Raw genomic sequence first — 57,671 nt, 5'->3', positions numbered from 1 at the left:
TTACGTCCAATCACCCGATGGCAGGGTACAACAATGCTTATGGGATTCGAACCGTTAGCGGCACCCACGGCACGCGCTGCGCCAGGACGTCCCAGTTGTTCTGCCAACTGGCCGTAGTGCATTACCTGACCGCAAGGGATCGTTCGTAGCGTCTGCCAGACTTCACGCTGAAAGGGAGTGCCGCCTGTGGCGGTGGGGAGCGTAGCAATCACGCTGAGATTACCCGCAAAGTAATCGGCAAGAATATCGCTGAGGCCGCCGGGGTTTTTCACGCTATAACGCGTGTAGCCTTCGACGCGATAATGAATATTTAGCAGTTGTTCCATGCGATCGCTGTGTTGTTCCCACTCAACGGCACGCAAATGGAACTGTTCATCACAAATAACCCACAGCGGTCCTAGCGGGGTTGCAATCTTATCTTCCAGTAAGGTCAGCATTGTTGTCTCTGTCGTTTTAAATCACGTTAAGAGAAACATACCACGCCAGAAGATCATTCAGCCATACTCCAGATTTGGCATAAAAAATAGAGCCTGCCGACATCCGCCAGACTCTATCAAGCATAAACCACTGCTTCCTTCATATTTTCCCGTGACTATTTCCCGTTACGGGTAACTCTCTTATATCAAGAACAGGTCGACTAAGCCAGAAAGCAAGGGTGACTGATTTCACAGGATTCAAAGTCAAACCAAAAGAAAGGCATATTTTCTGACGGTTACTGGAAACATTAGTAAATCGTTGTGAGCGTATCATGGCACGGCTATGATAGTGGTAGTCTTAAAGTGGGAGGATGAAACATGAACCTTGACGACAAATCGCTGTTCCTTGACGCCATGGAGGATGTCCAGCCTCTAAAACGTAACGTTGATGTTCACTGGCAGCCGGTGCGTAATACTCGTGCGCCGCAGCGTATTGATACCCTCCAGCTTGATAACTTCCTCACGACGGGTTTTCTCGAAGTCATTCCACTGGATCAGCCGCTGGCTTTTCGCCGTGAGGGGCTACAACAGGGCGTTATCGAAAAACTTCACTCAGGAAAATATGGTCAGCAGGCCAGTCTCAACCTGCTGCGTCAGCCCGTTGAAGAGTGCCGTAAGCTGCTGTTTGGCTTTATACACCAGTCGCTTCATGATGGACTGCGTAACGTGCTGATTATTCATGGCAAAGGGCGTGAAGAGAAATCCCACGCTAATATTGTGCGCAGTTATGTCGCGCGCTGGCTGACGGAATTTGATGACGTCCAGGCGTACTGTGCAGCGCTACCGCATCATGGCGGCAGCGGGGCGTGTTATGTTGCATTGCGCAAAACCGCGCAGGCGAAGCAAGAAAACTGGGAGCGTCACGCCAAACGCAGTCGGTAATGGGTTTACGCCGCCAGCACCCGGTTGCGGCCATCATTTTTTGCTCTGTATAACGCCGCATCGACGCGTTTAAACAGTTCATCGATGCTTTCGTTCGATTCGTGATGCGCCACGCCAATGCTGACGGTAAAGCGCGGAAGACCCGGAATGCTGATTTTTGCCACCGAAGCGCGGACCGATTCCGCAAACTGTAGCGCGACATCCAGCGGTGTTCGTGGCAATAAAAAGACGAACTCCTCGCCCCCCCAGCGGAACACCAGGTCACCTTTACGTGCACTTTCTTCAAGATCTCGCGCCAGCGCGCAGAGCACTTCGTCGCCTTTCAAATGACCGTAGAGATCGTTAATGCTCTTGAATCTGTCAGTATCAATAAGCAGCAAACTATAATCCTGAGCCATTGTTAAAGGGTGAGTCTGGCCAGGTTCGGTCAACTGATAAAACTGACGGCGGTTAAGCAGTCCGGTGAGCGCATCGTGCAGGGCAGCATGTTCGAGTTCCTGTTCGAGACGCTTCTGTTCGGTAATATCATGAATGATGCATAGCATCAGTCGATCGCCGTAAATTTCGATCGGACCCGCATAGGTTTGAACGTGGCGGGTTGTGCCATCTGCAATTTTATGAATAAAATTCAAAGGCTTATGCCCACCCGGTAAGCGTGCGATTTCATGCATGATGGGCAAAATTTGCCGACCCAACATATTGATTTCCCAGGTGTGTTTTTGGCACATCACGTCATGCCTGTAACCATAAAAATTCAGCGCTGCAAGATTAGCGTCGACGATAAGACCCTCTCTGGAAGGATCGATGAGTAACATCGGTGCCGAGTTAGTCAAAAAAAAGCGGGCATAGAAGCCTTGCTTTTTACGCTGATAGTTCGTGGAGCGACTGGCCTTTAGCCCCTGCGTGGTCGTCGTTTCAATGCCCTCAAAAAGGATCACTTCGCCAAATTCTGCTAGTTCTTTAACAGACAGTCGGCAGGATAATGCGGAGTGAGTGCTATTCAGGGTGACGGTTAATATTTCAACAATATCGCGATGGTGGCGTAAATCAGTAATATAATTGGCTAACTCATCCTGAGCATGGGTAGAAAACATTCCCTTTTGCAATTGGCTGAACGTATATTCCTGCATTAACTGTTTGGCCGTGTTATTAGCAAAAATGAGTTCTTCTGTGCCAGGTGAAACAATCCAGACAGGAAAAGTAAGCAAATCAAGGGCAGTGAGGCAATGTATGCTCATGGGTCATCCGTTTATTTTTATTAATTCGCTGCAATTGTGTGTAAACGTCAACTGTTAAATCTAGCAGGATATTCACTATTTACGGCACTGAAATACATAAATAAAAATAGGCGCTTATCGCTTAATCGATACTGCAAAATAGCATAATCGAGTTTTTATGAGGTATTTCAGTAGAATGGGACAATGAGAGGTTGCTTACCACAAGCCTGACGCTAGACTAACCAGAAAATAAGCTGTGATGGAGGCAAAATGGAGACCCTAAAAGGCTCAGAAGTGAGTGTGCCAGACGCCGTATTTGCCTGGTTGCTGGACGGGAAGGGAGGCGTGAAACCGCTGACTGATGAGGATGTAATTACCCGCGAAAATCCCTGTTGGTTGCATCTCAACTACACCCATCCTGATAGCGCGCAGTGGCTGGCGACAACTCCGTTATTACCTAATAATGTTCGGAACGCGCTGGCGGGAGAAAGTACCCGTCCACGTGTTAGCCGTCTGGGAGAAGGAACGCTAATCACCTTACGATGCATTAACGGCAGCACGGATGAGCGCCCGGACCAACTAGTGGCAATGCGTTTGTATATGGATGAACGGCTGATTGTTTCCACCCGGCAGCGTAAAGTATTAGCGCTTGACGATGTGGTCAGCGATCTGGAAGAAGGAACCGGTCCGACCGACTGCGGCGGTTGGCTGGTCGATGTCTGTGATGCGCTGACCGATCATGCCAATGAATTTATCGAGGAACTCCACGATAAAATTATCGACCTTGAGGATAATCTGCTCGATCAGCAAATTCCTCCCCGTGGTTTTCTGGCGTTATTACGCAAGCAATTAATTGTCATGCGACGATATATGGCCCCCCAGCGCGACGTTTATGCGCGATTGTCCAGTGAACGTCTGCCGTGGATGTCGGACGATCAACGTCGGAGAATGCAGGATATTGCCGACAGACTGGGGAGAGGGCTGGATGAAATTGACGCTTGTATCGCGCGCACGGGCGTTATGGCGGATGAAATCGCCCAGGTAATGCAGGAGTCTCTGGCGCGTCGTACCTATACCATGTCACTTATGGCGATGGTTTTTCTGCCGAGCACCTTTCTGACCGGGCTTTTTGGCGTCAATCTTGGCGGAATCCCGGGGGGAGCATGGCGTTTCGGCTTTTCATTATTTTGCGTTCTGTTAGTGGTTGTTATTGGCGGTGTTACTTTATGGTTGCATCGCAGTAAATGGTTGTAAAAATTAATCTTTTAAGAGAATTCTATCGCGCAAACGGCTTTTAAATTGAGCGAAGTCAATAAATGAGACAGCTGTTCGGGGCAATATCACTCTCGCAGGTGAATGCAACGTCAAGCGATGGGCGTTGCGCTCCATATTGTCTTACTTCCTTTTTTGAATTACTGCATAGCACAATTGATTCGTACGACGCCGACTTTAATAGAGTCGGCTTTTTTTTGCCTGTCAGGTTTCAGCGACTACCCTAAAAGGGAGTCAACGCTACCCTGGAGGCAAAAATGACCCGTCTAACATTACTGCGCCATCTGGAAATTCCCGCATCGGACCCGGTTCCGACCGATCCCGTGCCAGTCCCTGATCCGATACCACGTCCACAGCCAATGCCGGACCCTCCGCCGGATCAGGAACCGATTAAAATGTCGCATCACAGCCGAAGATCTGCGAGGATACGCGCCTGCTGATCTATGTTGCTTACCGCGAGAATAAATTGTGACCGCTTTTTCTACCCTGAACGCTTTACCTGCCGCCCAACTCGAGAATCTCAATGAGTTGGGCTATTTAACCATGACACCCGTACAGGCTGCGGCGCTTCCAGCGATTCTGGCAGGCCAGGATGTCCGCGTGCAGGCAAAAACGGGAAGTGGTAAGACGGCGGCTTTTGGCCTCGGCTTATTACAGCGCATCGATGTTACGCTTTATCAAACCCAGTCGCTGGTACTCTGTCCTACGCGAGAGCTTGCCGATCAGGTGGCCGGAGAGTTGCGCCGTCTGGCGCGTTTCCTGCCGAATACCAAAATCCTGACGCTGTGTGGCGGACAACCGTTTGGTGCGCAGCGTGATTCGCTTCAGCATGCGCCACATATTATTGTCGCGACGCCGGGACGTTTACTGGATCACCTGCAAAAAGGTACCGTTTCACTGGACGCGTTAACGACGCTGGTGATGGACGAAGCGGATCGGATGCTTGATATGGGCTTCAGTGATGCGATTGATGAAGTCATCCGCTTTACGCCTGATTCCCGTCAGACGTTACTCTTTTCAGCGACCTGGCCGCAGGCGATAGCCGCCATCAGTGGTCGCGTTCAGAAAGCGCCTCTTTCTATTGAGATTGATAGCGTGGACGCACTACCCGCGATTGAACAGCAGTTCTTTGAAACCTCAGCGCATGGCAAAATCCCGCTGCTGCAAAAGTTACTCAGCCAGCATCAACCGGCATCCTGTGTGGTTTTTTGTAACACCAAAAAAGACTGCCAGGCGGTATGCGATGCATTGAACGCCTCGGGGCAAAGCGCACTTTCTTTGCATGGCGATCTGGAGCAGCGCGATCGCGATCAAACGCTGGTACGCTTTGCTAATGGAAGCGCGTGTGTGCTGGCCGCCACCGATGTTGCCGCGCGCGGCCTGGATATTAAATCCCTGGAGCTGGTCGTCAATTTTGAGCTGGCGTGGGATCCCGAAGTTCACGTTCATCGTATCGGACGTACTGCCCGCGCTGGGCAGAGCGGTTTGGCCATCAGTTTTTGTGCGCCGGAAGAGGCACAGCGCGCGAATATTCTTTCCGAGATGTTACAGCTTAAGCTTAACTGGATGCCCACCCCGGCGAATGGGGCGATTATGCCTTTAGAGGCGGAGATGATGACCCTGTGCATCGACGGCGGGAAAAAAGCCAAAATGCGTCCGGGCGATGTTCTGGGGGCGTTAACGGGAGACATGGGGCTGGACGGGGCTGATATTGGCAAAATTACTGTGCATCCGGCGCACGTTTATGTCGCGGTGCGCCATTCCGTGGCCCACAAAGCCTGGAAGCAGATGCAGAGCGGGAAGATCAAAGGCAAAACCTGCCGGGTTCGTCTGTTGAAATAACCCTCGGTCCTGCCAGGCCGGATAACATGCAAACGCTGTTATCCGGCGCGGTCAGTATTACTTCACTTCTACCACGTTCAGGCGTAATTCATCCAACTGATTATCGTCTTCTTCCGGTTGCCAACCGGCAGGCTGCAACGGGATCTCTTCTCGGTCAAACGCCAGATCGCCGCCATCAACAACCTCTGAACCGTGCTTAATGCCTTTGAAGTCGAACAGGTTGATGTCTGACAGGTGAGAAGGCACCACGTTTTGCATCGCGCTGAACATTGTCTCAATACGGCCGGGATAGCGTTTATCCCAGTCACGCAGCATGTCGGCAATGACTTGGCGCTGGAGGTTCGGTTGCGAACCACACAGATTGCACGGAATAATCGGGAACGCTTTAGCTTCAGCGAAGCGCTCGATATCTTTTTCGCGGCAATAGGCCAAAGGGCGGATGACGATATGTTTACCATCGTCGCTCATCAGCTTTGGCGGCATACCTTTCATTTTCCCGCCGTAGAACATATTCAGGAATAAGGTCTGCAAAATATCGTCGCGGTGATGACCGAGAGCGATTTTAGTCGCGCCCAGCTCGCTCGCTGTACGATAGAGAATGCCACGACGCAGTCGTGAACAAAGAGAGCAGGTGGTTTTACCTTCTGGAATTTTATCTTTCACGATCCCATAGGTATTTTCCTCAACGATTTTATATTCTACGCCCAGTTGTTTAAGGTACTCAGGCAGAATATGTTCTGGAAAGCCCGGTTGTTTCTGATCCAGGTTAACGGCCACCAGGGAGAAGCTGATCGGCGCGCTTTGCTGCAAATTGCGCAAAATTTCCAGCATGGTATAGCTGTCTTTGCCGCCAGAAAGACAAACCATAATGCGATCGCCGTCTTCAATCATATTGAAATCGGCAATGGCTTCGCCCACGTTACGACGCAAGCGCTTTTGTAATTTGTTCAGGTTGTACTGTTCTTTTTTACTAATATCTTGATTTTGCGACATTTAATAGAGGCTCAATTCATTGTGTGGCATCAGAAGAGTATGCATCACGGCGGAGAGACCGGCAAAGCTGTCTGATATAAAAACTGTGGTGCGTATGGTACGGATAAGCGAGAAAAATGTCAGCACATTTAGATGCAAATCGTAGACGTTATAGGCAGGGGCGCGGCGGGAAAATAAAAGCCCGCAATGTGATGCGGGCCAGGAAAATCAGCGAACAACCAGAACGGAGCACTCTGCATGACGCACCACGGCGGCGGCGTTGGAGCCCAGTAGATAGGTGGTGATATCCGGACGATGCGAGGAAATAATAATCATATCAGCCGGTAATGTTTTTGCGATCTCCAGAATTTTATCTTTTGGAGAGCCTTCCGCGATATGCAGTTGCACCCGGTCAGAGGGAATATCAAATTTCTTGATGATCTCTTCCAGTTGAGACGTAATTTCGGCTTTCAGATTGTCCATGGTGGGTAACTCTGCGGCATAGGCCAGCCCCAGTGAAGCATAATAGGGCAGAGACGGAATGACAGTCATAAAATGAACCTGTGCGTCGTCAATCTTTGCCTCAGCTTCGACATGAGAAATTACCCGTTGAGTTAATTCTGAATCTGAAATATCAATGGGTACAAGAATCGTTCTGCTCATAAAACCTCCTGTTTTAGTAACCATATAAAGTGTAACGCTTTAACGTACTTAATGTACATTGAAAATAATTAGCGCTTTGCATGATTTTTAATAGATTCAGGTTCGTACTGTGGAGCAGGAAGGGCGTGATGGCGAGAAGGGCCAGTTGTGATGATGAAATACCCGCCGCTTCCGGCGGGTAATCGAACTTAGAACTGGTAGACCAGACCCAGTGCGACAACATCATCCGTGCCGATGCTGTTATTGCTGTAGAAGCTATCGTCTTCATCCAGCAGGTTGATTTTGTAATCTACATAGGTGGACATGTTTTTGTTGAAGTAGTAGGTCATGCCGACATCGGCATATTTCACCAGATCCTGATCCTGACCACCGGCTAAATCTTTACCTTTAGACATCAGGAAAGAAACCGCCGGGCGGAGGCCGAAGTCGAACTGGTACTGCGCAGTCACTTCGAAGTTCTGGGTTTTGTTGGCAATCGTATTAGCGCTATTGCCATACGGGGTCATGTTGCGGGTTTCGGAATACATGGTCGCCAGGTAGATATTGTTGGCATCGTATTTCGCACCGACAGTCCACGCGTCCGCTTTGTCGCCGCCTGCAGTCGAGTGGTTAACCTGCTGATTAGTACGATCGGAAGAGGTATATGCACCACCGAGAGTGAAGCCCAAACCTAAGTCATATGCGGTGGAGATACCGAAACCGTCGCCATTGGAGTTTTTCAGGTTACGATCGCCGCCGTTGCCAGTGCCTTCCTGCTCGTCACCGGCCTGGTTTTCGTTCGCGCCCTGATACTGCAATGCGAAGTTCAGACCGTTAACCAGACCAAAGAAATCGGTATTACGGTAGGTGGCAACGCCGTTAGCGCGGCCGGTCATGAAGTTATCTGCTTTGGTGTAAGAGTCGCCACCGAATTCAGGTAGCATATCAGTCCAGCCTTCTACGTCGTACAGAACGCCGTAGTTACGACCGTAGTCGAACGAACCGTAATCACCGAATTTCAGACCGGCGAAGGCCAGACGAGTCCAGGAATTGTTGCCATCGGATTCGGTATTGTTGGCCTGGACGTTATATTCCCACTGACCATACCCGATTAACCGATCGTTAATTTGCGTTTCGCCTTTAAAACCCAGACGGACATAAGACATGTCGCCGTCTGAATTGGCGTCATCGGAGAAGTAATGCAGACCGTCAACTTTGCCGTAGAGATCTAATTTATTGCCATCTTTATTGTAAACTTCTGCGGCGTGTGCTGCGCCAGCAGCTAACAGGGCAGGAACAAGGAGTGCCAGTACTTTTCTTTTCATCGAAATAATCCTTATAGTTTTTAATTCACCTGTGGCTCCCTCTGTAGGGGAGTAAAAGCATGCTAAAGGAGAAGTTCCGTAAAGAGATAAGTATCTATTGTTACGTCTTAAGTAAAACCTTAATAAAATAATTCCACAGAAACAGTGATAAGTTCAATGAATATATTAATGGGAGGATATATAAAATAAAAATTATACAAGTGAATTTCGATCGGATATTCTGCGCAGGTTATATGCCTTTATTGTCAACGTTTTTATTGATGGCCATTGCGATACATTTGATTAGCCAGCAAGTAAATTGACAAGCCCGAACGGATGTTCGGGCTTTTTTTTATCTGCCAGATTGCGTCTTAAACTGACCTGCTAATCGGCACTACTTTTTTCCGCTTTTCCTGCCATTTGTGCCAGGAAGTCATAGCGTTTTTGTAAATCTGCCGCCGCGTCTTTCCATAACTGTTCCGCGACCTCGGGTTGTTGTGCATTGAGCCGGCGGAAACGCTGTTCGTTCAGCAACGTCTCAGCCAGGGCGTCTGATGGTGGGCGAGAATCCAGCGCCAACGGCAGTTTACCTTCTTCTGCACGGCGTGGATCGAAGCGATAAAGCGGCCAGAAGCCAGTCGCTGTTAATTGACGCATCTGATCGTGACTTAGCGCCAGGTCGTAGCCGTGTTCCTCACAGGGGCTGTAAGCAATAATTAACGACGGGCCCGGATACGCTTCCGCTTCCTGAATCGCCTTAACCGTTTGGTTCAGTTGCGCACCCAGAGAGATCTGCGCCACATAAACATGCCCGTACATCATCATGCTCACGCCAAGATCCTTACGCGCTTTACGTTTCCCGTGCTCACCAAATTTGGTAACCGCGCCCAGCGGCGTCGCTTTCGACGCCTGACCGCCGGTGTTGGAGTAGCACTGGGTATCCAGCACCAGAATGTTGACGTTCTCCGTCAGGCTGAGTACATGGTCCAGACCACCAAAGCCAATATCATAAGCCCATCCGTCGCCGCCAATCAGCCAGATAGATTTCTCAACCAGCGCATCGGCATCGGTTAACAACGCCTGTGCGCCTTTGACGTCTTTCAACTGCTGGCGAAGGGCATTAACCTGCTCGCGCCGCACGTCAGGTGTTGCCGTTGCGTGCAACGCTTCATACAGTTCTGGCGATATCTGCGCGGCAAATTGTTCCAACAGACGCATAACTCTCGCGCGGTGTTGGTCGACCGTCAGACGGAAACCCAGACCGAATTCGGCATTGTCCTCAAACAGGGAGTTCGCCCATGCGGGACCACGGCCATTGGCGTCGGTGGTGTAAGGCGTTGAGGGCAGGTTGCCGCCGTAAATCGACGAGCACCCGGTGGCGTTGGCAATCAACATACGGTCGCCATACAGCTGGGTTAATAACTTGATATACGGTGTCTCACCGCAGCCGGAGCAGGCGCCAGAGTATTCAAACAACGGCGTGATTAGCTGGGATGTGCGAATGTCGATGCGCTCCAGTTTGCTGCGGTCAATCTCCGGCAGATTGAGGAAGAAGTCATAGTTCACTTTTTCTTCTTCAACGTGTTCAAGGCGCGACATCATATTGATGGCCTTGATCTCCGGATCCTGGCGATCTTTCGCCGGACAGACTTCTACGCACAAATTGCAACCCGTGCAGTCTTCTGGCGCGACCTGCAAAATATATTTCTGTCCGCGCATATCGCGTGATTTTACGTCCAGCGAATGCAGGCTCGTAGGGGCATTTTCCATCGCTTCAGGGGAAACCACTTTTGCGCGAATAGCCGAATGCGGACAGGCCGCGACACAATGGTTACATTGCGTACAGAGCTCTTCTTTCCAGATGGGGATCGCTTCGGCAATGTTGCGTTTTTCCCAACGCGTCGTGCCCATCGGCCAGGTCCCGTCCGGCGGAAGCGCGGAAACGGGCAGGGCATCACCAAGACCGGCCAGCATCGCTGCCGTTACGGTTTTGACGAAATCCGGCGCAGCGTCAGACACCACCGGCGGTCGGTTGGCGCTATGCGGGTCAACGGGCTGGAGGACAACTTCAGCAACAGACTCGCGCGCCAGCGCTAATGCCTGCCAGTTACGTTCAACCAGGTCCTGACCTTTGCTACTGTAGCTTTTGGCAATCGCGCCCTGAAGTTCTGCCAGCGCGCTGTCGCCAGGCAAGATCTTCGTCAGGTGGAAAAAGGCCATTTGCATAACGGTGTTAATTCGCGCTGCCAGACCACATTCACGGGCAATTTTGGCAGCGTTAATAACATAGAAACGTGCCTGCTTCTGGTTTAACACCGCCTGCACTTCTTGTGGCAGACGCGCCCACACTTCCTCGGCATTGTAGGGGGTATTTAGCAGGAATATCCCACCGGGCTTCAGTCGTTCCGCCATCTGATACTTGTCGATAAACTGCAACTGATGGCAACCGACAAAATCGGCCTGAGAAATCAGATAAGCTGAACGGATCGGTTGTTCACTTACGCGCAGGTGTGAAACCGTTAACCCACCCGCCTTTTTCGAATCGTAAACGAAATAACCTTGCGCATACCATGGTGTCGAGTTGCCTATAATCTTGATATTGTTTTTGGTCGCGGACACGCTGCCGTCGCTACCCAGACCATAAAATAGCGCTTCAAGTTTGGCCGTTGCTGGCAAACTGTTTTCCGGCAGCGGGAGAGAGAGGTTAGTGACATCATCGTAAATACCGACGGTAAAGCGCGGCTTAGGTTTACTGCTTCGCAGTTCATCAAATACGGCCAGAACACACTCCGGGCCAAATTCTTTCGACGAAAGGCCATAGCGTCCGCCAATCACGCGCGGTAACGTCTCGCGTTCGCCGTTGTTGAACGCTTCTGCCAGCGCGGTCATAACATCAAGATAGAGGGGTTCTGCCTGCGCGCCTGGTTCTTTGGTGCGATCCAGGACGGCGATAGATTTGGCAGTTTCGGGCAACGCTTGCAGCAGGTGTTTCGCCGAGAAGGGGCGGAACAGTCGCACTTTTAAGACACCCACTTTTTCGCCGCGAGTCAGCAGTTCGTCAATCACTTCTTCACAGGTGCCGATGGCGGAGCCCATCAAAATAACGACGCGTTCGGCCTGCGGATGGCCGTAATACTCAAAGGGCTGATATTGGCGACCGGTCGCTGCCGCAAAGTCCGCCATTGCTCGTTCAACGTGGTCATATACGGCGTTGTACCACGGGTTTGTCGCTTCACGTGACTGGAAGTAAGTGTCCGGGTTTGCGGAAGTACCGCGAATGACCGGATGTTCTGGATTGAGCGCCCGCGCTCGATGGGCGTCTATTTCGCGCTGAGGTAACAGGCTGAGAAGAGTGTCATCTGCCAGCGGGACGATTTTGTTGATTTCGTGGGAGGTGCGAAAGCCGTCGAAAAAGTGAATAAAGGGAACCCGGCTTTTCAGCGTCGCAATATGTGATATAAGGGCAAAATCCTGCGCTTCCTGCACGCTTGCCGCGCAAAGCATCGCGCACCCCGTCTGACGAATGGCCATGACGTCGGAATGATCGCCAAAAATAGAAAGTGCATGAGTTGCCACGGTGCGCGCCGCCACGTGCAAAACAAACGGGGTTAATTGCCCCGCCAGCTTATACAGTGTGGGGATCATGAGCAGCAATCCCTGTGAGGACGTGAAGGAAGTGGCGAGCGCACCGGTTTGTAAGGCACCGTGCACGGTTGCGATTGCCCCAGCTTCTGACTGCATTTCGACAACGCGCGGTATGTCACCCCAGACATTTTTCAGACCATTGCCCGCCCAGGCGTCCGCTTGTTCAGCCATCGTTGAACTGGGCGTAATAGGGTAGATGGCGATAACCTCACTGGTACGAAACGCTACCGACGCGACTGCACCATTACCGTCAATTGTAATCATACGACACCTTTACATTGCGCAAATTAAAGACGCATCCAAACCCTTAGCGTCCTGATAGTTATATTCCTAGTATAGGACTTTCCTGTAATTCCTAGAAGTTAAGGCGTAAACGAGTGCACAAATTGACACACGGTCGATGTAAAAGAGCACATTGTTTATTGCAGAACAGGAATTTTTATTATGACCAGAGCGCTGAATAATAAACCTGTCGTCCTCAAAGAAGGGGATGTAATAAAAAGTCTGATTTTCTCCAACTTAAATTTAACAGTTATTAACATATAAACAATATCGTAACTGGTTGTAGCGTACGCGACGTTGCCGGGTTTTTGTCTGCCTTATGAAAAGGATAGCGTCTTCAGAGGGACGATAAGGTCTTAATAAGACCATTTCATTTTGAATGATTATGGAATTTTCCTACACTGGCGGCAGTTGAGAACACAGACATTCTTCTGACTTCTCATATTAATAATCGTATGGCCCTATAACGTAAAGGTAGGGCACAAGCGATATCACAGTTCCTATAGATCTTATTTATCTGGCGATAAATCATTTTCGTGCGCAAAAAAGTATGGATGTTTTTATTTAAATAGTGGTTTTTATTATGTTTCGTATGATTGTTCTTGCATTACTTTTAACGGCTTCGTTTTCTTCTTTCGCTTTCGTAAAAATACCGGGACAAGATTGGGGATTTTCGACGTTGTCTTATATTGATTCACCTGAGGGGGACTTCTCATCTGCACCCATTCAGAATAAAAAAGGCCAGTTAAAGCGTCGCATTATGAATGAATTCGCACTGTGGAAAGGCACAGATTACCGTTGGGGGGGAGATAGCCTTAAGGGCATTGATTGTTCCGCCTTTACGCGCAGAATTATTGCCTCGGTAATTCATAAACATTTGCCGCGAACCGCACTGGAACAGCGTCGTACAGGCCATCTGGTCAGCCAGGATAACCTCAAACCTGGAGATTTGGTCTTCTTCGAAACGAAGCCGAACGTTCACCATGTTGGCGTGTTTATTGGTAATGATAAATTTATTCATGCTTCGAGTTCCCAGGGGGTGACGTCGTCTCATCTCTCTAATCGCTACTGGCAGGAACACTACGTCACGGCCCGTAGAGTCAGCGCCTGACAGGTGTTTGATCAAAAAGAAATCAGAAAATGCCGTATTTACCGCATAAATGCGCGCATTGCCTCTCGACGTGAATCATTCAGATGCCTATTATTTAGGTCGATTCGTTTAGCTTAAAGATAATGAGGGGAAATACAATGCGCGCAGCGTTTTGGGTAGGGTGTGCCGCGTTATTGCTGTCGGCCTGTAGCAGTAATGATGAACCTGTTCAGCAAGCGACGGCAGCACATGTTGCGCCGGGGATGAAAGCGGCAATGACCAGTGCCGGAGAAGCTAATTGCGCCATGATTGGCGGTTCTCTGTCCGTCGCCCGTCAACTGGATGGCTCAGCCATTGGTATGTGCGCGCTTCCCAACGGCAAACGATGCAGTGAACACTCTCTTGCTGCGGGAAGCTGTGGCAACTATTGATTATCGACTACTGGACTAAATCGGCGAGCTTATAACTCAACGAATGTTCCGCCGTTGCCAGGGTAAGTTGATTGGCCGTCAGATCGACCTGTGCTCCCTGTTTAAGCATCGTACTGAGCGTGTTGTCCAGCTCACCGATCTGCGGGTTCGCGCACATCATGCGCGTCATTGCTAACTCTTTGGCTTTGAGTTCGCCGTCGGACAAGGTGGCCTGACCGTTAAACCGATTACACATTTTCCCCGAGATATGTAGCTTTTCGCCAAAACTCAGCTCAAAAGGCTGCGCCGACTGTGGAACAGGCTTTCCATCTACACTTTCCAGAACAAAGCGGTGATGCTGCAATTGCTCACGGCTGACGGACATTTTTCCATTACTGACACAACCCGCCACCAGCAGGCTCAGTGCGACCAGCGCAACGCTTTTCTTCATGATCATTCTCTAACATAGTGACAAAATAACGACGACAGAATATCGATCTTACCGAATTTGGCTTTGGGGAAAATCTTAAATACCCTCCCGTGCGGGAGGGTAGTCAGTCAGAAAAGCGCGTTCGGGCAACTTTCACCGTTCGCTAGCTGACGCAAATTTTGCAGCGTCGTTTCAGAGATACTGGTTAACGCTTCGGCGGTGAGGAACGCCTGATGCCCGGTAAACAGGACGTTGTGGCAGGCTGACAGGCGACGGAAAACGTCATCCTGAATCACGTCATTGGATTTATCTTCAAAGAACAGATCACGTTCATTCTCATACACATCCATACCCAGCGAACCAATTTTCTGATTTTTCAGGGCTTCAATCGCCGCTTGCGAATCAATTAATGCACCACGACTGGTGTTAATGACCATCACACCGTTTTTCATTTGCTCAAACGCGGCATGATTCAGTAGGTGATAGTTCTCTGGCGTCAGCGGGCAGTGCAGCGAAATCACGTCAGATTCTGCAAACAGCGTTGGCAGATCAACATATTCCACGCCGAGATCCAGCGCCGCTGCGCTTGGATAGGGATCAAACGCCAGCAGACGCATGCCAAAACCTTTCAGAATGCGCAATGCAGCAACACCGATTTTACCCGTACCAATCACGCCCGCCGTTTTTCCATGCATGGTAAAACCGGTCAAGCCTTCAAGAGAGAAGTTGGCATCGCGGGTACGCTGATAAGCACGGTGAATACGGCGGTTCAGGGTCATCATCATTCCCACGGCGTGTTCAGCAACGGCTTCCGGGGAGTAGGCCGGTACACGAACCACCTGCAAGCCCAACTCTTTTGCGGCATCCAGATCGACGTTGTTAAAACCCGCGCAGCGAAGCGCAATATATTTAACGCCCTGTTTTTTCAATTCTTCCAGCACAGGGCGGCTGCCATCATCGTTTACAAAGATACAGACCGCTTCACAGCCGTGGGCGGTTTTTGCTGTCTTTTCAGTCAGCAGAAAGTCAAAGAAGTCGAGCTCAAAACCAAAAGTCTCGTTAACCTGTTGCAGGTACTTTTTGTCGTACTGCTTGGTGCTGTATACGGCGAGTTTCATAAGACTTTCTCCAGTGATGGGGAATCAAACTTATCGAATTAAAAATATTCTACAAAACTTAAAATATTATTTAAAGCAATACGTATTATGAATAATTTTAGAGCATCTATGCTTGATCTGGGCATGATACGTCAAACATGCCACAATAGTGGCCTAAATTGGCTTAAAATTTCGCTAAATCAGGATATTGACTGCCCATGAAGGGTAAATATAAAGCCGTTCTGGCGCTTCTTCTGCTCATTATCCTTGTTCCCCTGACGTTGGTCATGACGCTGGGGTTATGGGTTCCAAAACTGGCTGGCATCTGGCTGCCGGTGGGGACTCGTATCGCACTGGATGAGAGTCCCCGACTGACGCGTAACGGTTTGCATATCCCTGAGCTGAAATACCTGGTTGGCGATTGCCAACTGGCGCGGGTCAGCCAGGCACAGCTATCGCATCCCAGCCGCTGGTTGCTTAATATTGGCACTCTGGAGCTCGATTCTGCCTGTCTGGCAAAGTTACCCCAAACCGAAGCCTCTCCCGCCGCGCCCCGTACCCTCGCAGAGTGGCAGTCCATGTTGCCCAATACCTGGCTCAATATAGACAATGTGGTGCTTGCTCCCTGGCGGGTATGGCAGGGGAAGCTAAATATTTCCCTGACGCCGGCATTGCAGGAAGTGCGCTATCAGGGTGAGAAGGTGAAATTTCAGGGCAAATTGCGTGGGCAGCTTTTGTCCGTGAGTCAACTGGACGTCTCGGCCTTTGAAGATCAACCGCCAATCAAACTGGTGGGAGAATTCACACTGCCGCTGGTTCCGGATGGCTTGCCTGTCAATGGTCGCACCGTTGCGACACTCAACCTTCCGCAAGAACCGTCGCTGGTGGATGCCGAACTGGAATGGCGTGAAAATGCCGGGCAACTGATTGTCATGGCGCGGGATAACCCAGAGCCACTACTCGATCTGCCATGGGAAATCACCTCCCAACAGTTAACCATCAGCGATGGCCGCTGGACATGGCCCTATGAAGGATTCCCGCTAAGTGGCCGTCTCGGCATTAAGGTCGAAAACTGGCAGCAAGGCACCGAGAATGCCACGATCAGCGGACGTATGAACGTACTGACACAAGGGGAGGCGGGCAAGGGAAATGCGGTGCTCACCTTTGGGCCAGGAAAACTCAGTATGGACAACAGCGCCATGCCGCTCCAGTTGATAGGTGAAGCTAAACAGGATGATTTGATTTTCTATGCGAAGCTACCCGCGCAACTGAGCGGGAGTCTTTCCGATCCTGTGCTGGCGTTTGAGCCCGGTTCGCTGCTGCGTTCCCGCGGTCGGGTGATCGACGCATTAGATATTGATGAAATTCGCTGGCCTTTAGCGGGCGTGAAGGTCACACAGCGTGGCATTGACGGTCGATTGCAGGCCATTCTGCGCGCCCATGAAAATCAAATGGGTGATTTTGTTTTGCATCTTGATGGCATCGCTAACGATTTTCTCCCTGACGCCGGGCGCTGGCGCTGGCGCTACTGGGGCGAAGGTACCTTTACGCCTATGCATGCCAGTTGGGATGTCGCGGGTAGAGGGGAATGGCACGACAGCACTATTACGCTGACTGAACTTTCTACCGGTTTTGACCAACTACAGTACGGCACGATGACGGTCGAAACACCGCGGTTGATCCTGGACGAACCGGTAGTATGGGTACGCGACGTGGCGCATCCGCAGTTTAGCGGTGCATTATCCCTTGATGCCGGTAAAACTCTTTTTACGGGCGGCAGTGTCTTACCAGCATCTACCCTGAAATTCAGCGTCGAAGGCAGTGAGCCTACATTTTTTCAGTTCAAAGGCGATCTCCATGCCGGCGAAATTGGCCCTGTACGCGTGAATGGCCGCTGGGACGGCATCCGGTTGCGTGGACAAGCCTGGTGGCCAAAGCAGTCTCTGGATGTGTTCCAGCCACTGGTACCGCCTGACTGGAAAATGAAGCTGCGAGACGGTGAGCTCTATGCGCAGGTCGCTTTCTCCGCCGCTGCAGATCAGGGATTCGAGGCTGGCGGACACGGCGTACTAAAAGGCGGCAGCGCCTGGATGCCGGATAACCGCATCAATGGCGTCGATTTTATTCTTCCATTCCGATTCAGTGCAGGAACATGGCAACTCGGCACTCGCGGGCCGGTGTCGCTACGTATTGCGGAGATCGTTAATCAGGTCACGGCGACCAATATCTCCGCCGACCTGGAGGGACAGTACCCCTGGAGTGATGAACATCCGCTGTTACTGGCAAATGTGAGTGTCGATGTTCTCAGCGGCAAGGTCAGTATGCTGCAATTACGTATGCCGCAGCGCGATCCTGCCCTGGTTCGGGTACAAAATATCTCGTCTAGCGAACTGATTAGTGCGGTAAATCCTAAGCAATTCACGATGTCCGGCCCCGTCAGCGGAGCATTACCGCTGTGGCTAAATAATGATGAATGGATCATCAAAGACGGCTGGTTAACCAACCCAGGGACCATGACCTTACGCATTGATAAAGACACCGCCGATGCGGTGGTGAAAGACAACATGGCGGCTGGCGCGGCTATCAACTGGTTGCGCTATATTGAGATCGCCCATTCATGGACGAAAATTAATCTGGACAAGCAGGGCGTCATGACGATGCAGTCAGCAATAACCGGAAATAGCCGGGTGGATGGCAAAGTGGGCACGGTCAAACTGAATTACACCCATGAAGAGAATCTCTTTACGCTGTGGCGCAGTTTGCGTTTCGGCGATAATTTACAGGCATGGCTTGAACAGAATATCGCGCTGTCAGAAAAACATTGCCTGAATGGCAAGGAATGTGAGGAAAAACAATGAGAAATATGGCTATCTGGCTGTCGCTAATCCCGCTGGGATTATTATCAGGCTGTACGCCCCGCATCGAAGTTGCCGCGCCGAAGGAGCCTATTACTATCAACATGAACGTGAAAATTGATCATGAAATCCAGATCAAAACGGATAAAGACGTTGAGAAGTTGATTAAATCCGATCTTTAGCCTTTTTTCAGTTCAGTTTTGCCAGCGCAAGAGTTGCAACAAAACCCCCAGAAGAAATGGCTATATTTTGCGCTTATGATTGTTTCGGAGCGAAAGTATGTGGGTAGTGAAGTGGTTTGCCTGGAATCGCTGGTTATTTATTGTGCTTAGCAGGGATGTCGCAGAACCTGAGCAGTTTCTCAGTCATTGCTGGGAAGAGAATGTGGCACAGTGCCGCAGTTACACCACCATCTGGCGTGATATGCAGCGGATTCATGCTAAAGCGAGACGATGAAGGCCAATCGTAAAACCTCCCGCCGGGGCGGGAGGCAGGAACTTACGCAGCAACGACGCTGTCAATGGCCGCTTTGGCGTCGGACTGGGCTTTAGATGCCACTTCCGGGCCGTAAGCAATCCCTTCTGCAAACACAAAGTTCACATCAGTAATGCCAATAAAGCCGAGGAACACTTTCAGATACGGTGCGATCAGATCCGTCGGGCCATCTTTGTGAATACCACCACGGCTTGAGAGGATCACTGCGCGTTTACCGGTGACCAGACCTTCCGGACCATTCTCGGTATAGCGGAACGTCACGCCAGCACGGGCAATCAGGTCGAAGTAGTTCTTCAGTTGCGTCGGAATGTTGAAGTTGTACATCGGTGCCGCGATAACAATGACATCGTGCGCTTTCAGTTCAGCAATCAGTTCATCAGAAAGGTCCAGCGCTTCCTGCTGACGAGGGGTGAGCGGAGTCTCGCTTGGTCGCATCGCGCCGACCAGTTCGCCATCCAGTACTGGAATCGGATTTGCAGCCAGGTCACGGACGGTAATATCATCAGCGGGATGTTTTTCACGCCATTGTTCAACAAAATAATCAGACAACTGACCAGACTGAGAGTACCCTGCCAGAATACTTGATTTGAGAACTAAGACCTTGCTCATGGTGTTTCCTTATCGTGTTTGAATGGGCTGAGCCCCGTTGCGTGTTGACACTTTATTCACAATCCTGCCACAGAGAAAGCGCAATATATCGAAGCCTATGTTCGAATTTATTGAACAACACACGAAATCCGCCGATGTGGTACTCTATACCTATCATTTAGAAGAGATTTAACCGGGCAGAAAGCTGCCATCTAACGCTATGACAGAACAACAAAAATACACAATTCATGCTTTACAACAGCAGCTTGAATCCTTAATGCTGCGCGACAAGCAGCGCTTTAGCCGCCGCCTGCACGGCGTGAAGAAGGTTAAAAATCCTGATGCTCAACAGGCCATTTACCAGGAGATGGCGAAAGAGATTGAACAGGCAGCCGGTAAGGTCGTGCTGCGTGAAGCGGCGCGTCCAGTAATCACCTATCCGGAAAACCTGCCCGTTAGCCAGAAGAAACAGGCGATCCTCGAAGCGGTGCGCGACCACCAGGTCGTGATTGTGGCGGGGGAAACCGGTTCGGGTAAAACCACTCAGTTGCCGAAAATCTGTATGGAACTGGGACGTGGGGTGAAAGGGCTGATAGGCCACACCCAACCGCGTCGTCTGGCTGCGCGGACCGTTGCCAACCGTATCGCCGAAGAACTGCAAACGGAACCGGGCGGTTGTATCGGTTATAAAGTGCGCTTCAGCGATCACGTCAGCGATAACACCATGGTCAAGTTGATGACCGACGGTATATTGCTGGCCGAAATTCAGCAGGATCGTCTGCTGATGCAGTACGACACCATCATTATCGATGAAGCGCACGAGCGCAGTCTGAATATCGATTTTCTGCTCGGCTATCTGAAAGAGCTACTGCCGCGTCGTCCGGATCTGAAAATCATCATTACCTCCGCGACCATTGATCCGGAACGTTTTTCGAAGCATTTCAACAATGCGCCGATTATTGAAGTGTCTGGCCGGACTTATCCGGTGGAAGTGCGCTATCGCCCGATTGTTGAAGAAGCTGATGACACTGAGCGCGATCAGCTCCAGGCCATTTTCGACGCAGTAGACGAACTGGGGCGGGAAAGTCCCGGCGATATCCTGATCTTCATGAGCGGCGAGCGCGAAATTCGTGATACCGCCGATGCGCTGAATAAGCTTAATTTGCGCCATACGGAAGTGCTGCCGCTGTATGCCCGGCTTTCCAATAGCGAACAGAATCGCGTGTTTCAGGCGCATAGCGGGCGGCGTATTGTGCTGGCGACAAACGTAGCCGAAACCTCTCTGACGGTTCCGGGCATTAAGTACGTTATCGATCCGGGGACGGCGCGCATCAGTCGCTACAGTTACCGCACCAAGGTGCAACGTCTGCCAATTGAACCGGTATCGCAGGCCTCTGCTAACCAGCGTAAAGGCCGCTGTGGTCGTGTATCTGAAGGCATCTGTATACGTCTTTATTCCGAAGATGACTTTCTGTCGCGCCCGGAGTTTACCGACCCGGAGATCTTGCGAACTAACCTGGCGTCCGTCATTCTGCAAATGACCGCGCTTGGGCTCGGCGATATCGCCGCGTTTCCCTTCGTAGAAGCACCGGACAAGCGCAATATTCAGGATGGCGTGCGCCTGCTGGAAGAACTTGGTGCGATCGCTACTGACGAACAAGCGACGGTCTATAAACTGACACCAATGGGGCGCCAGTTGAGTCAACTGCCGGTTGACCCCCGCCTGGCGCGCATGGTGCTGGAAGCGCAAAAACACGGCTGTGTGCGTGAGGCCATGATCATTACTTCGGCGTTGTCGATTCAGGATCCGCGCGAGCGCCCGATGGACAAACAGCAGGCATCAGATGAGAAGCATCGCCGCTTCCACGACAAAGAGTCTGACTTTCTCGCGTTCGTTAATTTATGGAACTACCTCGGTGAGCAGCAAAAGGCGCTGTCGTCGAATCAGTTCCGTCGCCAGTGCCGCGTGGATTTCCTCAACTACCTGCGCGTTCGTGAGTGGCAGGATATCTATACCCAGTTGCGCCAGGTGGTGAAGGAACTGGGTATTCCGGTTAACAGTGAACCGGCGGAATATCGCGAGATCCATATCGCGCTGCTGACCGGGCTACTGTCGCATATCGGCATGAAAGACGCGGATAAGCAAGAATATACCGGCGCGCGTAATGCCCGTTTCTCCATCTTCCCCGGTTCAGGATTATTCAAGAAGCCGCCAAAATGGACGATGGTGGCAGAACTGGTGGAAACCAGCCGGCTGTGGGGACGCATTGCGGCGCGTATCGATCCTGAATGGGTAGAACCTGTTGCGCAGCATCTGATTAAGCGCTCTTACAGTGAACCGCACTGGGAGCGGGCGCAGGGTGCCGTCATGGCGACAGAGAAAGTTACCGTTTACGGATTGCCGATTGTCGCGGCGCGTAAAGTCAACTATAGCCAGATCGATCCGGCGCTGTGTCGCGAGTTGTTTATCCGCCACGCGTTGGTTGAGGGTGACTGGCAGACGCGTCATGCCTTCTTCCGTGAAAATCTCAAACTGCGCGCGGAAGTTGAGGAACTGGAACACAAATCGCGTCGCCGCGACATTCTGGTGGATGATGAGACGCTGTTCGAATTTTATGATCAGCGCATTAGTCATGACGTGATTTCCTCCCGCCATTTCGACAGCTGGTGGAAGAAAGTCAGCCGTGAAACGCCGGATCTGCTCAACTTTGAGAAGAGCATGCTGATAAAAGAAGGTGCGGAAAAAATCAGCAAGCTGGATTATCCGAACTTCTGGCATCAGGGCAATCTTAATCTGCGGTTGAGCTATCAGTTTGAACCGGGGGCAGATGCGGATGGTGTTACCGTCCATATTCCGCTTCCGCTATTAAATCAGGTCGAAGAGAGCGGTTTCGAGTGGCAAATCCCTGGCTTGCGTCGGGAACTGATTATTGCGCTGATCAAATCGCTACCGAAGCCGGTGCGGCGTAATTTCGTGCCTGCGCCTAACTACGCAGAGGCTTTCCTGGGGCGTGTTACGCCACTAGAACTGCCGCTGCTGGACGCGCTTGAGCGCGAACTGCGTCGTATGACTGGCGTAACGGTCGATCGCGAGGACTGGCACTGGGATCAGGTGCCCGATCACCTGAAAGTCACTTTCCGCGTTGTCGACGAGAAGAATAAGAAGCTTCAGGAAGGACGCTCCCTGCACGATCTGAAAGAGGTGCTGAAAGGTAAAGTGCAGGAAACGCTCTCAGCAGTGGCGGATGATGGTATCGAGCAGAGCGGGCTGCATATCTGGAGTTTTGGTCAACTCCCGGAAAGCTATGAGCAGAAGCGCGGCAATTACAAAGTGAAGGCGTGGCCTGCGCTGGTGGATGAGCGCGATAGCGTTGCTATTAAGCTGTTTGATAACCCTCTTGAACAGCAGCAGGCGATGTGGGCTGGCTTGCGTCGGCTGTTGTTGTTGAATATTCCTTCGCCAATAAAGTATCTGCATGAAAAATTGCCGAACAAAGCCAAGCTTGGTCTGTACTTCAACCCCTATGGCAAAGTACTGGAGTTGATTGACGACTGTATTTCCTGCGGCGTGGATAAACTGATTGATGCCAACGGTGGGCCGGTCTGGACGGAAGAGGGCTTTGCGGCACTGCATGAGAAAGTGCGTGCCGAACTGAATGAGACGGTTGTCGATATTGCGAAGCAGGTCGAGCAGATCCTGACGGCGGTATTCACCATCAATAAGCGGCTGAAAGGGCGCGTGGATATGACGATGGCGCTCGGGCTTTCTGATATCAAAGCGCAAATGAGCGGGCTGGTATATCGCGGTTTTGTCACCGGTAACGGCTTCAGACGCCTTGGTGATACGCTGCGCTATCTCCAGGCGATTGAAAAACGGCTGGAGAAACTGGCGGTCGATCCGCATCGCGACCGCGCTCAAATGCTGAAAGTCGAAAGCGTGCAGCAGGCATGGCAGCAATGGCTCAATAAACTGCCGCCCGCACGGCGTGAAGATGATGACGTTAAGGAAATCCGCTGGATGATCGAAGAACTGCGGGTCAGCTATTTTGCTCAACAGTTAGGTACGCCGTATCCCATTTCCGATAAACGGATCCTGCAGGCAATGGAGCAAATTAGCGGTTAGTTTTGTAGGCCCGGTAAGCGCAACGTTACCGGGCCACAGATTGTTGCCTTCGGTTTACAGCTCACTGAACTGGGCGTTAGCGGAAGGGCCACGTTTTGTACGACTGGCAAAGAAAATGGCGATCAGTGAAATGGCGACGGTCGTTGCCAGATACCAAGCTACTGGTACCCAGTCGCCATCATATTTTGCCAGCAGTCCGGTGGCGATGAGTGGCGCAGTTCCCCCTGCCAGCGCAGCGCCAATCTGATAGCCCAGTGTGATCCCGGTGTAACGGACGTTAGCGCTGAATATTTCTGAGCACAGCGTACCCAGCACGGCGGTCACCGGTGCCCACAGCACACCAAACATGACGATTGTCGCCAGCATAATGCCCCAGGTGGTGCCGGTATTGAGTAGCAAGAACCACGGCACGATAAACAACCCGAGCAGAAACACGCTCGCGGCGTACATCCGCTTACGGCCAATTTTGTCGGACAGTAAGCCCATCAGGGGGATCATGACGGTGGCCACCAGTGCGCCGATCGTGACGGCTTCCAGTACCTGAGATTTCTGATAGGTCAGAGTGTTGGTGGCATAGCTGACCACAAAAGTAGAGAAAATATAGAAGGGTGCGGTTTCGACGACCTTGAGCCCAGCGGCGATTAACACTTCACGCCAGTGATGCGTCAGCGTGTCGCGTAGTGGAGCTTTAGCTACCTGTCCCGACTGTTTTACCTTTTTGAAATCTGGCGTTTCATCAATATCGCGACGGATCCACAGTCCTAACAGCACCAGCACTGAGCTTAACAGGAACGGAATACGCCATCCCCAGGAGAGGAAATCCTCTTCGCTAAACAATGTCATCAGCGAGACGATGAACGTCGCCATCAACATACCGATCGTTACACCTGCCTGCGGAATACTACCAAAGAAGCCTTTGCGTTTTTCCGGCGCATACTCATACGCCAGAAGCAGTGCGCCGCCCCATTCGCCACCGATACCCATGCCCTGGATAATACGCATCAGGATGAGTAGTACAGGGGCCCAGATACCAATCATTTCATAGGTTGGCAGCAGGCCGATCATCACCGTGGCGCCACCCATGAGAGAAAGCGTTAAAACCAGCGTTTTCTTGCGGCCAATGCGATCGCCGATGTGGGCGAAAATCACTCCGCCAATGGGGCGAATAAAAAAGGTCAGTGAGAAGGAAAGGTACGAGAGAATTAAGCCAATAACCGGGTCGACCATGGGGAAGAATATTTTATTGAAAACCAGTGCGGCGGCTGTGCCATACAGGAAATAGTCGAACCATTCGATCGCGCTGCCAGTCAGACTGGCGATGAGGACCTTTTTGTTTTTCTTGAGAATATTGGTAGTGCTTTCATGCGTTGTCATTGAGTCAGAACCTCGCCCGGAGAGAAAATTGAAGGTGGCACCCGGCAGCGCGAAAGGTGCAACCTGTTAGGTTAACAAAATGTGAAATTGTTAATTAAGCTAGGAAGGTTAGTCATATTTGACAAGCGACAGCAGCAAAATGGGTGCAAAAAAGCGTTAATATGACAGGGGAAATTTCTGTGAATTTAAAATATATGATCCATTCAGGTTATCATAATCTGAATGTGCGGGATAAAATACAGGTGCAACCACCTGTTTTTTAGACTTTTCTGGTTATTTTCGAAGGTGACTCCAAAAAGTTCCGGAAAAACAATGGGCAACGTTTCAGAGAGATCTGCTACTTAGGCACAGTGAGTACGGTACTCTACAGGGAAAAGAGAAGGAGCCTGATGATGCAACCATCCCCATTACTTTCCACTGCTTCCCTCGGGGCGATCAATACGATAGGACAATGGCTGGCGCAGGATGATTTCTGTGGCGGGTCCGCGTATCCGGCTGATTGTGTTGTGCTGGCGGGGAACGCCGTTATCCCGACCATTGACGCTGCGTGCCGAATCGCCAGCGAACAGCAGATCCCGCTATTCATCACCGGTGGAATTGGCCACTCAACGACCTTTCTGTATGCGGCAATCGCTTCACACCCACGCTATAACACGATTCCGACAACAGGGCGGACCGAAGCCGCTATTTTAGCGGATATTGCTCAACAGTTTTGGCAAATCCCGGCTGAGAAGATCCTGCTTGAATCACGTTCCACAAACTGCGGTGAAAACGCCAGTTTCAGCACCTGCCTGCTTGCGAAGTCCGAACTGACCCTCAATACGGCGATTGTCGTGCAGGATCCGACGATGCAGCGGCGGACGATTGCCACTTTTCGTCGGGTCACGCGTGACGATCCGGACGCGCCTCGCTGGTTGAGTCATCCGGGTTTTATTCCAACCTTATGTCAGCAGGAAGACCGAATTATATTTGCCAACCCGCAGGAAGGCGTCTGGAGTGTCGAGCGTTATCTTTCCTTGATTAGCGGGGAGATTCCGCGCCTGCGTAATGATGAGACCGGATATGGCCCACGTGGACGTGATTTTATTGTTCATGTCGATTTTCCCGCAGAGGTTGAGGCTGCCTGGCTGACTTTGCAAAATGATGGCACCCTGACTGCCGTTATGAATCACCGATCGCTGGCTTAATTTTTGCCCGTTTGATGTACTTTCTCCTCAAACGGGCATTAACACTTTCTTTGAATTCCCTCCCGGCCGGTTCAGGCAAGCTTCTTTTATGAAGCAGTTCACAGAATCCAAACGTTAACGGTGTCTTGCGCAGCAGAATTGAAATTAATTAACAATGATTTTACGTGTTAAATACATTTCAATCACAGGAGCAGCCCATGACCGTCCCCGTACAGCATCCCATGTATATCAATGGACAGTTCGTCACCTGGCACGATGACGCGTGGATCGATGTCATTAATCCGGCTACCGAAGAGGTGATTTCGCGCATTCCTGACGGGCGTGCGGAAGATGCCCGTAAGGCGATTGACGCCGCAGAGCGCGCGCAGGCAGGCTGGGAAGCCTTGCCCGCGATAGAACGCGCGGGTTGGTTGCGTAAAATAGCAGCAGGGATCCGCGAACGTGCGAGTGAAATCAGTGCGCTGATCGTGGCAGAAGGGGGCAAAATTCAGCAACTGGCTGAGGTAGAAGTCTCCTTTACCGCCAATTATCTCGACTATATGGCAGAGTGGGCGCGCCGATATGAAGGCGAGATTTTGCAAAGTGACCGCCCGGGCGAGAATATTTTGCTGTTCAAACGTGCACTGGGTGTTACCACCGGCATCCTGCCGTGGAATTTCCCGTTCTTTTTAATCGCACGCAAACTGGCACCGGCACTGTTAACGGGCAATACGATTGTGATTAAACCCAGCGAGTTCACGCCCAACAATGCAATTGCCTTTGCCAAAATTGTCGATGACATCGGCTTACCACGCGGTGTGTTCAACCTCGTACTGGGACGCGGTGAAACGGTAGGACAAGAACTGGCGGGCAACCCAAAAGTGGCGATGGTTAGCATGACCGGCAGCGTCACTGCGGGTGAGAAAATCATGGCGACAGCGGCGAAAAATATCACCAAAGTGTGCCTCGAACTGGGCGGTAAAGCGCCGGCGATTGTCATGGATGACGCCGATCTGGATCTGGCGGTAAAAGCGATTGTCGATTCCCGGGTGATCAACACCGGTCAGGTCTGTAACTGTGCCGAGCGCGTATATGTGCAAAAGGGCGTTTACGACCGGTTTGTGAATCGCCTCGGTGAAGCTTTAAACGCGGTACAGTTTGGCAATCCCGCGGAACGCACTGATATTGCGATGGGGCCGTTGATCAATGCCGCTGCGCTGGAGCGCGTGGAGCAGAAGGTCGCGCGTGCGGTAAAGGAAGGTGCCAGAATTGCACTGGGTGGTAAAACGCCAGAAGGCAAAGGTTATTATTATCCTCCCACACTCCTGCTGGATGTCCGTCAGGAGATGGCGATTATGCATGAGGAGACGTTCGGCCCCGTACTGCCTGTGGTTGTCTTTGAGACATTGGATGAGGCGATTGCCATGGCAAATGACAGCGATTACGGTCTGACGTCATCAATCTATACCCAGAATCTCAACGTCGCGATGAAAGCGATAAAAGGGCTTAAATTTGGCGAAACCTATATTAATCGCGAGAACTTTGAGGCGATGCAGGGTTTCCATGCCGGCTGGCGTAAATCGGGGATTGGCGGCGCGGACGGAAAGCATGGGCTGAATGAATATCTGCAAACGCAGGTGGTTTATTTGCAGTCCTGATTCCAGTGCGGCGGAGGCGTTCCTCCGCCGTCACAATCAGAGTTTAACGATTTTCTCCAGCGTGCGGATGAGCTGGGTAACAAATCCGTATTCGTTGTCATACCACGCCACGGTTTTAACCAGTTGCAGATCGCCCACCTCAGTCACTTCGGTTTGTGTCGCATCGAATACAGAACCGAAGTGCGAACCAATCACATCGGATGAAACAATTTCTTCGTCGGTATAGCCGAACGATTCATTGTTTGTTGTCGCCTGTTTCAGTGCGTTATTAACCTCTTCAGCGGTGACTTTCTTACCCAGAATGGATACCAGTTCGGTTACTGAACCGGTTTTTACCGGTACCCGCTGCGCATGGCCCTTCAGTTTACCGCTGAGTTCCGGTATCACGAGGCCAATTGCTTTTGCCGCGCCAGTGGTATGCGGAATAATGTTTTCTGCGGCGGCACGCGAAGCGCGTAGATCCTTACCGCGTGGACCATCAACCAGCGACTGCGTGCCGGTGTAGGCGTGAATGGTCGTCATGGTGCCGACCTGAATACCAAAGTTGTCGTGTAAGGCTTTCGCCATCGGTGCCAGGCAGTTGGTCGTGCAGGAGGCGACAGAGACGATCACATCGTTAGCGTCTAACGTCTCATCGTTAACGTTAAAGACAATGGTTTTCATATCGCCCGCCGGAGCGGATATGAGCACTTTTTTCGCGCCTGCATCGATGTGCGCCTGGGATTTTTCTTTCGACGTATAGAAGCCGGTGCATTCAATAATAATTTCCGCACCTTTCGCTTTCCATGGGATGTTTTTCGCCTCTTTCTCCGCATAAACCGCGATATGTTTGCCGTCCACTATCAGGGAATCTTCCGTAAAATCGACGCTCCATGGGAAGGGGCCGTAGTTGGAATCATGCTTCAACAGATAGGCGAGGATTTTCGGCGAGGTCAGGTCATTAATTGCAACGACATCAATGTCACTTTTGACTTCCAGTAATCGACGCAACACCAGGCGGCCAATGCGACCAAAACCGTTAATGCCAATTTTACTCATAATATTCTCCTGTCAGGATTGAAAAGCCGTTCAGTTTCCCTTTCCAGGCATAGACCAGTATCTCGGGGTGAGCAACGTCACATTTTGCCGTTATGGCTAACTCTCTGATAACCGATGAAGAAAACTTAATGAATTTTTAACAAAAGCTCGCTATGTTGACGCTTTATTGTTTTTATTCAGGAAATGTTATGGGCAATAAGTACTCAAGCCTGCAGATTGGGATTCACTGGCTGGTTTTTTTACTGGTGATCGTGGCTTACTCCGCGATGGAGTTTCGTGGCGCTTTCCCACGTGAATATCGTCCGCTTATCAATATGGTTCACGTCTCGTGCGGGATCTCTATTCTGGTGCTGATGGTGGCGCGTTTACTGCTCCGTCTGAAGTATCCTGCGCCGCCTATTGTGCCTAAACCGAAGCCTATGTTCACCGGACTGGCGCATCTTGGTCATCTGGTGATTTATCTGTTGTTCATTGCCTTGCCGATTATTGGCGTGGTGATGATGTATAACCGCGGCAATCCGTGGCTGGCATTTGGTCTGGTCATGCCGTATGCGGCGGAAGGGAACTTTGATCTGGTGGATACGCTTAAGGAGTGGCATGTCACGCTGGCGAATCTCGGTTACTTTGTGATTGCGCTCCACGCGGGGGCCGCGCTGCTGCACCATTATTTCTGGAAAGATAACACGCTGCTGCGCATGATGCCGCGCAAGCGTTAGTTGATTAAAAGATGTGCGGGGCGTTAGCCCCGCGCTGATGTTAAAACGCTGTAAATCCTGTTTCTCGTTGCCCTAAGGTGAGTAAGAGGCTAGCATCCCCAATAAACTAACCTCCTCGTAACATAGGGAAGAACAATATGAAATCACGTGCAGCCGTGGCATTCGGTCCAGGCCAACCACTGAAAATTGTCGAAATTGATGTCGCTCCGCCGAAAAAGGGCGAGGTTCTCGTTCGGATCACTCACACTGGCGTATGCCACACCGATGCCTTTACGCTTTCTGGCGACGATCCTGAAGGCGTCTTCCCGGCCGTTCTTGGGCATGAAGGCGGTGGGGTCGTCGTTGAAGTGGGCGAAGGGGTCACTAGCCTGAAGCCTGGCGATCACGTTATTCCGCTCTACACCGCAGAATGCGGCGAATGCAAATTCTGTAAATCGGGCAAAACCAACCTTTGTCAGGCGGTACGTGCTACGCAGGGGAAAGGGTTAATGCCGGATGGCACCACCCGCTTTTCATACAATGGTGAACCCATCTATCACTATATGGGTACCAGTACCTTTAGCGAATATACCGTTTGCGCCGAAATCTCCCTGGCGAAGGTGAATCCACAAGCGCCGCTGGATAAAGTATGCCTGCTGGGATGCGGCGTCACGACCGGTATTGGCGCCGTTCATAACACGGCGAAAGTGAAAGAAGGCGATACCGTTGCGGTATTTGGCTTAGGCGGCATCGGTCTGGCGGTGATTCAGGGGGCCGTTCAGGCAAAGGCAGGACGTATCCTTGCGGTTGATACCAACCCGGAGAAATTCAAGCTGGCAGGCGAACTGGGCGCGACGGATTTCATCAACCCGAAAGACTATGACAAACCCGTCCAGGACGTGATTGTAGAACTCACCGACGGCGGGGTTGACTACAGCTTCGAGTGTATCGGTAATGTCGATGTTATGCGTGCGGCGCTGGAATGCTGTCATAAAGGCTGGGGTGAAAGCGTTATCATTGGCGTGGCCGGTGCGGGGCAGGAGATTAAAACGCGTCCGTTCCTGTTAGTGACCGGGCGAGTCTGGCGTGGTTCCGCCTTTGGCGGGGTGAAAGGGCGCACCCAATTGCCAGGAATGGTTGAAGATGCCATGAGCGGGAAAATTCAGTTAGATCCTTTTATTACCCATCGTTTACCGCTGGAACAGATCAACGAAGCCTTTGACCTGATGCATTCCGGCAAATCGATCCGCACGGTTATACACTTCGGGGATAAATAATCCCATCGCCAGCGGCGATCGTCGCTGGCACCTTGTTGCACATTTAACAATATTGTTGTGAAACTGTGATGAGCGTTGCGCTTTTTACCATAAGCATACGTCACAGAATGCCGATGACTATCTAACGGGCGTGTAAACGCATTCATCCTACAAGAGAGTCGACGGTCATGGACAACACATCATCGATGCAAGCAGCCCCAAAGCTGGGTTTCCTGTATCAAATACGGCTGGTTCCGCTGTTTTCCTCCATTCTCGGTGGCATTATTTTGCTGTTCGCGCTGAGTTCTGCCCTGGCAGGCTATTTCCTCATGCAGGCGGACCGCGATCAGCGTGACGTTACAGAAGAGATTCAGGTGCGAATGGGGCTATCCAATAGCTCTAACCATTTACGCACCGCGCGCATCAATTTAATTCACGCTGGCGCAGCGAGTCGTATCGCTGAAATGCAGGATATGAAGGCGAATATCGCAGCGGCTGAAAAACGCATCAAGCAGTCACAGGACGGTTTTAACGCCTATATGGCGCGTTCGGTGAAGACAGCGGAAGATGAAGCGCTGGATGGCGATCTCAGCAACGCGTTTAAAGCGTACGTTGACGGCATGCAACCGATGCTGAAATTTGCCAGAAACGGTATGTTTGAAGCGATCATCAATCATGAAAGCGAACAGGCTCGCCAGTTGGATGATAGCTATAACAAAGTCTTGTTGAAGGCTATTGAAATCCGTACCGCTCGCGCGAATCACTTATCTGAACAAGCGCATCAGCGCACGCAGTTGGGCGTCATGTTTATGATTGGTGCCTTTGGTCTGGCATTGGCGCTGACTGTGATGACCTTCTTTGTGCTGCGTCGCACGGTTATTAATCCGTTGCAGCATGCTGCACAGCGTATCGAGCAAATTGCGGCGGGCGATCTGACCATGCCGGATGAGCCGACTGGACGCAGTGAAATCGGCCGTCTGAGCCGTCACCTGCAGCAGATGCAACATTCGCTGGTGAAAACCGTGGGCGCGGTGCGTCAGGGCGCTGAAGAGATCTACCGTGGTACCAGTGAAATATCCGCAGGCAACACCGACCTGTCGTCGCGTACTGAAGAACAGGCAGCGGCTATTGAGCAGACGGCGGCCAGTATGGAAGAACTGACCGCAACGGTGAAACAGAACGCCGATAACGCGCATCATGCCAGCAAACTGGCGGAAGATGCTTCCGGCAAGGCCAGTCGCGGCGGTCAGATGGTTTCCGGTGTTGTACAAACGATGGGCAATATTTCGACCAGCTCGAAGAAAATCTCTGAAATCACGGCGGTTATCAACAGCATTGCCTTCCAGACCAATATTCTGGCGTTGAACGCGGCGGTTGAAGCCGCGCGCGCGGGTGAGCAAGGTCGTGGCTTTGCCGTGGTCGCTAGTGAAGTACGCACGCTGGCCAGTCGTAGCGCCCAGGCCGCTAAAGAGATTGAAGGACTGATTAGCGAATCGGTACGCCTGATTGATCAGGGTTCCGGTGAAGTGGTTGCGGCAGGTAACACGATGACGGATATCGTCGACGCGGTCAGACGTGTCACCGATATCATGCTGGAAATTGCCGCCGCGTCGGATGAGCAGAGCCGCGGTATTGTTCAGGTGAGTCAGGCCATCTCAGAGATGGATAAAGTGACTCAGCAGAACGCCTCGCTGGTTGAAGAAGCCTCTGCGGCAGCGGCATCACTCGAAGAGCAGGCCGCACATCTGACGGAAGCCGTGGGCACGTTCCGCCTCACGACCGCAAGCGCGAAGAAACGTGCGGTGACAACAACTCATCAGCTATCGACGGCGAAACAACCGATCACCCCTGACGGGGATAACTGGGAAACGTTTTAACATCCACCCGGATATGGCGCGTAAGCGCCATATCCTTTGTCGGCCTCAGAAGGGTATGGATTTTCGAATCGCGCTGATAAGCGACTGAGCGCCTGCGGAGAGGGTGGAATCAACGCGGGTCAGGATACCAATGGGTTCGCCAGTGCCCTGCGACGGAACGGGTAATGACACCAGCGTCGCCTGCCGCAAATCCTCTTTCACCGCGCCGGAAGGCACAAACCACACGTAATCATAATCCACGGTAAGTTGTCTGGAGAGCGACGCGGAGAGCGTCTCTATGCATCCTGCGGGTAATTTGCAGCCCTGACTTTGCAGCAGGGCATCCGCGTGCTGTCGGGGAGCCGTGCCCTGAGGGGAAATTACCACCGGCCACTCCATCACGCGACTGAGCGTGACGTTTTCCTGGAGCAGCGGGTGGTTCGGGCGCACGACGAGCTTCATTGATTCCAGAAACAGCAGCTCATAGTTTAACCCGTTCATCAGATCAGGATCGGACATACGCCCAATCCCAATATCTATCTCACCCGTTTTCAGTCCGGCCAGCAGCATGGGGTTATTCATCGTGGCGACCTGTAAAGTGGTGCCTTTCTGCTGGCGGTGAAATTGCCCAATCACTGACGGCAGAATACCGAGCGCGGCGGTGGGAAGGGCGCCTATTCTTACAACATCATCGTTAATGCCTTCTTTACGATTGAGCGCTTGCCCGGCGGTATTGAGCGCGTCAAGCACTCTGACCGCATGGGTCAGAAACTGTTCGCCGGGGAGCGTGAGTTGCGCTCCGAGTCGCCCACGTTCAAACAGACGCGTGCCGGTCAGTTGCTCGAGTTCGTTAAGTGTTTTTGACAACGCAGGCTGGCTAAGGTTAAGGGTTTCGGCTGCACGCCCCAATGTTCCTTGTTGAGCGACAGCGACAAAAGTATGAAGATGGCGCAAGCGGATGCGCTGACTAAAAAGGCTATTTTTTTCCATAAGCGATGTTAAAAACAGAGCCGTGCCGGTGACAAGTAAAGTTGTTTGTTTTTGATAACTTGATTGCAAAATATTATTAACATTTAATCTTTTTAACTAACAGCGATTTCGTAGTCGGGGTGTAAAATGATCCATGTCCTCGGCCACCGTCATCCCCATAGTGATACCCTCTGTATCGCCTTCATGACTGCGCGTTGGCTGACGGCGTGACGACAACACTCCAGATACGCTTTCTGAAAGCAATAAAAAACAGTTTCTCCCGTGGCTGGAACGTAATCTGGGCCCCGATCAACATTAAACGTTGCCTCTGTGCAGGAAGGCCAAAAGATACACTGATGTCATGCGAGATCACACTTTGTAAATTCTTCTCCCCAGAGTGAAAAGCGTTTTCTAAACTCCAGGTAACATTCACTGGAGGCATGACATTATGGCGAACACCATCACGGCAGATGAGATTCGGGAGCATTTTTCGCAGGCAATGTCGGCAATGTATCAGCAGGAAGTTCCGCAATACGGCACGCTGCTCGATCTTGTGGCTGATGTGAATCTGGCCGTTCTGGAAAATAACCCCGCGTTGCATGAAAAACTGGCTAATGCGGATGAGCTGGCGCGACTCAACGTCGAGCGACATGGTGCGATCCGGGTTGGTACGGCTGAGGAGTTATCAACCCTGCGCCGGATGTTTGCGATTATGGGGATGTTTCCGGTCAGCTATTACGATCTGTCGCAGGCTGGCGTGCCGGTGCATTCCACCGCATTTCGTCCCATTGATGACGCGTCACTTTGCCGCAACCCGTTTCGTGTCTTTACCTCACTATTGCGTCTGGAGTTGATCGAGAACGCGTCATTGCGTCAGCGCGCCGCAGACATTCTCGCGCAGCGCGATATTTTCACGCCACGCTGTCGGGAACTGCTGGACCTCTGGGATGCACAAAGCGGATTTACCGCCGCCCAGGTTAAAGAATTTGTACGGGAAGCACTGGAAACTTTCCGCTGGCACCGGCATGCCACCGTGGATGAGCAAACCTACCATGCGCTGCATAACGAGCATCGTCTGATCGCCGACGTCGTCTGCTTCCCCGGCTGCCATATCAATCACCTGACCCCAAGAACGCTCGATATCGACCGGGTACAAGCGATGATGCCCGAATGCGGTATCGAGCCTAAAATTCTGATTGAAGGTCCGCCGCGTCGTGAAGTGCCCATTCTTTTACGCCAGACCAGTTTTAAAGCGCTTGAGGAGCCTGTGTTATTTGCGGGTGAAATGCAGGGCACACACACCGCGCGCTTCGGTGAGATTGAGCAGCGTGGGGTGGCGCTGACCCAGAAAGGACGTCGACTGTATGATGAATTATTGAATAGCGCCGGAACCGGTAAAGACAACCTGACGCATCAGTTGCACCTGCAAGAAACGTTCAAGGCGTTTCCGGACAGCGAGTTTCTGCTGCGCCAACAGGGACTGGCCTGGTTCCGCTATCGTCTGACGCCTTCGGGCGAGGCGCATCGAAATGCCATTCATCCGGGGGATGATCCCCAACCACACATTGAACGCGGCTGGGTGGTGGCGCAACCCATCACTTATGAAGATTTTCTGCCAGTCAGTGCTGCCGGCATTTTTCAGTCCAATCTGGGTAATGAAACGCAGGCACGCAGCCACGGTAATGCCAGTCGTGAGGCGTTTGAGCAAGCGTTAGGCTGTCCGGTCTATGACGAGTTTGCGTTGTACCAGGAGGCGGAAGAACGCAGTAAACGGCGTTGCGGCTTACTTTAATCAAGGTATCCTGTTGCAATCTACGGTTAACGGGTTTGCAAGGATATGATCGAGTCCCACCTTCCGCTGGCAGAAACAGCTCAGGGTAAATTGAGGGGTGTCGTTCAGGACGACATTCTCATCTGGCGCGGTATTCCCTACGCCGCGCCGCCAACAGGCGAACTGCGCTGGCGCGCTCCGCAGCCGGTTATGCCCTGGTCAGACATTCGAGACGCCAACACTTTTTCCTGTGCCAGTTGGCAGGATATTGAGTACTGCAAGGAACTCGGCGGCGGCGATCCCGGCGCGTTTTCTGAAGACTGTCTGTATCTCAATGTATGGTCGCCTGGCGTGCGTCAACAACGGCTTCCGGTCATGGTCTGGTTACACGGTGGCGGTTTCACCATTGGCGCGGGTAGCCTGCCGCCTTACGACGGCGTTGCCCTGGCTAAGCGCGACGTTGTGGTCGTGACGGTTAATTATCGCCTTGGACATCTCGGGTTCTTTGCTCACCCGGCGCTGGACGATGAAGCGGGTGAAAAAATCAATAATTTCGCGCTACTCGATCAGATCGCTGCGCTGCGTTGGGTGCAGAAGAATATTGCTGTATTTGGCGGCGATCCTGAAAACGTCACGCTGTTTGGTGAATCGGCAGGTGCCCGTAGTGTACTCTCGCTGTTAGCATCGCCGCTCGGTAAGGGGCTTTTTCATAAAGCGATTATCCAGAGCGGCTATACCTTACCGGATACCCCGCGCGAGACTGCGCTGGAGAATGGCGTTGCCCTGGCGGAACATTTTGGTTTACATCAGGCCACCACTGAACAGCTCCGTGCCATTCCACCCGAGGCCTTCTGGCCGTTGACTGCACCGTTGAAAATTGCGCCGACGCCTGTCTCCGGCGATGCGGTATTACCCGAACCGATGCTGGACGTTTTTTTAGCCGCCCGTCACCATCCGGTGCCCATCATGATAGGTTCAAATAGCGACGAAGCCAGCGTCATGGCGGTTTTTGGTGTCGACCTTGCCGGACAAATCGCCAAAATCCGCCGGGAGCAGCGTCTTGGTCTGGGGATTATTAAACTGCTTTATCCGGGTGTGAAGGGAGATGAAGAGCTTGGGCGGCAGGTCTGTCGGGACATGGCGTTCACTGCGCTGGGTTATGTGGTAATGCAGGCGCAGCAGCGGGTTGGCGAACCCTGCTGGCGCTACTGGTTTGACTATGTCGCGGAATCGGAACATGAAACCTACCCCAACGGTGCCTGGCATGGTAATGAAGTCCCGTATGTCTTTGATACGCTGATGCTTGCCGAACCGTCGCGGAATTATGTGAACGGGAACGATCGTGCATTTGCCGCTCAGGTTGCCGACTACTGGGTGAATTTTGCCCGACATGCAAGTCGCACGTGCGATACGCTAGACGGACCGGTGCGTTGGCCGGCCTGTGTTCAGGGGCGCGATCGATTACTGCGTATGGGGCTGCACAAGCATGCGGGCTTTCGCGTTGAAAACCGCTTTATGCGCGCCCGACTGGCGCTGTTCAAACGGGTCATGGCTCATCATGTCAGCCTTGATTAGCATGACAAACGTTGAAAGTTTACGCGCATAGCTTTACCTGCGATTCGGTCTGTTCTTATCGACACAAAATATTTTCCGTTTTGCGCAGATTATCAGCGCTCAACAATTGGATTATTAATGATTTTTGTCTAGAGTGGGCGCTCAGAATTATGCAACCTCTTGCCGCTGATAAGCACCGGCGCGGGACCATTTACACGACCAGAAGGACTGATTTTCAGGCATGAATCGCAGACGATTTATTAAAGGTTCAATGGCAATGGCCGCCGTGTGCGGTACCAGTGGTATTGCTTCACTCTTTTCACAAGCAGCCTATGCGGCAGATTCGGACATCGCGGACGGAAACTCCGTACGCTTTGACTTTTCTGTGCTGCAATCAATGGCGCATGACCTGGCCCAAAAGCCCTGGGGCGGAACGCCGCGCGCGTTGCCCAACACCCTGGCTAACCTGACGCCACAGGCTTACAACAGCATTCAGTATGATGCGGCGCAGTCATTATGGAACAATGTTGAAGGGCGTCAACTGGACGCGCAGTTCTTCCACGTTGGGATGGGGTTCCGTCGCCGCGTGCGGATGTTCTCGGTAGATTCCAGCACTCATCTGGCGCGTGAAATTCACTTCCGCCCGGAGCTGTTTAAATACAACGATGCGGGTGTTGATACCAAACAACTGGAAGGGCAAACCGATCTCGGATTCGCTGGTTTTCGCGTTTTTAAGGCCCCGGAACTTGCGCGTCGTGATGTCGTTTCCTTCCTTGGGGCCAGCTATTTCCGTGCGGTAGATGATACCTATCAGTACGGTTTGTCCGCACGCGGTCTGGCGATCGATACCTATACCGATACCAAAGAAGAGTTCCCGGATTTCACAGCCTTCTGGTTTGACACAGTAAAACCTGGCGCCACAACGTTTACCGTTTACGCGTTGCTGGATAGCCCAAGTATCACCGGCGCGTATAAATTCGTGATTCACTGCGAGAAGAGTCAGGTGATCATGGACGTTGAAAATCGCCTGTATGCGCGTAAAGACATCAAACAGTTGGGCATTGCGCCAATGACCAGTATGTTCAGCTGTGGTAATAACGAGCGTCGCATGTGTGACACCATTCACCCGCAAATTCATGATTCCGATCGCCTGGCTATGTGGCGCGGCAACGGTGAGTGGATTTGTCGTCCTTTGAACAATCCGCAGAAATTGCAGTTTAACGCCTATACCGACAACAACCCGAAAGGGTTTGGTTTGCTGCAGCTGGATCGTGATTTCACGCACTATCAGGACATCATGGGCTGGTATAACAAACGGCCGAGCCTGTGGGTTGAACCGCGTAATAAATGGGGGAAAGGGACCATTGGCCTGATGGAAATCCCGACCACCGGCGAAACGCTGGATAACGTGGTCTGTTTCTGGCAGCCGGAAAAAGCCATTGAAGCAGGTGATGAACTGGCGTTCGAGTACCGCCTTTACTGGAGCGCACAGCCACCAGTCCGTTCACCGCTGGCGCGCGTGATGGCGACCCGCACCGGCATGGGCGGCTTCCCGGAAGGCTGGGCGCCGGGAGAGCATTATCCGGAGAAATGGGCGCGTCGGTTTGCTGTCGATTTCGTGGGGGGCGATCTGAAAGCGGCTGCGCCTAAGGGCATTGAGCCGGTGATTACGCTTTCCAGCGGTGAAGCGAAGCAGATTGAAATTCTGTATGTAGAGCCGTTCGATGGTTATCGTATCCAGTTTGACTGGTATCCCACGTCAGATTCAACCGAACCAGTAGATATGCGGATGTTCCTGCGCTGTCAGGGGGAGGCTATCAGCGAAACCTGGCTTTATCAGTACTTCCCGCCTGCGCCGGATAAACGTAATTACGTTGACGACCGCATTATGCGTTAATGCGTTGTGACGCCCTTTGCGCATACCAGAGGGCGTCAAAAAGAGTGACAGGAAATATCTGTAGCCGAATTAAACACGATCCTGTTCGCATTTTTCCCTAAGCCAAATGAGTAAGCTGAAGGTGTGTATTTCTTGTACACCACAGTTGGCCACTAACAGGGAGAGCGTATGTTTCCAGAATACAGAGATCTGATTTCCCGACTTAAAACCGAGAATCCTCGCTTTTTGTCTCTCTTCGAAAAACACAATAGCCTTGATCATGAAATCGCCAGGCTGGAAGGTTCCGATGGTCGGGGATACAGTCTCGATGTCGTGCGTCTGAAAAAACAGAAACTCCAGTTAAAGGACGATATGCTCAAAATCTTGCAAAAAGAGAGCATCAGCGAAAGCTAGTCTGAACGGTTCCTGACCTGATAAAGGGCTTCCTGCTGCGCGGGAGGCCCTTTTGCTTTAAGCTCAACATGAATTAACTGAAGGGAAGAAGACAATGCCTGAAACGATCAAGGTGAACGACACCGTGGAGCTGCGCGCCGTGGATGAGGGGCACGCGACAGATTTGTACCATCTGGTGGTTAAAAATCGTGACTGGCTGCAACGGTCGCTCGACTGGCCGCAGTACGTTCATTCCGCAGAGGATACGCGTAAGACCGTGCAGGGCAATATGATGTTGCACCAGCGTGGCTATGCAAAGATGTATCTGATTTTTGCCGATGATGAGATGGCGGGCGTGCTGTCATTTAATCAGATTGAGCCTCTCAATAAAGCGGCCTGGATCGGCTACTGGCTGGATGAGGAGCATCAGGGAAAGGGGATTATGTCACAGGCGTTAGAAAGTCTAATCCAGCACTACGCGAAACGCGGTGAAATCCGACGCTTTGTCATTCGATGTCGGGTTGAAAACCAGGCCAGTAATCAGGTGGCACGGCGCAATGGCTTTGCGCTGGAAGGCTGTATGAAGCAGGCCGAATTTCTCAACGGTCGCTACGATGACGTGAACATATACGCGCGAATTGTTGACGCCGCTTCAGATTGACCCGACCAGCGGCGTCCGAGTGATATACATCTCACCGTCCAGGACTTTGGGGCCTCGCAGGTGAATGGCCGCATCTGGGGTTGCTTCAACGGTTGTCTGGCCACGGATATCGACGTGATTTTCCACCAGTACTTCCCCCAGTATACGCACTTCACCTTCAATCAAAATATGATCGTCGAGCAGAATTGGTCCGCCGCGCAGTACCGCATTGCCACCCACAAGCACATGATGCTTCAGCACGCAGTTCCCCTCTACCGTTGCCTGCTCGGCGACCTGTGAGCTGTAGCGCAGGGTCGGGATGGCATCCTCCTCAAGACCCGCAATGACGCGCGCACGGCCGTAGACCTTTGCGCAATCACAGACCCAGACGTTGTTTTCGCTGTTGCCCTCAATGAGGGCAAAGTCAAAAACTTCAGCCCGATGTTCGATGAATGCATAATTGATAATGGCGTCGCCATAGATCTGTGCCTGATGCACGATACGTGAGTTACTCACGGTCGCGCGATCGTAAATCTGCAGGAACTGGTCATTTTCGACCGTTAAGCCACGCGCGGCGACGATTTCAGAATGGTGCAATATTCGCGCGTCGCCAAAAAGGTGGCAGTGTCCCCGTACTATTGCATTTTGCACTGTGACGTTGTCACTTATTTTGACACCATGACTGAGTTCCGCCTGGTCAATCCACACATTATTTGTGATCCGGACGTTGTCATGGATAAGACAGGGTTGGGTAATGCGTACATTACCAGAAATGACCGTGCCGGAAAAAGCGAGGCTGTTCTCGTCGTAAATCCAGCAGTTGCCGTCCTGAGACAGAGCGCTGATATCATCTATCCAGCCACCGCGTTCGCCTGCCTTGACGTCACTAAAATCGCGCAGGGCGATAATTTGACGCAGTAAGATATTCTTCTTAACACCATTTTCCTGATAGCTGAACGCGCGCTGTGCGTCGCTTAATCGGTATTTGTGCATAGGGGGTTTCCGGTTAATCGCTTAGTATAAACGTAGCAAAATTTGCGCCGCTGGCTAAACCGGATGAAATTCCATAAAATGCATTTCAAATATACTTTAAAAAATAAACAAAAATGAGTGCAAATAAACCGCGAGATGATGTCCTGAACCTACCAGCCGGCTACTTCGGCATGGTGCTTGGGACGATTGGAATGGGTTTTGCCTGGCGCTATGCCAGTCAGATCTGGCCTGTGAGTCGCTTGCCCGGTGACGCGCTGGTTATCCTCGCCATGGTCATCTGGGGATTGCTTACCCTGGCTTTTATCACCCGTTTGCTACGCTTCCCGTACAGCGTACTGGCAGAGATTCGCCACCCGGTGATGAGTAGCTTTGTGAGTCTGTTTCCGGCGACCACCATGCTGGTCGCCATCGGGTTTGTTCCCTGGTTTCACCCTTTGGCGGTGGGGCTGTTTATCATTGGTGTTGTGATCCAACTGCTCTATGCCGCCTGGCAGACGGCAGGACTCTGGCGCGGTTCACATCCGGAAGAGGCGACCACGCCCGGTCTGTATTTGCCTACCGTAGCGAATAATTTTATCAGTGCAATGGCTTGTGGCGCGCTGGGGTATAACGATGCTGGTTTAGTCTTTTTGGGGGCAGGGGTATTCTCCTGGCTCAGCCTTGAACCGGTGATCCTGCAACGGTTGCGTAGTGTCGGTGAATTACCGACCGCGCTGCGTACGTCGTTAGGTATTCAACTTGCGCCTGCGCTGGTTGCCTGTAGTGCCTGGCTCAGCGTGAATGGCGGGGAAGCCGACACGCTGGCAAAAATGCTGTTCGGCTACGGGTTACTCCAGTTGTTGTTTATGTTGCGCCTGATGCCCTGGTATCTCTCACAGCCCTTTAATGCGTCGTTCTGGAGCTTTTCGTTCGGCGTCTCGGCGCTGGCGACGACAGGCTTACATCTGGGACATGCCAGCGAATCTGGCTTTTTCCATACGCTCGCTGTGCCGCTGTTTATTTTTACCAATGCGATTATCGCGTTATTGCTGGTTCGGACCTTCGCACTGTTGCTGCAGGGGAAATTGCTTATTCGCACAGAACGAACTGCATTACTGAAATCTGAGGACAAATAATGACCCTTCGTGACGAAAATTATTTTACGGAAAAATACGATTTAACCCGCACGCACTCCGAGGTGCTGGAAGCAGTAAAGGTGGTTAAACCGGGTAAAACGTTAGATTTGGGCTGCGGTAATGGTCGCAATAGCCTTTATCTTGCGGCAAACGGTTATGACGTTACCGCCTGGGATAAAAACGCGATGAGTATCGCAAATGTTGAGCGCATCAAGGTCGCAGAGGGGCTGGATAATCTCCAGACCGCGGTCAAGGATCTCAATACGCTCACCTTTGAAGGTGAGTATGATTTCATCCTTTCTACCGTTGTACTGATGTTCCTGGAGGCGAAGACGATCCCGGGTCTGATTGCTAATATGCAGCGCTGTACCAAAGTGGGGGGTTATAACCTGATTGTTGCGGCGATGGATACCGAGGACTTTCCCTGCACCGTCGGCTTTCCCTTTGCTTTTAAAGAAGGGGAACTGCGTCGTTATTACGAGGGCTGGGATTTGCTGAAATATAATGAAGAAGTCGGCGAATTACACCGCACCGATGAAAATGGCAACCGGATCAAGTTACGTTTTGCCACACTGCTTGCACAAAAAAAAGCCTAAGCCAGCCTGCCGGTAACTCCTTCAGCGCTCAGTCTTTTTCCGGACTTTAAGCGCTGAAAAAAATTTTGCTTAATTACCATTTTTAGTACATCGCAAATTAAATCTCTTTGCTACTCTTTCCCATGCATATCTGCATATTCTAAGGGATCGATCCATGCGTACTGAAACTTTATTTAAAGTTGCCGCGCTTGCTGGTTTATTGGCCTTATCCGGCTGTGCGTCTAAAATCACACAGCCTGATAAATACTCTGGTTTTTTGAAAGATTACTCCGGTTTGCAGGAAACAAAATCTGCAACCGGTCAGCCGGTGCTGCGTTGGGTAGACCCTAACTACAGCGATTCGAAATACGACAATATCGTATGGAATCCGATTACTTACTATCCTGCGCCGAAACCGACTACGCAGGTGGGCCAGAAAGTCCTCGATCAGTTATTAAGTTATACCAATACAAAAATGAAGACTGCCGTGGAGCAGCGCAAACCCTTGGTGACCAGGCCAGGCCCGCGTAGCCTGATTTTCCGCGGCGCTATCACCGGTGTCGATACCAGCAAAGAAGGGCTGCAGTTCTATGAAGTGGTGCCCGTTGCGCTGGTGGTCGCCGGAACGCAAATGGCAACCGGTCACCGTACCATGGATACCCATCTTTACTTTGAAGGTGAGTTAATTGACGCGGCAACCAATAAGCCCGTAATCAAAGTGGTTCGTCAGGGTGAAGGTAAAGACCTGAATAACCAAAACACGCCAATGGCGTTTGATAACCTGAAGAGAGTTGTTGATGACATGGCGACAGATGCCACCATGTTTGATATCAACAGAAAGTAGCGACAAGGCGCCGTCGAAAGATGGCGCTTTTTTTACGCAACCCGTCGACGTAACCGTTCCTGCGGGCGAGCGAACATCACCAGATTCCCCACCAGAATAAAGAGTAACCCCGCGACCGCATTAAGTTGCCAGACGTAGCCTTCATAAATTGTCGAGATCGATAATGCCACCAACGGGAAAAGCAGGGTGCTGTATGCCGCATTACTGGGACCAATGCGGCCGACAAGGGTGAAATAAACGCCAAAGGCAATCACCGAGCCGAAAACGGCCAAATACAACAATGCGCCCAGGTAGCTAAACGTCCACTGCGGGGTGAAATCATCACTGCGTAGCAGGGCGATAATCGCGATCAGCACCGTACCGTAGAGCATCGCCCAACTGTTTGTTGTCATCACCTCCAGCCCATTTTTCTGATGGCGAAGACTGATCATATTTCCCAGTGAGAAACCGAACGTGCCCAGCGCGCTCAGACCAATCCCTGACAACAGCGTGCCGCTGACGCCGTTGGCGGTAAGATCATGCCAGAAGAGAGTGACGATACCGGTCAGCCCCAGTGCGGCGGCGAGATAGAACCGTGCTGGCGGTTTTTGACCAAAGAAGATAAAACTGTTCACTGCATTGAATAATACTGCCATGGAAAAGATCACTGACTCCAGTCCGGTATTGATCCACGCCGCGGCGGTATAAAAGCACCAGAAATTAAAACAGAACACGCAGGCACCCTGAAGAAAGCAGAACAGATGATCCCGCGCCGCCAGCTTTCTCAGTTTTCCCCGTACCAACATAATCAACATCATCAGCGCAGTCGCTACGGCAAAGCGCCAGAAGATCGATACCGGTGCGGAAACAGGACCTTGCTGCAAAAAAATAGCAATCCAGGTTGTACCCCAAATCACCACCACCAGACTATACAAAAACAGGTTCATCGCTTTCTCTCATTTACCGGGATATCCCACTGTCGCAAGTCTGGGCATGCGGCGCTTTCACACGCTTGCGGTCAACTTGCAAAAACTTGCGCTTTTTTTTCGTTGAGACTGGTAACAGAAAGTTGCTGCGATACACTGAAGTTCAGATTAATGGGGTAGATGTGGTGGTATGTCACAAATATATGATGCCTTTGAAAAGTTGCGGAGCCACAATGCGGTGCTGCATGAGTCAGTCGCCCTACATTCGGGTGTCCAACTGGCGGCATGGTCAAACAAACGCGACACCATCACGCAATATTGTGATCATCACACCCTGAGTTTGTATGTGGAGGATGGCTACGAGAGCTATCATAAAACGGCGAACGGCTGGAAAAACGGCGGCGGGCCGGATCGCTTTTGCCTGCTGCCAAAAGAGAGCGAATCCACCTGGGATATTCGTGATGACCTTTCATTCGTCCATCTTTATTGCACCGATGCCCATCTTCGCGAGGTGGGGGAAAAGGTCTGGGACAAGAGTCCGTACCGCTTCACCCTTGACGAGCGAACGTTCGGCAACGATCCCGGCATTACCGCCGTTTATCGTCAGTTTTTGTTGGGGAACGACTGGCAGCAGCCGGCGAACCATCTTACCCTCAGCGCGGCTTCATCGCTGCTGATGACCCACCTGATTCAGCATTACAGCAACGTGCAGTGGCGCCTGCCGACGGTAACGGGCGGGCTTGCGCCGGGGACATTGCGCAATGTACAGGCCTGGATTGACGCCCATCTGGCCGAACCGTTTACGCTGGCTGATTTAGCTCATGAAGCAGCTCTGAGCGAATACCATTTCGCCCGAATGTTTCGTCAGTCGATGAAAATGGCGCCGCATCAGTATGTGATGCAGCGACGCATGGATCTGGCAAAACAGTTAGTGTGTCATTCACAACGTCCGCTGACGGAGATTGCCTTTGCCTGCGGCTTCAGTTCGCCCAGTCACTTCAGTAATCGCTTTAAGCAAGCGACCGGCAAAACGCCCTCACAACTACGTGCGGCGGGCCAGTCGTAGTGCAGTAAAGCAGATGCCTCCGGCAACTAACCCCCAAAATGCAGATCCAATACCCCACAGCGTCAGGCCGCTTGCGGTGACCAGAAACGTTATCACGGCGGGATCGCGCTCGGTTTCCTGACACAGCGCCTGGTACAAACTGCCAGAGATCGTGCCTAACAGCGCCAGCCCGGCAAGCATCTGCACGCCGCTCACCGGCAGTGCCGCCATGATGGCGGTGATTGAACTGCCGAATATTCCAGCAATAACGTAAAACACACCGGCTGCCGCCGCTGCCATCCAGCGCTTCTCCGCATCGGGATGGGCTTCCGGGCTTTGGCAAATGGCCGCAGTGATAGCGGCAATACAGATAGAATAGACGCCAAATGGCGAGAAAAATAAGGCTAGTAAACCTGTCACGATGATCAGCGGAGAAACGGGAACGTTGTAACCCGAGGCTTTCAGAGTGGCGACACCAGGGGCATTTTGTGAAGCCATAGTGACGAGAAACAGCGGGACGCCTACGCCAATGGCATGTGCCAGCGAAAACTGCGGGACAATAAAATCCGGAAGAACAGGTGAAACATCCCACGCATAGGTGACAACGTCACTATTTGCGAATGCTATTGTCGCGCCGACAACCAGTGCGCCGATAACCGCATAGCGTGGAGCAATGACCTTCAGTATCAGCCATGCCAACAGCATACTGCCGCAGAGCAGGAAATTACCGTCGAGGCTGGCAAAAGCCTGTAGGCCAAAACGCAGAAGAACGCCCGCCAGCATCGCCGCCGCCAGCGAGTGCGGAATCACCCGCATCAACCGGGCAAACAGTCCCGTTACCCCACACAGCACGATCAACGCATTAGCGATAATAAATACGCCAACCGCCTCAGGCAGCGTCAGACCCTGAAGGCCGGTGACCAGCAGCGCTGCGCCAGGCGTTGACCACGCCGTCAGCACAGGGGCGCGATACCATAGCGTCAGAATGAGCGTACTGACGCCCATTGCGATGCCGAGTGCAGTTAGCCAGCCCGCAATTTGCGCAGTGGTCGCGCCAGCCGCGACGGCGGCCTGCCAGACGATCGCCGCGGAACTGGCATAGCCGACAAGGACCGCCACAAAGCCTGAAAGCAGAGTGGGCAAGGGCAATGAAAACAGACGCATGATGACCTCTCGTGCGTTATAACGGTCAATCAATCTAGCATTTGAGCGTTATAACGCACAAGTGGTAAGCTGTCATTTTTGGGAGGGGACAATGGACAACCTGACGCACTATCTGGCGAGTACGTTAAAAACGCTGCGTAAACAGCGGGACTGGAGCTTATCGCGACTCTCCGAAGCGACCGGGGTATCAAAAGCGATGCTCGGGCAAATTGAACGTAACGAATCCAGCCCGACGGTAGCAACGCTCTGGAAGATTGCCACCGGACTTAATGTCCCGTTTTCAACCTTTATCGCGCCGCCCGAATCGGAACAACTGCCGACATTCGACCCACAGCAGCAGGCCATGGTGGTAACGCCGCTATTCCCATGGGATCCGGAGTTGCGCTTTGATCATTTTTCGATTCTGCTGGCTCCCGGCGCACTCAGTGAATCCACGCCGCATGAAACCGGCGTGATTGAACATGTCATCGCCATTCATGGCGAACTGGAGATGCGCATCGAAGGGCAATGGCGGGTGCTTCACGCAGGGGAAGGTGTGCGTTTTGCAGGTGACCAGCCGCACGCTTATCTCAACAGCAGTGGTCAGACTGTGCACTTTCATTCCTTGATCCATTACCCACGCAGTTGAGCAGGAAAACTATTTCGCTCTGCGGCGCTTCTGACTACAATAGCCGCCATTTTGCTGCTACTGGATAAGAACAACGCTATGCGCCTGCACTCAAATCGCCTTGAATTGTTAAGCCCGGCACGTGATACCGCCATTGCCCGCGAAGCCATTTTGCACGGTGCAGATGCTGTCTACATTGGCGGTCCCGGATTTGGCGCACGGCATAATGCCAGCAACAGCCTGAAAGAGATTGGCGAACTGGTGCCGTTTGCCCATCGCTACGGCGCGAAGATCTTCGTCACGCTGAACACGATTCTGCATGACGATGAACTGGAACCCGCACAGCGGTTAATCACCGATCTCTACCAGACGGGCGTTGATGCGCTGATTGTGCAGGACATGGGGATACTGGAGCTCGACATTCCTCCCATCGAACTGCATGCCAGCACCCAGTGCGATATCCGTAGTGTTGAAAAAGCAAAATTCCTCTCTGACGTCGGCTTTACCCAGATTGTGCTGGCGCGTGAGTTAAATCTCGAACAGATTCAGACCATTCACCAGGCCACCGATGCAACCATCGAATTCTTTGTTCACGGTGCGCTGTGCGTAGCGTATTCCGGGCAGTGCTACATCTCTCACGCCCAGACGGGACGCAGTGCCAACAGAGGCGACTGTTCTCAGGCGTGCCGTTTACCGTATACCCTTAAAGACGATCAGGGACGGGTGGTGTCGTATGAAAAACACCTGCTGTCGATGAAAGATAACGACCAGACGGCTAACCTCGGTGCGCTGATTGACGCAGGCGTGCGCTCCTTCAAGATTGAAGGACGTTACAAAGATATGAGCTACGTGAAGAATATCACCGCGCACTATCGCCAGATGCTGGATGCGATCATTGAAGATCGGGGGGACCTGGCACGCGCGTCTTCTGGCCGCACCGAGCATTTCTTTATTCCTTCAACGGATAAAACCTTTCACCGTGGCAGTACCGACTACTTTGTTAATGCGCGGAAAGGGGATATCGGCGCCTTTGATTCGCCCAAATTTATCGGATTACCGGTTGGTGAAGTCCTGAAAGTGGCGAAAGATCACCTCGACGTCGAGGTCAGCGAACCGTTAGCGAACGGCGACGGTCTGAACGTGATGATCAAACGCGAAGTGGTGGGTTTCCGCGCGAACACCGTTGAGAAAATGGGTGAGAATCGTTACCGCGTCTGGCCGAATGAGATGCCAGCCGATCTGCACAAGCTTCGTCCACATCACCCGCTGAACCGCAATCTTGACCACAACTGGCAGCAGGCATTAACCAAAACCTCAAGCGAACGTCGTGTGGCAGTTGATATTGAGCTCGGCGGCTGGCAGGAACAGCTGATTCTGACCCTTACCAGCGAGGAGGGCGTCAGTATAACCCATACGCTGGAAGGCAACTTTGAGGAAGCGAATAACGCTGAAAAAGCGCTGAGCGCGCTGAAAGACGGCGTGGCGAAACTTGGACAGACGCTGTATTACGCGCGTGATATCGCAGTGACGCTGCCGGATGCGCTGTTTGTACCAAACAGCCTGCTTAATCAGTTCCGCCGGGAAGCGGTGGAAATGCTGGACGCGGCGCGTCTGGCGAGCTATCAACGCGGCGTGCGTAAAGCGGTTTCTGATCCTGCGCCGGTTTATCCGCAAACACACCTGAGTTTCCTTGCGAACGTCTATAACCACAAAGCGAGAGCGTTTTATCATCGCTATGGCGTTGAGTTGATCGATGCTGCTTATGAGGCCCATGAAGAAAAGGGCGATGTTCCGGTCATGATCACCAAGCATTGTCTACGTTTTGCCTTTAACCTGTGCCCGAAACAGGCGAAAGGAAACATCAAGAGCTGGAAGGCCACGCCGATGCAACTGGTCAATGGCGATGAGGTGCTTACCCTGAAATTTGACTGCCGTCCGTGCGAAATGCACGTCATTGGTAAAATCAAAAATCACATTCTGAAGATGCCATTACCTGGCAGCGTCGTCGCTTCCGTCAGTCCGGAAGATCTGATGGAAACACTGCCGAAGCGCAAGCGTTAACAGAAAGCCCGGTGGTTTTTCACCGGGCCAACCTTTCGAGGTTAATGCGCTTTAAACCCCGCCGCCGTCATAAGCAGACGAAAAAACACGCCCACCGCCGCCAGCGTCAGTACGCTACCGCCCCAAATGATCGCCAGCCACATCAGACGCTTCCAGACAGAATGCTGCATCAATGATATCCCTCGCCATGTTGAACTTTGCCGCGAAACACGTAGTAACTCCAGAAGGTGTAAACCAGGATCACAGGAATAATGAGCAGGGCACCGACCAGCATAAAGCCCTGACTTTGCGCAGGTGCAGCAGCCTGCCAGAGTGTAATGGACGGCGGAATGATATGCGGCCAGATACTGATACCTAACCCGCTAAAGCCGAGGAAAATCAGACCGAGCGTCAGCGCAAAAGGCAACGTATGGTGTTCAGGCTGATCCAGCGCCTGCCATAACCAGAGACTGATGATGATAACCAGCACCGGAACCGGCAGCAGGAACCACAGATTGGGCAGGCTAAACCAGCGGTCGACAATTGCCGGATGCGCCAGCGGCGTCCAGAGACTGATCGTTGCAATCACCAACAGCAGCGCCAGCAACAATTTTTTCGCTGTACTTCGCATTTTATCCTCGAGAGGGTTTTCACTTTTCATCACCAGCCACGTTGCGCCTAATAGCGCATAGGTCACCACCAGACCGAACCCACAGAACAGCGTGAAGGGGGTTAGCCAGTCGAATGGCCCGCCGCTGAAGCGGCGCTCAGTCACGGCAAAACCGTTAATCACCGCGCCAACCACGATACCCTGCGCGAAGGTCGCAACAATCGAACCCCCAAGAAAGGCTTTGTCCCAGAATGGTCGGTGAGAGGGCGTGGCTTTGAAGCGGAACTCAAAGGCCACGCCGCGAAAAATCAACCCGAGAAGCATCAGCGTTAACGGAATGGCGAGCGCATCGATAATCACCGCATAGGCCAGTGGGAACGCGCCAAACAGCCCAGCGCCTCCTAACACCAGCCAGGTTTCATTGCCATCCCACACGGGGGCGACACTGTTGACCATGACATCCCGATCATCAGCATCGCGCGTAGCGGGAAACAGAATACCAATGCCCAAATCGAATCCGTCCATCACGATGTACATCAGCGTGGCGAAAACAATGATCACAAACCAGATAACTGATAAATCCATACCCATTAGCGTTGTGCCTCATGGTGAGAGTTGAGGACGGCGGCAGAAAGCGGCCTTGCAGGGGTTCCTGTCGGCGGCGTTGCGGAGTCTATTTCTTCCGGACCTTTACAGATCAGTCGAATCATGTAGCTGTAGCCGACGCCAAAGACTGCGCTGTACACAACAAAGAAAGCGAGCAGAGAAAGGCTCATATGCAGGTCACCGTGTGCCGAAACTGCATCAGCAGTACGCTGTAAGCCGTACACCACCCACGGCTGGCGTCCCACTTCGGTAGTGACCCAGCCCGCGAGAATAGCGATAAGTCCGGATGGCCCCATCCAAAGCGCGAAGCGCAGGAACGGGCGAGAGGAATATAAACGCTGTTTGTAGCGCAACCAGAGCGCCATGAACCCCAGCAGCATCATTAACATACCCAGCCCGGCCATGATGCGAAACGACCAGAACACCATCGTGGAATTAGGGCGCTCGTCCTGAGGGAATTCTTTTAATGCCGGTACCTGTTTATCAAAACTGTGAGTCAGGATCAGGCTCCCCAGCGCCGGAATGGCCAACCCGTAGCGGGTTCGTTCCTGCTCCATATCTGGCCAGCCAAACAGCAGCAGCGGTGTGGGTTCCCCCGGAGGGTTTTCCCAGTGGCCCTCAATGGCGGCAATTTTTGCAGGCTGATGTTTCAGGGTGTTCAGCCCGTGCATGTCCCCAATCATGGCTTGTAACGGCGCCACAATGAGTGTCATCCACAGCGCCATCGAGAACATCGCGCGAATCGCGGGGGTATTATTACCGCGCAACAGGTGCCACGCCGCCGAGGCGCCGACAAAAAGCGCACTACTGAGAAACGCAGCAACGGTCATATGCAGCAGTCGGTAAGGGAATGACGGATTGAAGATAACGGCAAACCAGTCCACCGGCACAACCTGGCCGTTGACGATCTCATAACCCTGCGGCGTCTGCATCCAGCTATTAGAGGCGAGGATCCAGAAGGTCGACATCAGCGTGCCTAATGCCACCATACAGGTTGAGAAGAAATGCAGGCCAGGGCCGACCTTATTCCAGCCAAACAACATAACCCCGAGGAATCCGGCCTCAAGGAAGAAGGCCGTCAGCACTTCATAGGTTAACAATGGCCCGGTAATACTGCCTGCAAATGCTGAAAAACCACTCCAGTTAGTGCCGAACTGATAGGCCATGACCAGCCCTGAAACGACGCCCATTCCAAAGTTGACGGCAAAAATGGGTGACCAGAAGCGATACAGCGAGCGCCAGACGGGATTTTTGCTTTTCAGCCAGAGCCCTTCCAGTACCGCAAGGTAGCTCGCAAGGCCAATGGTGATCGCGGGAAAAATAATGTGGAAAGAAACCGTAAACGCAAACTGGATCCTTGCCAGATGAAACGCATCAAGACCGAACATGCATAACTCCGCACTTAAAATTGATTCAACGCAATTCTAGGCGTGTATAACAGTGGGCGGCAGAAACAGAAGTGGCTTATTTAACCATAACAGTTTACAAAATATTGAGAATTAATTTACCTGATATAAACTGCAAGGGTGATCTGTACCGACTGCGGTTGAATAACGATGAAAAAATATCAGCGTCTTGCTGAACAAATCTGCGAGCAAATCGCATCTGGCGTCTGGCAAGCCGGCGATCGTCTGCCGTCTCTGCGCGAACAGGTGGGAATTAGCGGGATGAGCTTTATGACCGTTGGGCACGCTTATCAGCTTCTGGAAAGTCAGGGGCGAATTATTGCGCGTCCGCAGTCAGGCTATTACGTTGCACCGCGCCCGGTAGAGCAACTCACGGTACCGCCAGCCCAGGTGATGCGTGACGAGGCCGTCGATATCAATACGTATATCTTTGAGATGTTGCAGGCCAGTCGTGATGCGTCTGTAATGCCTTTTGCCTCGGCCTTTCCCGATCCGCGTTTGTTTCCGCTGCAACAGCTAAATCGGTCGCTGGCGCAGGTGAGTAAGACGGCAACTGCCATGAGCGTGATTGAAAACCTGCCGCCGGGTAACGCTGAGTTGCGCCATGCCATCGCGCGTCGTTACGCCCAACAGGGCATGACCGTGTCTCCAGACGAGATAGTGATTACTACAGGAGCGATGGAGGCTCTCAACCTGAGTTTGCAGGCAGTTACTGAACCAGGCGACTGGGTGATAGTGGAAAACCCCTGTTTTTACGGTGCGCTACAGGCGCTGGAGCGATTACGGTTAAAAGCGCTTTCAGTGGCCACCGACGTGAAAGACGGCATCGATCTTACGGCGCTGGAGCAGGCACTCAAGGACTATCCGGTAAAAGCGTGCTGGCTGATGACCAACAGTCAGAATCCGCTTGGTTTTACCCTGAGTCCGGATAAAAAAGCGCGGCTGGTGGCGCTTCTGGATAAGCATAACGTGATGCTCATTGAGGATGATGTTTACAGTGAGCTCTATTTTGGCCGCGAAAAACCCTTACCTGCAAAAGCCTGGGATCGTAACGACACGATCCTCCATTGTTCGTCGTTTTCAAAATGTCTGGTGCCGGGTTTTCGTATTGGCTGGGTCGCAGCCGGAAAGCACGCGCGCAAGATACAGCGTTTGCAATTGATGAGCACGTTGTCGACCAGTTCACCCATGCAGTTGGCGTTGGTCGATTATCTCTCCACGCGGCGCTATGACGCGCATCTACGGCGTTTACGTCGCCAGCTTGCAGAGCGTAAACAGCTGGCCTGGCAAACGCTGCTCCGCTATCTGCCTGCGGAAGTAAAAATACATCATAGCAATGGTGGCTATTTTCTCTGGCTGGAGTTGCCCAAAGGGGTAGACGCCGGGGAACTGACTTCGCAGGCGCTGTCGCATCACATCAGTATTGCGCCAGGCAAAATGTTCTCAACCTCGGATACCTGGCGGCGTTTTTTCCGGTTTAATACGGCATGGAGCTGGGGTGAACGCGAAGAGGAATCTGTAAAGCAACTGGCTGAACTCATTCGCCGTCTGATGAGGCCGTCATCATAGGAAATAGTAATAGCCTGTCCATTCCCGTAACCCCTTGTCTATACTCCAGAAGATCCCGCCATGAACCCTCCCGCATGGCGGAATGCGGGTTATGTCACAAGATTGTTAAATTTTCTTGCCGCCTGAGGTGAGTCAATCAGGCGCCGACTATTCTCAGGAAAGGACATATATTTACGGCAAGGCTGCCGCTCAATATTTTGCGACAGGAGTACGTTCTCATGAGCAAGAAATTTGCCCGCAGCAGCCTGTGTGCGCTCAGTGTGACACTGATGACCGCTCACGCCGCCGAACCCCCAACCTCATTGGGTAAAGCCGAAGGGCGACTGGATATTATCGCCTGGCCCGGCTATATCGAACGCGGCCAAACGGATAAGCAGTACGACTGGGTGACGCAATTTGAAAAAGAGACGGGTTGTGCGGTCAATGTCAAAACCGCAGCGACATCGGATGAAATGGTCAGCCTGATGGCGAAAGGGGGCTATGATCTGGTCACGGCCTCTGGCGATGCGTCGCTGCGCCTGATCATGGGTAAACGCGTGCAGCCGATTAATACGGCCCTTATTGAAAACTGGAAGAGCGTCGACCCGCGCGTCGTCAAGGGTGACTGGTTCAACGTGGGCGGAAAAGTGTACGGCACCCCGTATCAGTGGGGGCCAAACCTGCTGATGTATAACACCAAAACCTTCCCGACACCGCCTGACAGTTGGCGCGTGGTCTTCGTTGCGCAAGATCTGCCAGACGGTAAACCCAACAAAGGTCGCGTTCAGGCCTATGATGGTCCGATTTATATTGCCGACGCCGCGCTGTATGTGAAAGCCACTCAGCCACAGTTGGGCATCACCGATCCGTATCAGCTTACTGAAGAACAGTACCAGGCCGTGCTGACGGTGCTGCGCGCTCAACAACCTCTTATTCATCGCTACTGGCATGACACGACGGTGCAGATGAGCGATTTCAAAAATGAAGGCGTCGTAGCCTCCAGTGCCTGGCCTTATCAGGCGAATGCGTTGAAGGCCGAAGGGCAGCCGATCGCTACCGTATTCCCAAAAGAAGGGGTCACCGGCTGGGCGGACACCACAATGCTGCACAGCGAGGCCAAACATCCGGTCTGTGCCTATAAATGGATGAACTGGTCGCTGACGCCAAAAGTGCAGGGTGACGTTGCGGCGTGGTTTGGGTCGCTGCCGGTCGTCACAGAAGGGTGTAAAGCCAGTCCGCTGCTGGGTGAAAAAGGCTGCGAAACCAACGGCTACACCTTTTTCGACAAAATCGCCTTCTGGAAAACACCCGTGGCGAACGGCGGTAAATATGTGCCTTACAGCCGCTGGACGCAGGACTATATCGCCATTATGGGTGGCAAATAATTCACTGGGGTGATTTATGACGTACGCAGTGGAGTTTGACAACGTCTCGCGCCTGTATGGTGACGTGCGAGCGGTCGACGGCGTGAGTATTGCGATCAACGACGGTGAATTTTTCTCAATGCTGGGGCCATCAGGCTCCGGCAAAACCACCTGCCTGCGACTGATTGCCGGATTCGAACAACTTTCCGGTGGCTCTATTTCTATCTTCGGCAAACGGGCGAGCGAGCTCCCACCCTGGGAACGGGATGTAAACACCGTTTTTCAGGACTATGCCCTGTTCCCGCATATGTCGATCCTCGATAACGTGGCCTATGGGCTGATGGTCAAAGGTATCGATAAAAAGAAGCGGCATTCGATGGCGCGCGAGGCGCTGGAGAAGGTCGCGTTGGGTTTTGTTCACGCACGTAAACCGTCGCAACTCTCCGGGGGGCAGCGTCAACGGGTAGCGATTGCCAGAGCATTAGTCAACGAACCCCGGGTTTTGCTGTTAGACGAACCGCTCGGCGCGCTCGATCTGAAATTGCGTGAGCAAATGCAGCTGGAACTGAAGAAGCTTCAGCAGTCGCTGGGTATCACCTTTGTCTTCGTCACCCACGATCAGGGTGAAGCGCTGTCGATGTCTGACCGCGTGGCGGTGTTTAATAATGGACGCATCGAACAGGTGGACTCCCCGCGAGAGCTGTACATGCGACCACTAACGCCCTTCGTCGCCGGGTTTGTTGGAACGTCCAACGTCTTTGATCCCAGCATGTCCTCCAGCGTTTGCGGCATGACGGGCAGTTTTTCACTGCGACCGGAGCACATTCGCCTCAACGAACCAGGCGATATTCAGGCGCACGGAGTTATACAGGCGGTGCAATATCAGGGCGCGGCGACGCGCTTTGAACTCAGGCTGACCGGTGGGGAAAAGCTGTTGGTCAGCCAAGCGAACCAAACCGGTGACACACTGCCTTCGACATTAACACCCGGACAACAGGTGATGGTGTCATGGACGCGGGACGTCATGGTGCCCCTGGTTGAGGAGAGGTGAATGGCGATGAACGTGCTCTCTGCGCCTTCGCAGCATGGTGGCTCCAGCAGACTCTCTGGTTTTTTTTGGCGTAATCCCGGGCTGGGGCTTTTCTTGCTGCTGCTCGGGCCGCTGATGTGGTTTGGCATTGTCTACTTTGGCTCGTTGCTGACGTTGCTCTGGCAGGGGCTGTATACCTTTGACGATTTCACCATGTCGGTGACGCCAGATCTAACGCTTGCTAATCTGCGCGCGCTGTTTAACCCGGCGAATTACGACATCATCTTACGCACGCTGGCTATGGCAGTAGCGGTCACGATCGCAAGTGCCACTCTGGCCTTTCCGATGGCCTGGTATATGGCACGCTACACCAGCGGCAAAATGAAGGCCTTTTTCTATATTGCTGTAATGTTGCCGATGTGGGCGAGTTACATCGTTAAAGCCTATGCCTGGACACTGTTGCTGGCTAAGGACGGCGTTGCCCAATGGTTTTTAAGCCATCTGGGTCTTGAGCCTTTGCTGATGAGCATTCTGACGTTACCAGGTATTGGCGGGAACACGCTGTCGACATCCGGTCTGGGACGTTTTTTGGTTTTTGTCTATATCTGGCTGCCATTTATGATTTTGCCGGTTCAGGCTGCGCTTGAACGGTTACCACCGTCATTGTTACAGGCGTCCGCCGATCTTGGCGCGCGACCACGGCAAACCTTCCGCTATGTTGTTCTGCCGTTGGCGATCCCGGGAATCGCTGCCGGTTCCATCTTTACCTTTTCGCTCACCCTCGGCGACTTTATTGTGCCGCAGCTCGTCGGGCCTCCGGGGTATTTCATCGGCAATATGGTCTACTCCCAACAGGGGGCGATTGGCAACATGCCAATGGCGGCGGCGTTCACGTTGGTTCCCATTGTACTGATTGCCCTCTATCTGGCGTTCGTGAAGCGCCTGGGAGCGTTTAATGCACTCTGAACGCGCGCCACTATTTTTGAAACTGGCGGCATGGGGCGGAGTTCTGTTTCTCCATTTCCCCATCCTTATCATCGCCGCCTATGCGTTTAATACTGAGGAAGCGGCTTTCAGCTTTCCGCCACAGGGGCTGACGCTGCGCTGGTTTAGCGTGGCGGCACAGCGTAGCGACATTCTCGAATCAGTGACGTTGTCACTTAAAATTGCCGCGTTATCTACGCTTATTGCGCTGTTCCTGGGAACGCTGGCGGCGGCAGCGCTCTGGCGGCGAGACTTTTTTGGTAAAAATGCCATCTCGTTGTTGCTGCTGTTACCGATTGCCTTGCCGGGGATCATTACGGGTCTGGCGCTACTGACCGCATTCAAAACCGTCAATCTGGAACCGGGATTTTTCACTATTGTTGTTGGCCACGCCACGTTCTGCGTGGTTGTGGTGTTTAACAACGTGGTTGCCCGTTTTCGTCGCACCTCATGGAGCCTGGTGGAAGCGTCAATGGATTTGGGTGCCAATGGCTGGCAGACCTTCCGCTATGTGGTGTTGCCAAACCTGAGTTCTGCGCTGTTGGCGGGGGGAATGCTGGCGTTCGCGCTGTCGTTCGATGAAATCATCGTGACGACGTTTACTGCGGGTCACGAACGAACGTTGCCGCTGTGGCTGCTCAATCAGCTTGGGCGACCACGCGATGTGCCGATCACAAACGTGGTGGCGCTGCTGGTGATGCTCGCCACAACGATACCCATCCTGGGGGCCTGGTGGCTAACGCGTGACGGCGAAACGGTTGCCGGAAACGGTAAATAATCAACGAAATGGGAAAATGCTATGCAACATCAATTACTGATTAACGGCGAGCTGGTCAGCGGTGAAGGTGAAAAGCAGCCCGTCTACAACCCCGCCACTGGCGAGGTGTTACTCGAAATCGCCGAAGCGTCCCCTGCACAGGTGGATGCCGCCGTGAACGCAGCAGACGCGGCGTTTGCTGCGTGGGGA

Annotated in this window: 49 protein-coding genes (2 of these 49 cut by a window edge); 31 read left to right on the top strand and 18 right to left on the bottom strand. The window is 52.3% G+C overall.

Going from position 1 to position 57,671, the window contains the following annotated elements:
• Positions 1-437 carry the 5' portion of a methylated-DNA--[protein]-cysteine S-methyltransferase gene (ogt, locus tag HVY19_RS10425; RefSeq protein ID WP_181680539.1) on the bottom strand. It extends 79 nt beyond the left edge of the window, so the window shows 437 of its 516 coding nt (coding positions 1-437); its start codon is at positions 435-437; its stop codon lies off the left edge, out of view.
• Between the two features lie 357 nt (positions 438-794).
• On the opposite strand from ogt, the gene smrA reads away from it, so the two are divergent.
• Positions 795-1,358 (top strand): DNA endonuclease SmrA, encoded by a 564-nt coding sequence (gene smrA / locus HVY19_RS10420; protein WP_181680538.1) that lies wholly within the window; start codon positions 795-797, stop codon positions 1,356-1,358.
• 5 nt (positions 1,359-1,363) lie between these two features.
• Here smrA and HVY19_RS10415 read toward each other — a convergent pair whose 3' ends face one another.
• Positions 1,364-2,596 (bottom strand): sensor domain-containing diguanylate cyclase, encoded by a 1,233-nt coding sequence (locus HVY19_RS10415; RefSeq protein WP_181680537.1) that lies wholly within the window; start codon positions 2,594-2,596, stop codon positions 1,364-1,366.
• Between the two features lie 249 nt (positions 2,597-2,845).
• Between HVY19_RS10415 and zntB the strand changes: the two genes are divergently transcribed.
• From zntB to dbpA, 3 genes are all read left to right on the top strand, one after another.
• Positions 2,846-3,829, top strand: a complete 984-nt coding sequence (gene zntB / locus HVY19_RS10410) for a zinc transporter ZntB (protein ID WP_181680536.1) — start codon at positions 2,846-2,848, stop codon at positions 3,827-3,829.
• Between the two features lie 275 nt (positions 3,830-4,104).
• On the top strand, positions 4,105-4,287 hold the full coding sequence (locus tag HVY19_RS20875; protein WP_275943229.1) for a hypothetical protein: 183 nt from the start codon (positions 4,105-4,107) through the stop codon (positions 4,285-4,287).
• 28 nt (positions 4,288-4,315) lie between these two features.
• Positions 4,316-5,689, top strand: a complete 1,374-nt coding sequence (gene dbpA, locus HVY19_RS10405; RefSeq protein WP_181680535.1) for an ATP-dependent RNA helicase DbpA — start codon at positions 4,316-4,318, stop codon at positions 5,687-5,689.
• 57 nt (positions 5,690-5,746) lie between these two features.
• Here dbpA and ttcA read toward each other — a convergent pair whose 3' ends face one another.
• The 4 genes from ttcA to nifJ all read right to left on the bottom strand — a co-directional run bounded on the left by ttcA (position 5,747) and on the right by nifJ (position 12,516).
• Entirely contained in the window at positions 5,747-6,682 is a 936-nt protein-coding gene (gene ttcA, locus HVY19_RS10400) for a tRNA 2-thiocytidine(32) synthetase TtcA (RefSeq protein ID WP_181680534.1), read from the bottom strand.
• Positions 6,683-6,889: 207 nt separating this feature from the next.
• Positions 6,890-7,324 (bottom strand): universal stress protein UspF, encoded by a 435-nt coding sequence (gene uspF, locus HVY19_RS10395; protein ID WP_181680533.1) that lies wholly within the window; start codon positions 7,322-7,324, stop codon positions 6,890-6,892.
• 188 nt (positions 7,325-7,512) lie between these two features.
• Positions 7,513-8,628: a porin OmpC gene (ompC, locus tag HVY19_RS10390; RefSeq protein WP_181680532.1), complete on the bottom strand. Its 1,116-nt coding sequence runs from the start codon at positions 8,626-8,628 to the stop codon at positions 7,513-7,515.
• A gap of 363 nt (positions 8,629-8,991) precedes the next feature.
• Positions 8,992-12,516: a pyruvate:ferredoxin (flavodoxin) oxidoreductase gene (nifJ, locus tag HVY19_RS10385; RefSeq protein ID WP_181680531.1), complete on the bottom strand. Its 3,525-nt coding sequence runs from the start codon at positions 12,514-12,516 to the stop codon at positions 8,992-8,994.
• Between the two features lie 601 nt (positions 12,517-13,117).
• On the opposite strand from nifJ, the gene HVY19_RS10380 reads away from it, so the two are divergent.
• Positions 13,118-13,645, top strand: a complete 528-nt coding sequence (locus tag HVY19_RS10380) for an NlpC/P60 family protein (RefSeq protein WP_249419070.1) — start codon at positions 13,118-13,120, stop codon at positions 13,643-13,645.
• Positions 13,646-13,782: 137 nt separating this feature from the next.
• Positions 13,783-14,055, top strand: a complete 273-nt coding sequence (locus tag HVY19_RS10375) for a DUF333 domain-containing protein (protein WP_181680530.1) — start codon at positions 13,783-13,785, stop codon at positions 14,053-14,055.
• A 7-nt stretch (positions 14,056-14,062) separates the two neighbouring features.
• Here HVY19_RS10375 and hslJ read toward each other — a convergent pair whose 3' ends face one another.
• Both hslJ and HVY19_RS10365 read right to left on the bottom strand, forming a co-directional pair.
• Positions 14,063-14,485, bottom strand: a complete 423-nt coding sequence (hslJ, locus tag HVY19_RS10370) for a heat shock protein HslJ (RefSeq protein ID WP_181680529.1) — start codon at positions 14,483-14,485, stop codon at positions 14,063-14,065.
• 107 nt (positions 14,486-14,592) lie between these two features.
• Positions 14,593-15,582, bottom strand: a complete 990-nt coding sequence (locus tag HVY19_RS10365; RefSeq protein WP_181680528.1) for a 2-hydroxyacid dehydrogenase — start codon at positions 15,580-15,582, stop codon at positions 14,593-14,595.
• A 197-nt stretch (positions 15,583-15,779) separates the two neighbouring features.
• Between HVY19_RS10365 and HVY19_RS10360 the strand changes: the two genes are divergently transcribed.
• Both HVY19_RS10360 and HVY19_RS10355 read left to right on the top strand, forming a co-directional pair.
• A complete protein-coding gene (locus tag HVY19_RS10360; protein ID WP_181680527.1) occupies positions 15,780-18,419 on the top strand; it encodes a YdbH family protein in 2,640 nt (879 codons plus the stop codon).
• Positions 18,416-18,598 (top strand): YnbE family lipoprotein, encoded by a 183-nt coding sequence (locus HVY19_RS10355; protein WP_181680526.1) that lies wholly within the window; start codon positions 18,416-18,418, stop codon positions 18,596-18,598. The genes HVY19_RS10360 and HVY19_RS10355 overlap by 4 nt, the downstream gene beginning before the upstream one ends.
• 316 nt (positions 18,599-18,914) lie before the next feature.
• Here the strand turns inward: HVY19_RS10355 and azoR are convergent, their stop codons facing one another.
• Positions 18,915-19,520 (bottom strand): FMN-dependent NADH-azoreductase, encoded by a 606-nt coding sequence (gene azoR, locus HVY19_RS10350; protein WP_181680525.1) that lies wholly within the window; start codon positions 19,518-19,520, stop codon positions 18,915-18,917.
• A 199-nt stretch (positions 19,521-19,719) separates the two neighbouring features.
• Here azoR and hrpA point away from each other — a divergent pair, with 199 nt between their 5' ends.
• Positions 19,720-23,622, top strand: coding sequence for an ATP-dependent RNA helicase HrpA (hrpA, locus tag HVY19_RS10345; RefSeq protein WP_181680524.1), 3,903 nt, complete (start codon positions 19,720-19,722; stop codon positions 23,620-23,622).
• 54 nt (positions 23,623-23,676) lie between these two features.
• On the opposite strand, the gene HVY19_RS10340 is transcribed toward hrpA, so the two are convergent.
• Complete coding sequence (locus HVY19_RS10340) at positions 23,677-24,996, bottom strand: MFS transporter (protein WP_181680523.1); 1,320 nt, start codon at positions 24,994-24,996, stop codon at positions 23,677-23,679.
• A 386-nt stretch (positions 24,997-25,382) separates the two neighbouring features.
• Here HVY19_RS10340 and HVY19_RS10335 point away from each other — a divergent pair, with 386 nt between their 5' ends.
• On the top strand, positions 25,383-26,183 hold the full coding sequence (locus tag HVY19_RS10335; protein ID WP_181684258.1) for a YdcF family protein: 801 nt from the start codon (positions 25,383-25,385) through the stop codon (positions 26,181-26,183).
• 197 nt (positions 26,184-26,380) lie between these two features.
• Entirely contained in the window at positions 26,381-27,820 is a 1,440-nt protein-coding gene (gene aldA, locus HVY19_RS10330; protein WP_181680522.1) for an aldehyde dehydrogenase, read from the top strand.
• A 36-nt stretch (positions 27,821-27,856) separates the two neighbouring features.
• On the opposite strand, the gene gap is transcribed toward aldA, so the two are convergent.
• Entirely contained in the window at positions 27,857-28,858 is a 1,002-nt protein-coding gene (gene gap, locus HVY19_RS10325) for a type I glyceraldehyde-3-phosphate dehydrogenase (protein WP_181680521.1), read from the bottom strand.
• Between the two features lie 188 nt (positions 28,859-29,046).
• Here gap and cybB point away from each other — a divergent pair, with 188 nt between their 5' ends.
• The 3 genes from cybB to HVY19_RS10310 all read left to right on the top strand — a co-directional run bounded on the left by cybB (position 29,047) and on the right by HVY19_RS10310 (position 32,686).
• Positions 29,047-29,574: a cytochrome b561 gene (gene cybB / locus HVY19_RS10320; protein ID WP_220132923.1), complete on the top strand. Its 528-nt coding sequence runs from the start codon at positions 29,047-29,049 to the stop codon at positions 29,572-29,574.
• A 137-nt stretch (positions 29,575-29,711) separates the two neighbouring features.
• On the top strand, positions 29,712-30,830 hold the full coding sequence (locus tag HVY19_RS10315) for an S-(hydroxymethyl)glutathione dehydrogenase/class III alcohol dehydrogenase (protein WP_181680519.1): 1,119 nt from the start codon (positions 29,712-29,714) through the stop codon (positions 30,828-30,830).
• Between the two features lie 167 nt (positions 30,831-30,997).
• Positions 30,998-32,686, top strand: a complete 1,689-nt coding sequence (locus HVY19_RS10310) for a methyl-accepting chemotaxis protein (protein WP_181680518.1) — start codon at positions 30,998-31,000, stop codon at positions 32,684-32,686.
• A gap of 45 nt (positions 32,687-32,731) precedes the next feature.
• Here HVY19_RS10310 and HVY19_RS10305 read toward each other — a convergent pair whose 3' ends face one another.
• Positions 32,732-33,655, bottom strand: a complete 924-nt coding sequence (locus HVY19_RS10305) for a LysR substrate-binding domain-containing protein (RefSeq protein WP_220132922.1) — start codon at positions 33,653-33,655, stop codon at positions 32,732-32,734.
• A 427-nt stretch (positions 33,656-34,082) separates the two neighbouring features.
• On the opposite strand from HVY19_RS10305, the gene HVY19_RS10300 reads away from it, so the two are divergent.
• The 5 genes from HVY19_RS10300 to rimL all read left to right on the top strand — a co-directional run bounded on the left by HVY19_RS10300 (position 34,083) and on the right by rimL (position 39,889).
• On the top strand, positions 34,083-35,426 hold the full coding sequence (locus tag HVY19_RS10300; protein ID WP_181680516.1) for a VOC family protein: 1,344 nt from the start codon (positions 34,083-34,085) through the stop codon (positions 35,424-35,426).
• Between the two features lie 45 nt (positions 35,427-35,471).
• Positions 35,472-36,980: a carboxylesterase/lipase family protein gene (locus HVY19_RS10295; protein ID WP_181680515.1), complete on the top strand. Its 1,509-nt coding sequence runs from the start codon at positions 35,472-35,474 to the stop codon at positions 36,978-36,980.
• A 220-nt stretch (positions 36,981-37,200) separates the two neighbouring features.
• Positions 37,201-38,856 carry a glucan biosynthesis protein gene (locus tag HVY19_RS10290; RefSeq protein ID WP_181680514.1) on the top strand — a complete coding sequence of 552 codons (1,656 nt, stop codon included), beginning with the start codon at positions 37,201-37,203 and terminating at the stop codon, positions 38,854-38,856.
• Between the two features lie 168 nt (positions 38,857-39,024).
• The gene (locus HVY19_RS10285) at positions 39,025-39,249 is read left to right on the top strand and encodes a YdcH family protein (RefSeq protein WP_181680513.1); all 225 of its coding nucleotides are present in this window, start codon (positions 39,025-39,027) and stop codon (positions 39,247-39,249) included.
• A gap of 94 nt (positions 39,250-39,343) precedes the next feature.
• Positions 39,344-39,889 carry a 50S ribosomal protein L7/L12-serine acetyltransferase gene (rimL, locus tag HVY19_RS10280; RefSeq protein ID WP_181680512.1) on the top strand — a complete coding sequence of 182 codons (546 nt, stop codon included), beginning with the start codon at positions 39,344-39,346 and terminating at the stop codon, positions 39,887-39,889.
• Here rimL and ydcK read toward each other — a convergent pair.
• On the bottom strand, positions 39,881-40,861 hold the full coding sequence (gene ydcK, locus HVY19_RS10275; RefSeq protein ID WP_181680511.1) for a YdcK family protein: 981 nt from the start codon (positions 40,859-40,861) through the stop codon (positions 39,881-39,883). The two genes, rimL and ydcK, sit on opposite strands and share 9 nt — an antisense overlap.
• A gap of 113 nt (positions 40,862-40,974) precedes the next feature.
• On the opposite strand from ydcK, the gene tehA reads away from it, so the two are divergent.
• The 3 genes from tehA (at position 40,975) to HVY19_RS10260 (ending at position 43,395) form a co-directional block, all read left to right on the top strand.
• Positions 40,975-41,976 (top strand): dicarboxylate transporter/tellurite-resistance protein TehA, encoded by a 1,002-nt coding sequence (tehA, locus tag HVY19_RS10270; RefSeq protein WP_181680510.1) that lies wholly within the window; start codon positions 40,975-40,977, stop codon positions 41,974-41,976.
• A complete protein-coding gene (tehB, locus tag HVY19_RS10265; RefSeq protein WP_181680509.1) occupies positions 41,976-42,572 on the top strand; it encodes a tellurite resistance methyltransferase TehB in 597 nt (198 codons plus the stop codon). The genes tehA and tehB overlap by 1 nt, the downstream gene beginning before the upstream one ends.
• A 154-nt stretch (positions 42,573-42,726) precedes the next feature.
• Complete coding sequence (locus HVY19_RS10260) at positions 42,727-43,395, top strand: DUF3313 domain-containing protein (protein WP_181680508.1); 669 nt, start codon at positions 42,727-42,729, stop codon at positions 43,393-43,395.
• A gap of 32 nt (positions 43,396-43,427) precedes the next feature.
• Here HVY19_RS10260 and HVY19_RS10255 read toward each other — a convergent pair whose 3' ends face one another.
• The gene (locus HVY19_RS10255; protein ID WP_181680507.1) at positions 43,428-44,321 is read right to left on the bottom strand and encodes a DMT family transporter; all 894 of its coding nucleotides are present in this window, start codon (positions 44,319-44,321) and stop codon (positions 43,428-43,430) included.
• A gap of 169 nt (positions 44,322-44,490) precedes the next feature.
• Here HVY19_RS10255 and HVY19_RS10250 point away from each other — a divergent pair, with 169 nt between their 5' ends.
• The gene (locus HVY19_RS10250) at positions 44,491-45,366 is read left to right on the top strand and encodes an AraC family transcriptional regulator (protein WP_181680506.1); all 876 of its coding nucleotides are present in this window, start codon (positions 44,491-44,493) and stop codon (positions 45,364-45,366) included.
• Here HVY19_RS10250 and HVY19_RS10245 read toward each other — a convergent pair.
• A complete protein-coding gene (locus tag HVY19_RS10245; protein WP_181680505.1) occupies positions 45,343-46,509 on the bottom strand; it encodes a benzoate/H(+) symporter BenE family transporter in 1,167 nt (388 codons plus the stop codon). The two genes, HVY19_RS10250 and HVY19_RS10245, sit on opposite strands and share 24 nt — an antisense overlap.
• A 91-nt stretch (positions 46,510-46,600) precedes the next feature.
• On the opposite strand from HVY19_RS10245, the gene HVY19_RS10240 reads away from it, so the two are divergent.
• Complete coding sequence (locus tag HVY19_RS10240) at positions 46,601-47,137, top strand: XRE family transcriptional regulator (protein WP_181680504.1); 537 nt, start codon at positions 46,601-46,603, stop codon at positions 47,135-47,137.
• 78 nt (positions 47,138-47,215) lie between these two features.
• Positions 47,216-49,177 carry a U32 family peptidase gene (locus tag HVY19_RS10235; protein WP_181680503.1) on the top strand — a complete coding sequence of 654 codons (1,962 nt, stop codon included), beginning with the start codon at positions 47,216-47,218 and terminating at the stop codon, positions 49,175-49,177.
• Between the two features lie 41 nt (positions 49,178-49,218).
• Here HVY19_RS10235 and HVY19_RS10230 read toward each other — a convergent pair whose 3' ends face one another.
• The 3 genes from HVY19_RS10230 to HVY19_RS10220 are packed head-to-tail and all read right to left on the bottom strand — an operon-like array spanning position 49,219 to position 51,760.
• On the bottom strand, positions 49,219-49,347 hold the full coding sequence (locus HVY19_RS10230) for a DUF2474 domain-containing protein (protein ID WP_181680502.1): 129 nt from the start codon (positions 49,345-49,347) through the stop codon (positions 49,219-49,221).
• A complete protein-coding gene (cydB, locus tag HVY19_RS10225) occupies positions 49,347-50,357 on the bottom strand; it encodes a cytochrome d ubiquinol oxidase subunit II (RefSeq protein WP_181680501.1) in 1,011 nt (336 codons plus the stop codon). Before cydB ends, HVY19_RS10230 begins: the two co-directional genes overlap by 1 nt.
• Complete coding sequence (locus HVY19_RS10220; protein ID WP_181680500.1) at positions 50,357-51,760, bottom strand: cytochrome ubiquinol oxidase subunit I; 1,404 nt, start codon at positions 51,758-51,760, stop codon at positions 50,357-50,359. The genes cydB and HVY19_RS10220 overlap by 1 nt, the downstream gene beginning before the upstream one ends.
• Before the next feature lie 168 nt (positions 51,761-51,928).
• Here HVY19_RS10220 and HVY19_RS10215 point away from each other — a divergent pair, with 168 nt between their 5' ends.
• The 6 genes from HVY19_RS10215 to patD all read left to right on the top strand — a co-directional run.
• The gene (locus HVY19_RS10215; RefSeq protein WP_181680499.1) at positions 51,929-53,347 is read left to right on the top strand and encodes a PLP-dependent aminotransferase family protein; all 1,419 of its coding nucleotides are present in this window, start codon (positions 51,929-51,931) and stop codon (positions 53,345-53,347) included.
• A 218-nt stretch (positions 53,348-53,565) separates the two neighbouring features.
• Complete coding sequence (gene ydcS, locus HVY19_RS10210) at positions 53,566-54,711, top strand: putative ABC transporter substrate-binding protein YdcS (protein WP_181680498.1); 1,146 nt, start codon at positions 53,566-53,568, stop codon at positions 54,709-54,711.
• A 16-nt stretch (positions 54,712-54,727) separates the two neighbouring features.
• A complete protein-coding gene (locus tag HVY19_RS10205; RefSeq protein ID WP_181680497.1) occupies positions 54,728-55,741 on the top strand; it encodes an ABC transporter ATP-binding protein in 1,014 nt (337 codons plus the stop codon).
• Positions 55,742-56,686 (top strand): ABC transporter permease, encoded by a 945-nt coding sequence (locus tag HVY19_RS10200; RefSeq protein ID WP_181680496.1) that lies wholly within the window; start codon positions 55,742-55,744, stop codon positions 56,684-56,686.
• Positions 56,676-57,482: an ABC transporter permease gene (locus HVY19_RS10195; protein WP_181684182.1), complete on the top strand. Its 807-nt coding sequence runs from the start codon at positions 56,676-56,678 to the stop codon at positions 57,480-57,482. Before HVY19_RS10200 ends, HVY19_RS10195 begins: the two co-directional genes overlap by 11 nt.
• A 21-nt stretch (positions 57,483-57,503) precedes the next feature.
• A protein-coding gene (patD, locus tag HVY19_RS10190) for an aminobutyraldehyde dehydrogenase (RefSeq protein WP_181684181.1) crosses the window boundary here: on the top strand, positions 57,504-57,671 show its beginning. The gene runs 1,257 nt beyond the window's last position; 168 of the gene's 1,425 nt are visible here — the first part of the coding sequence; the start codon lies at positions 57,504-57,506; the stop codon falls past the right edge of the window.

Source organism: Citrobacter sp. RHB25-C09 (genome assembly GCF_013836145.1).
Lineage (GTDB): Bacteria > Pseudomonadota > Gammaproteobacteria > Enterobacterales > Enterobacteriaceae > Citrobacter_A.
The sequence above is the reverse complement of the archived record's forward strand: the minus strand, read 5'-3'. Positions and strand labels throughout refer to the sequence as shown.

What these genes read in the sequence shown, in the direction of transcription:
- smrA (WP_181680538.1), top strand. Translation starts at nt 795, where the DNA reads ATGAACCTTGACGACAAATCGCTGTTCCTTGACGCCATGGAGGATGTC.
- HVY19_RS10415 (WP_181680537.1), bottom strand. Translation starts at nt 2,596, where the DNA reads ATGAGCATACATTGCCTCACTGCCCTTGATTTGCTTACTTTTCCTGTC.
- zntB (WP_181680536.1), top strand. Translation starts at nt 2,846, where the DNA reads ATGGAGACCCTAAAAGGCTCAGAAGTGAGTGTGCCAGACGCCGTATTT.
- HVY19_RS20875 (WP_275943229.1), top strand. Translation starts at nt 4,105, where the DNA reads ATGACCCGTCTAACATTACTGCGCCATCTGGAAATTCCCGCATCGGAC.
- ttcA (WP_181680534.1), bottom strand. Translation starts at nt 6,682, where the DNA reads ATGTCGCAAAATCAAGATATTAGTAAAAAAGAACAGTACAACCTGAAC.
- uspF (WP_181680533.1), bottom strand. Translation starts at nt 7,324, where the DNA reads ATGAGCAGAACGATTCTTGTACCCATTGATATTTCAGATTCAGAATTA.
- ompC (WP_181680532.1), bottom strand. Translation starts at nt 8,628, where the DNA reads ATGAAAAGAAAAGTACTGGCACTCCTTGTTCCTGCCCTGTTAGCTGCT.
- nifJ (WP_181680531.1), bottom strand. Translation starts at nt 12,516, where the DNA reads ATGATTACAATTGACGGTAATGGTGCAGTCGCGTCGGTAGCGTTTCGT.
- HVY19_RS10380 (WP_249419070.1), top strand. Translation starts at nt 13,118, where the DNA reads ATGTTTCGTATGATTGTTCTTGCATTACTTTTAACGGCTTCGTTTTCT.
- HVY19_RS10375 (WP_181680530.1), top strand. Translation starts at nt 13,783, where the DNA reads ATGCGCGCAGCGTTTTGGGTAGGGTGTGCCGCGTTATTGCTGTCGGCC.
- hslJ (WP_181680529.1), bottom strand. Translation starts at nt 14,485, where the DNA reads ATGAAGAAAAGCGTTGCGCTGGTCGCACTGAGCCTGCTGGTGGCGGGT.
- HVY19_RS10365 (WP_181680528.1), bottom strand. Translation starts at nt 15,582, where the DNA reads ATGAAACTCGCCGTATACAGCACCAAGCAGTACGACAAAAAGTACCTG.
- HVY19_RS10360 (WP_181680527.1), top strand. Translation starts at nt 15,780, where the DNA reads ATGAAGGGTAAATATAAAGCCGTTCTGGCGCTTCTTCTGCTCATTATC.
- HVY19_RS10355 (WP_181680526.1), top strand. Translation starts at nt 18,416, where the DNA reads ATGAGAAATATGGCTATCTGGCTGTCGCTAATCCCGCTGGGATTATTA.
- azoR (WP_181680525.1), bottom strand. Translation starts at nt 19,520, where the DNA reads ATGAGCAAGGTCTTAGTTCTCAAATCAAGTATTCTGGCAGGGTACTCT.
- hrpA (WP_181680524.1), top strand. Translation starts at nt 19,720, where the DNA reads ATGACAGAACAACAAAAATACACAATTCATGCTTTACAACAGCAGCTT.
- HVY19_RS10340 (WP_181680523.1), bottom strand. Translation starts at nt 24,996, where the DNA reads ATGACAACGCATGAAAGCACTACCAATATTCTCAAGAAAAACAAAAAG.
- aldA (WP_181680522.1), top strand. Translation starts at nt 26,381, where the DNA reads ATGACCGTCCCCGTACAGCATCCCATGTATATCAATGGACAGTTCGTC.
- gap (WP_181680521.1), bottom strand. Translation starts at nt 28,858, where the DNA reads ATGAGTAAAATTGGCATTAACGGTTTTGGTCGCATTGGCCGCCTGGTG.
- cybB (WP_220132923.1), top strand. Translation starts at nt 29,047, where the DNA reads ATGGGCAATAAGTACTCAAGCCTGCAGATTGGGATTCACTGGCTGGTT.
- HVY19_RS10315 (WP_181680519.1), top strand. Translation starts at nt 29,712, where the DNA reads ATGAAATCACGTGCAGCCGTGGCATTCGGTCCAGGCCAACCACTGAAA.
- HVY19_RS10310 (WP_181680518.1), top strand. Translation starts at nt 30,998, where the DNA reads ATGGACAACACATCATCGATGCAAGCAGCCCCAAAGCTGGGTTTCCTG.
- HVY19_RS10305 (WP_220132922.1), bottom strand. Translation starts at nt 33,655, where the DNA reads ATGGAAAAAAATAGCCTTTTTAGTCAGCGCATCCGCTTGCGCCATCTT.
- HVY19_RS10300 (WP_181680516.1), top strand. Translation starts at nt 34,083, where the DNA reads ATGGCGAACACCATCACGGCAGATGAGATTCGGGAGCATTTTTCGCAG.
- HVY19_RS10295 (WP_181680515.1), top strand. Translation starts at nt 35,472, where the DNA reads ATGATCGAGTCCCACCTTCCGCTGGCAGAAACAGCTCAGGGTAAATTG.
- HVY19_RS10290 (WP_181680514.1), top strand. Translation starts at nt 37,201, where the DNA reads ATGAATCGCAGACGATTTATTAAAGGTTCAATGGCAATGGCCGCCGTG.
- HVY19_RS10285 (WP_181680513.1), top strand. Translation starts at nt 39,025, where the DNA reads ATGTTTCCAGAATACAGAGATCTGATTTCCCGACTTAAAACCGAGAAT.
- rimL (WP_181680512.1), top strand. Translation starts at nt 39,344, where the DNA reads ATGCCTGAAACGATCAAGGTGAACGACACCGTGGAGCTGCGCGCCGTG.
- ydcK (WP_181680511.1), bottom strand. Translation starts at nt 40,861, where the DNA reads ATGCACAAATACCGATTAAGCGACGCACAGCGCGCGTTCAGCTATCAG.
- tehA (WP_181680510.1), top strand. Translation starts at nt 40,975, where the DNA reads ATGAGTGCAAATAAACCGCGAGATGATGTCCTGAACCTACCAGCCGGC.
- tehB (WP_181680509.1), top strand. Translation starts at nt 41,976, where the DNA reads ATGACCCTTCGTGACGAAAATTATTTTACGGAAAAATACGATTTAACC.
- HVY19_RS10260 (WP_181680508.1), top strand. Translation starts at nt 42,727, where the DNA reads ATGCGTACTGAAACTTTATTTAAAGTTGCCGCGCTTGCTGGTTTATTG.
- HVY19_RS10255 (WP_181680507.1), bottom strand. Translation starts at nt 44,321, where the DNA reads ATGAACCTGTTTTTGTATAGTCTGGTGGTGGTGATTTGGGGTACAACC.
- HVY19_RS10250 (WP_181680506.1), top strand. Translation starts at nt 44,491, where the DNA reads ATGTCACAAATATATGATGCCTTTGAAAAGTTGCGGAGCCACAATGCG.
- HVY19_RS10245 (WP_181680505.1), bottom strand. Translation starts at nt 46,509, where the DNA reads ATGCGTCTGTTTTCATTGCCCTTGCCCACTCTGCTTTCAGGCTTTGTG.
- HVY19_RS10240 (WP_181680504.1), top strand. Translation starts at nt 46,601, where the DNA reads ATGGACAACCTGACGCACTATCTGGCGAGTACGTTAAAAACGCTGCGT.
- HVY19_RS10235 (WP_181680503.1), top strand. Translation starts at nt 47,216, where the DNA reads ATGCGCCTGCACTCAAATCGCCTTGAATTGTTAAGCCCGGCACGTGAT.
- HVY19_RS10230 (WP_181680502.1), bottom strand. Translation starts at nt 49,347, where the DNA reads ATGCAGCATTCTGTCTGGAAGCGTCTGATGTGGCTGGCGATCATTTGG.
- cydB (WP_181680501.1), bottom strand. Translation starts at nt 50,357, where the DNA reads ATGGGTATGGATTTATCAGTTATCTGGTTTGTGATCATTGTTTTCGCC.
- HVY19_RS10220 (WP_181680500.1), bottom strand. Translation starts at nt 51,760, where the DNA reads ATGTTCGGTCTTGATGCGTTTCATCTGGCAAGGATCCAGTTTGCGTTT.
- HVY19_RS10215 (WP_181680499.1), top strand. Translation starts at nt 51,929, where the DNA reads ATGAAAAAATATCAGCGTCTTGCTGAACAAATCTGCGAGCAAATCGCA.
- ydcS (WP_181680498.1), top strand. Translation starts at nt 53,566, where the DNA reads ATGAGCAAGAAATTTGCCCGCAGCAGCCTGTGTGCGCTCAGTGTGACA.
- HVY19_RS10205 (WP_181680497.1), top strand. Translation starts at nt 54,728, where the DNA reads ATGACGTACGCAGTGGAGTTTGACAACGTCTCGCGCCTGTATGGTGAC.
- HVY19_RS10200 (WP_181680496.1), top strand. Translation starts at nt 55,742, where the DNA reads ATGGCGATGAACGTGCTCTCTGCGCCTTCGCAGCATGGTGGCTCCAGC.
- HVY19_RS10195 (WP_181684182.1), top strand. Translation starts at nt 56,676, where the DNA reads ATGCACTCTGAACGCGCGCCACTATTTTTGAAACTGGCGGCATGGGGC.